The organism is Sporosarcina obsidiansis, assembly GCF_009651005.1.
Taxonomy (GTDB): domain Bacteria; phylum Bacillota; class Bacilli; order Bacillales_A; family Planococcaceae; genus Sporosarcina; species Sporosarcina obsidiansis.
This window is the reverse complement of record NZ_WHVW01000007.1, coordinates 1-57,671: the sequence shown is the minus strand read 5'-3', so window position 1 is coordinate 57,671 and position 57,671 is coordinate 1. Positions and strand designations below refer to the sequence as shown.

Here is a 57,671-nt window from a genome sequence, read left to right as displayed (position 1 = left end):
ATAGAAAATTTATAGATTACTTCGCGACAACTATTGCGATCATCGGAATATCGATCCCAAACTTTATTTTAGCTCCATTTTTAATTAAATATTTTGCTGTGGACATGCCTTTGTTTCCAGTTGCCAGATGGGGAACTTGGATGCATTCTGTTTTGCCATCGATTGCATTAGCGGTCACACCGTTAGCAATAATTGCACGTTTTATGAGATCAAGTATGTTAGAAGTTCTCAAACAAGATTACATAATGACCGCAAATTCCAAAGGTCTTTCGAAATATAAAATCGTTTGGTCTCATGGTATCCGAAATGCTATTTTGCCAGTCGTTTCTTTTATTGGTCCTTTATTTGCGTCTTTAATTACAGGAACGTTTGTCATTGAACAAATCTTTGCTATCCCTGGTATTGGAAGATACTTCGTTGAAAGTGTTTTTAATCGAGATTATCCAGTCATTATGGGAACGACAATCTTTTTCAGTGCAGTTTTGGTATTTGTTCTATTTATAATTGATATGTCTTATCGATTAATAGATCCGCGAATTAAGCTAACGAGTGAGGGGGATGGAAAATGAGCAAAGAAGTAATTAATGATTCTTCATTTAAAAAATTACAAAAAAATAACGATTTTGCTGAAAATTCCATGCGTCCAAGTGTTAGCGCATTCAAAGAATCTGTAATTAATATAGTAAAGAATAAGATGGCTGTAATAGGATTTATTTTGATAGTAGTTATCTTCTTTTTAGCTATATTTGGTCCGCACATGGTGAACTATGGACATTCTGAACAAATACTGGAAGATGCGAATTTACCTCCATCTTTGGATCACTGGTTTGGTACAGATAACTTAGGACGGGATATGTGGGTAAGGACATGGTTAGGTGCACGAGTATCACTCACAGTAGGACTTGCAGCAACGCTAATAGATATTATTTTTGGTGTCGTTATCGGAGGAATAGCGGGCTATGCAGCAGGGAGAGGCAAAATAGGAGATAGAATAGACGGGTTCTTAATGCGTCTAATAGAGATTTTATACGGAATTCCTTATTTATTAGTCGTAATTTTACTACTTGTAGTAATGGAGCCAGGGCTATTCACTATTATCATTGCACTTGCTGCTACCGGATGGGTGGGAATGGCAAGGATCATTAGGGGACAAGTTTTGCAATTAAGTACACAAGACTATGTATTAGCTGCACAGAAATTAGGAACCCCCCATTGGAAAATTATAACGAAGCATTTATGGCCGAATACTTTGAATATTATTATTGTAAATTTATCATTTACAATTCCAACGGCAATTTTTTCAGAAGCCTTTCTAAGTTTTATTGGATTAGGTGTTCAAGCACCCTTCGCAAGTTGGGGAACAATGGCGAATGATGCTTTGAGTGTGATCTTTAGTGGAGAATGGTGGCAATTATTTTTCCCAGCTCTTTTGATTTCATTTACGATGTTTGCATTTAACGTTTTTGGAGACGGAGTCCAGGATGCCCTTGACCCGAGTATAAAAGAATAGGAGGGATAACCATTGGCAGTTTGTTGGAAGTGAATCATTTAGATGTCGTATTTAGAACATATGGTGGAGAGGTAAAAGCTGTTAGAGATGTATCTTTTCATGTAGATCACGGAGAGATTGTTGCGATTGTGGGAGAAAGTGGAAGTGGAAAAAGTGTGACTGTAAAAACCATTGCAGGGTTGATGCAATCTGAGAATGCTGAAATTAGAAATGGAAACGTTTTACTTAACGGAACAGATCTACTGAAGATGACAGAAAAAGAATTGAGAAAAGTTAAAGGTTCTACCATGACCATGGTCTTTCAAGACTCGATGACGTCTTTAAATCCAACTATGAAAGTTGGGAAGCAAATTGAAGAAAGTATTAAAGAACATACCGGGCTTTCTAAAAGTGAACGGAAAGATAAAGTTATTACGATTTTGAAGCAGGTAGGTATTCCTAATCCTGAATTGCGTGCAGAGCAATACCCTCATGAATTCAGTGGGGGAATGCGTCAAAGGGTTATGATTGCGATTGCTCTAGCGTGTAATCCCGAATTACTTATAGCTGATGAACCGACTACAGCCTTAGACGTGACGATTCAAGCACAAATATTAGATTTGTTAAAAGGCTTGCAAGCTAATTATAATACATCGATTATTTTGATTACACATGATTTAGGCGTTGTAGCGGAAACAGCGAAAAAGGTTATCGTGATGTATGCTGGGATGGTGGTTGAAAAGGCCCCAGTCGATCAAATTTTTAAACATCCAGGTCATCCGTATACAGAAGGACTCATTAATTCTATGCCCGATGTATCAACGGATAAAAACGAACGTCTGATTCCAATAGAAGGCTCCCCTCCTGATTTGTTCTCCCCTCCTACAGGATGCCCTTTTGTTAGTCGATGTAAATATGCAATGGAAGTATGTGAACATCATATCCCGCCAGAATTTGAAGTGAAATATAATCATTTTTCCCGTTGTTGGTTACATGACGAGAGAGCGGGAGTAAATCATTTTAATGCAAATAAAGAGGGTGAAGAAACTGACCAAAAATAAAAAAATTTTAGAAGTGAAAAATTTGAAGAAGTATTTTCCTCAAAATAAAACCGAAAGCGTTAAAGCAGTTGACGATGTCAGTTTTCATGTACTCGAAGGAGAAACGTTTGGACTTGTAGGAGAAAGTGGAAGTGGGAAATCAACTTTAGGGAAAGTTATTACTGGAATTATACCAGCAACAGAAGGTGAAATTATTTACAATGGACAGTTACTAGATTCTTACAAGGGCAATGAAAAGAAACGAGTCAATAGAGAAATCCAAATGATTTTCCAAGATCCGCAGTCCTCGCTAAACCCACGTATGCGCATTTTGGATATTATTGCAGAAGGAATCGACGCTCACAAATTAGCATTAGGAAAAAAAAGAAAAGAAGCAGTTTACGCTACAATGCAGCAAGTTGGACTGAACCCCGATTTCATTAAACGTTATCCACGTGAGTTTAGTGGGGGGCAAAGACAACGGATAGGAATTGCCAGAGCAATAGCGGTAGATCCGAAATTCATTGTGGCTGATGAGCCTATTTCAGCATTAGATGTTTCAATTCAAGCACAAGTGATTAACTTGTTTGAAGACTTGAAAAAAGAAAATGAGTTAACTTATTTATTCATTGCGCATGATTTAAGTATGGTTAAGTACATCAGTGACCGAGTTGGTGTAATGTACTTGGGAAAAATTATGGAAATTGCCAAAAGTGAAGACTTATTTGAAAATACGCTTCACCCTTATACGAAAGCACTTATTTCAGCCATTCCGAATATTGAAAGCGCGAATAATCCGAAAAAAGAAAACGGAAGAATTTTGTTGGAAGGTGACCCGCCAAATCCGCTTCATCCACCAAGTGGCTGTCGTTTTCGAAAGAGATGTCCTTTAGCAATGGATATTTGTAAAGAGCAAGTTCCACAAATGCGAGAGGCAGAAAAGGATCACTGGGTTGCATGTCATTTATATAATAAATAACAACGGGGGAGAAAAATGAAAAAAAAATCAACAGCTTTAGTCGTCTTGCTTTTTTCAATACTTTTGCTGGCTGCTTGTAGTAGTGGAGAAGATTCGAAAAAGGAATCCCAAAATGATCAATCGATTACTGTCAATGTTATGACGGAACCACCTAGTTTAGACCCAGCACTAGCTACAGATAATAAGTCAGGTTGGATTTTAGATCACTTATTTGAAGGGTTATACATGCGTGACAAAGATGGACAACCCGTCCTTGGTGCTGCTGAAGATGTAGATATTTCTGAAGACCGGACAGTGTATACATTTACAATTCGTGACGATGCAAAATGGGCGGATGGTTCGCCTTTAACTGCTGGAGACTTTGAATATGCTTGGAAACGTGTTTTAAATCCGGAAACTGGAAGTAAAATGGCGTTTTATCTGTATTACATTAAAAATGCAAAAGCATATAACAATGGTGAAGTAGAAGCAGATGAAGTCGGTGTGGAAGCAAAAGATGATAAAACATTAGTCGTAGAATTAGATAGCCCGGTTGGTTATTTTGAAGAAATGCTGACGTTTTGGTCTTATTACCCTGTAAAACAAGATGCTGTTGAAAAGGATAAAAATTGGTCGGCGAACGCTGATACTTATGTTGGCAACGGACCTTTTTCTTTAGCGAAATGGAAGCATGATGATAGTGTGCTAGTAGAGAAAAATGATGAATATTTTGCAAGTGATGAAGTAACTCTTAAAGAAATCGAATTTGCAATGGTGGATGATGCCAATACATATCAGCAAATGTTCAATGCTGGTGAGTTTGATATGATTATGGAAATACCTTCAAGTATGATCGAAACAATGAAAGATGATGATAGATTGAAAACAGAACCATACTTTGGAACGTACATGTACATGTTTAACGTAGAAAAAGAACCGTTTACAAATGCAAAAATACGTCGGGCATTTGCTATGTCATTAAATCGTGAAGAATTAACAAAATATATTACAAAAGCGGGAGAAGAGCCTGCTTTTGCAATGATACCACCTGGCGTTACAACTGATTCAGGAGACTTCAGGGACGGTGCAGAGCCGTATTTTGAAGAAAATGCGGCGCAGGCAAAAGTTCTATTAGAAGAAGGCATGAAAGAAGAAGGTTGGAATACATTACCCACAGTCGAGTTAATCTATAATACCGATGAAAACCATAAAAGTATTGCAGAAGCAGTACAAGAAATGATCCGAAAAAACTTAGATGTAGAAGTAAAGCTTTTGAATCAAGAGTGGAAGACTTTCCTGGATACAACAGCCCAAGGAAATTATCAAATAGCAAGACTTGGTTGGACAGGGATTGTACTAGATCCGGTTGTGATGTTAGATGCTTACTTAGGAGATAGTCCGGATAACGAGACAAACTGGCTTAATGAGGATTTTGACCGTTTAATCGAAGAAGCAAAAGTAGAGTCTGATTTAGAGAAACGCATCAAAATGCTACATGAAGCTGAAAGTATTCTAATGCAAGAAATGCCGTTTATTCCTGTTTATTATTATTCTAAGACATACTTAACACAAGATAGAATAGAAGACGTTGCATATTACCGAAACATTTATCCGAATTTAAAATGGGTAAAAGTTAAATAAGCAAACTAATAGGTGTAGGGGAAATCCTACACCTATTGGTATTGGAGGATTAGTTTACGTTTGAAAAACTATATCATATCTATATTATTATTGGTCGCATTATATGTTTTCTTTTGGGGATACTTTTCTTGGCGTATTTTGGAAATGACAAATATTGCTTTTATGTTTGGTTTACTAAGTTTAACGTTTTTTGTCATTTTAAAGATTATACAATCAGGTTTTTTTGACTTATTTTTTACGAGTATGCGTCAATTCAAAGGCTTTATTTTTCGAAAATCAAATGCCGAAAACAGAATAGAAAAGCAGTTGAGTGAAGATATTCAATTACAAGAATTTAAAAAGAGTGCATATAAATGGAGTCTTGCCATTACGTTAACAGTTGCATTGTCTTCATTTATTATGTCCTTACTGGGATTATTTTTGCTTAAAGGATAAATGATTGGTAAAAATATTTTATTAGGGAGGTCCTTTCTTGAAAAAAAGAGTTTATGAAAAAGTTGAGCATTTATTTGAAGAGATGGTACGAGTAAGAAGACATTTACATATGTATCCTGAGCTTTCATTTGAAGAAATAGAAACAGCGAAATTTATTTCTAATTATCAGAAAGATCTAGGATTAGAAGTGCAAACGAATGTTGGAGGAAACGGTGTAGTGGCAAAGTTGAAAGGGGGAAAGCCTGGTAAGACGGTTGCTATTCGTGCCGATTTTGACGCGCTGCCTATACAAGAGGAAAATGACGTATCTTATAAATCTAAAAATGATGGGATTATGCATGCATGTGGGCATGATGCCCATACTGCGATAGCTCTTGGAATCGCGAAAGCCTTTTCTGAAGTGAAGGATGAGTTGGTAGGAGATCTTGTATTTATCCATCAACATGCAGAGGAAGTAGATCCCGGCGGTGCTAAGTCTATGATTGAGGATGGAGCTTTGAAGGATGTCGATGCAGTTTTTGCTACTCACATGGAGAATTATATTCCAATAGACCATATTTGGCATAATGACAGTTATATTTTGGCGGCTTGCGATGATTTTAAAATTACGATAAAGGGGAAAGGCGGACATGCAGCTTTCCCACAAGATTCTCCGGATGTGATTTTAATAGGGAGCCAAATTATTAATCAATTACATCATATAACCGGACGGAAAATAAATCCTTTAAAATCATCTGTCATAACGATTGGATCGTTTCATGCCGGTGAAGCCTCCAATATTATACCCGCTTCAGCTGTTATGGAAGGCACAGCCCGAATGTTTGAAGAGAGTGTTCGAAAAGATATTGAGAAATCCATTCATCAAATTACGGAGCATACCTGTAAGGCGTATGGTGTGGATTATGAAATAGAGTACATTAACGGTTATCCAGCAACCAAAAATGATTCGTATATCAATCAATTAGTAGTTGCTGAAGCTAGTAATGTCATTCCGAAAGAGAATATATGGAAGATGGAACCAAACATGGGGACAGAAGACTTTTCTTATTTTGCTCAAAAAGTGCCGGCGACTTATTTCTTCACCGGTTCTGCTAATGAAGAGCTAGGGGCTACCTATCCCTATCATCACCCTAAATTTAATATTGATGAAAAAGCAATGCTGAATGCAGCGAAAATAATGTCTGGAGCCATTATAGAATTTTTGAAAGAGAACAAGTAATAGTGAGTAATAAAGTCCATATCTAAAATTAAGGAGGAATTTTATGTTCGCGATAAAAAACGCTATGATTCTAGATGGAAAAGGAAACACTATACAAAATGGCACGATTCTAATTAAAAATGGAAAGATCGAAGAAGTCGTTGAAGGAACGTTAGAAATACCATCTTCTTTTCGTGTATTAGACGTAGACGGAAGTATTGTTACACCTGGATTAATAGACGTGCATACACATTTAGGAATTGAAGAGATGGAAACGGGAGGAGAAGGAGAAGATCTCAATGAAGAAACGAATCCGATCACTCCTGAGCTGCGTGTAATAGACGGTATACATATGTCTGACCCGGCCATTGAAGATGCGAGAAAAGCTGGCGTGACGACTGTGCAAATTTTGCCGGGCAGTTCGAATATAATCGGAGGAGAAATGGCAGTTATTAAACTGCGTAAAGATATCGTAGTAGACAGATGTATTCTTAAAGCCCCATCAGGTATGAAAGCCGCGTTAGGAGAAAACCCTAAAATGACATACGGCTCTAAAGGTAGGGCCCCCATGACAAGAATGAAAATTGCTGCGATGCTCCGACAAGCATTGATTGATGCAAAAGAGTATCAAAAGCAAGTTGCAAAAGGCGAGACTCCACGTCACATAGACAAGGAAAATCTTGTAAAGGTATTAACGAAAGAGATCCCATTAAGAGTCCACGCACACCGTGTCGATGATATCGTAACGGTTTTACGTATTAAAGAAGAGTTCGATATCGATGTGACAATCGAACATTGCACAGAAGGGCATCTAATTGCAGATTATATATCTGAAAGTGATGTCATGGTTTCGGTTGGCCCGACAATGTCTCCAAAATCAAAAATTGAATTGAAAAATAAGTCTTGGGAAACACCTAAAACTCTAGTGGACGCAAATATACTAATTGCATTAACGACAGATCACTCTGTTGTCGGAATTGACCATTTGATAACTACTGGGATTATAGCCATGAAGAATGGCATTTCAGAACAGCAAGCGTTACAAGCAATTACATATAACTCGGCTGTCTATATGGGGGTAGAAGACCGGGTGGGTTCATTGGAAAAAGGAAAAGATGCAGACCTGGTTATTTGGAGCGGAGACATATTCGATTTGCGGTCAAGCGTGACGCATACCATGATCGACGGTGAATTCGTGTTTATGAAAGATAACTTAACGATTGCCGAATAAGTTAAAGATAATTCAAAGCTAAAATGTTGAAAAACTCTAATTTCGAAACAGTAATTATCATTAATGAAGCCAGACTGTTGATTAATTAAAATTATACTAAATACTTGTAACGAAGACTCTGGTTATTGATGAAGGTTAGTAAATTTACTTATACAGAAAAAGTAGGGGTATACGTCGAAAAGTTAGAAAGAATAGAAGTCGATACCAGGTTTCTGTACAAATCTGGATCGTTAATCATATTTGAATAAAAAATGGATCAAGCTGTATGCCTGATCCATTTTCTTGTAAGAATGTTTAAAACCTATTTATATCATTGTTGCATTTTACCTGCAGTATAACCGCCATCCACTGCAAGTGTTACACCGCTAATTGATTTGGCAAGGTCCGAGCATAGAAACACCACAGCATTTGCTTGATCTTCCGCAGTAGACATTCTTCCAGCTGGAAGTGAATTAAGTACTGCCTGGTATTGTTCTGGGGATGTTTTTGACCAGCTTTCAATTGCAGGTGTAATGGTTGCGCCAGGGGCAATTGAATTAATGGTAATGCCTTTTTGACCGTATTCCAATGCAACTGATTTAGTTAAACCAGCAATTGCATGTTTCGATGCCGTATATGGAGCCATGTTTGGTGAGCCTTCAATACCAGCACCTGATGCCGTATTGACAATTGCACCACCACCCGTTTTCAGCATCGCATTGACTTCATGCTTGATACAGTAAAATGTGCCGTACAGATTTACCTTAAGCGTAATATCCCAATCCTTGGAATCCAATTCTCCGATGGGCTTCTGGCCTTTGTTAATGCCCGCATTGTTATGTGCAAAATCCAGCTGGCCAAATGTTTCAACTGTTTTATTCACAAGTGCAATTACTTGCTCCTCATCACTGACATCACATTTAAAAAAGGCTGCTTCCCCGCCATGATCTTTGATAATTTGTACGGTTTCTTGACCTGATTCTTCACTCACGTCAGAGATCATGACCTTCGCGCCAGCTTTTGCTAATGCTATTGCTGTGGCTCTACCGATTCCGGAACCTGATGCTGTGACTAATCCTGCTTTTCCCTCCATAATTCCTGCCATGAAAAACACTCCTTTTTTATAAATACCTCTATTCGTTTACACATGAACAATATACGCCCAAATTTACGTCAAATCAAACATATAGTTTAACATCTAACTAAGTTCGTTGCGTGTGGTATACATATGATGTAGGTGGTATAAATAAGTGAACTTTCAGGATTGTTTTTCTTACAGATATCATTACTAAAAATAATCTTTCAAGTTACTCTTTGTTTTCTCATCCATTGCGTTGCGACCCACTTTTCACCTTCTACAACGGGTGCACCACCGTGTAAAGTCAAATCATTCAGTGTTTGGTCGCTATAGAAATACTCAAAGTAAACGGCCATCCCTTTTCGGGGCGATACAGAAAACTTCAGGTGCGGGAAGAATGTTTCTCCACCTTGTTCTACATCATGTAAGTACATCACAAGCGTACTAATTCGATTGTTTGTTACGTTACTTTCAGGTGAAAAGAAATCATGATGCGCTCTGTACTGTTGACCCGGAGTATACCGAAGGATCTGAAGTTCTTCTCCGTGATCAACAGGGATATTCATAATTGCTGAAATTCGTTTTTTGACTCTCGTAACGATGAGGTTTTCACTTTCCTCTATAAACATACTGCTGCTTGTTCGTAGCTCATTTTCTTCACGTGTAGTTCCGATTTTTGAACGTTTTACTTTGTCTCTAGCCAATCGGATCAGTTCATCGCATTCTTCATCACTTAACACATTGCCTAACACGACGATTAATGGCTCTTCGATTCTAGCGACTATGTCAATCTCTCTATCCGTCATAATTTTTTTGCCAACATGATGAAATATCGTTTGCTCTTTATTCTCCGCTATCAACTTCGAACACCTCTTAAACTGTTTGATTTTCAAAACAAAAACGTTTTTGGGTAATGGACTTACAGCTAATAACGGGCTACTTTTTAAGATTCACACTTCCTTTTGGAATTAAATTCAATTTATTGTAGCACGCTAGATCAGATATCGTAAAATTTGAATATATCAAGAAATGTAGAAATTACTCTCCTTATTATTTAGTCACTATTGATTTCGATAAATCAATGGATGCATCGGGATATATAAGTTAATTGAATTGCGCCAATTTACTTCATCTTTGATTTCAGTGGTAAATACATATAAAATGTACTTCTGTACTTCTATGATTTACAGAAGAAATACGAATGGACATATAGAATAAATGTAATAGTGGAGGGTCTTTATGAATTATAAAATTAGTAACAAGCAAGTATTCGAACAAGCACAGCTGCGATCGGTTTCAGATGTGCCGTTAACCGAAGAAGAACTTCAAAACGGTATGAAGTTGGCGGTTTCTAAGGAAGACGCTACGTTGGCACTGTATCTGGTAGAAGTAGACGGTCAAAAGAAATTCGAAGTACGTTGGGATGATTCACAAGAGTATTTCACCGGCTGGTATTCCGCCTGGGAAAACTTCACCTGGTGTCTTAATATTGCGGGTAGCTGATTTTACGGGTACTTGTGACAAAACTACTCATCCATATTCTTCAAATAAAAGACTTCGCTGGTTTTTGCAAACTGGCGGAGTTTTTGTGCTTTTAATTGGAGGATTCTTCATATGTAGGTATTTTGTTCATGGACTTTTCGCACCGCGCCATAAGAATGATTTTGTAAATACGGTCTTTTCTCACCTGAAGTTTTCGCTATAATCAAATTAAAATGGGAATGACAAAGGAGATCAGGCGATGAAAAAGCTGTTATATGTGCTATTTTGTTTACTCGTAATGCTGGCAGGCTGCTCTTCTAAAGAAGAGCCTAAAGTACAGGAGCAAACACAGAAAGAGGATGAGGTACAAGAGAAAACAGTTGAGACAGAGGCAGATGCTTTTGAACCAACAGAGCCCGAGTATTATGAAATTGAAGGCGTAGATCGCGAGTTATCGGATGTAGAGAAGGATTTGCTTCGGAAGCCGGGTATTTTCAGCGGAGAGAACTACGACGAAGAAAAGGTAAATGAAGCGATCAATCAGTGGCCGGATGGGTTGACATTGGAGCAGTATTTAAATGAAATGCTGCACTTGGTGGGGGAAGACTATTATGACGGAATGAAGACCTTACTGACGTTTGATACATCAGTGGAAGTCGATCATACGAGACCTGATGAACAAGTGAACCAGCCGGCATTGAAAACAGCTCACTATGCCATCTTGATTGATGCGAGCGGTAGCATGAGAGCGATGGCGGGCGGTAAGACCCGAATGGATTCCGCGAAAGATGCGGTCCTGGATTTTGCCAAACAGATCCCCGAAGATGCGACCTTGTCGATGCGAGTGTACGGTCATAAAGGTTCAGGTAATCAGGCAGATAAGCAACTTTCATGCACGAGCACAGAGAACTTTTACAGCGGAAAGTTTGAAGAGACGGCATTCCGGAAGGCGCTTGGAAAAGTACGACCTGCCGGCTGGACACCGATCGGGCTTGTACTGGAAACGGTGAAAGAGGATATCCCTGAAGATGCAGAAGAAGTAGTCGTCTATGTAGTAAGTGACGGTATTGAAACATGCGGAGGAGATCCCGTGAAGGCTGCTGGAGATCTCGTGGCTGGGAATATAGAAACGGTCGTCAATATTATCGGCTATGACGTGGATAATGAAGGACAGATATTACTGAAAAAAGTGGCAGATGCAGGAAACGGCGAATTTATTTACGTTAATTCCGAAAAAGAATTAAGGAAGTATATGAGAGCTCAGTATGAAGCGATTCAGAAGCAATGGTGGGAGTGGAAAGAGACCAGCAAGAAGGATGCATGGGATCAAAAAGAGAATCTTAAGGAACTTTCTTGGGATACAAAAAAAGCACTTCAGAAACAATCATTGCAGGAAAAAGAACGGTTGAAGGAAGCGCGAGCATATTTAAAAACGAAGTACAAAGACTCCGATACTATAATTAAGTTGTCGAATTATTTAATTGAAGATCAGCACAAAAAATATAATTATATTACGAAGAAGGGTAATGAACTTTATAATGAAAGTATTAAAAACGGCCATGAAACGTACAATCAAGTGATAAAAGAAGGTCATGAGAAACATAATGAGGCGGCTAGGAAGAAGCATCAGCAATGAGCAAAGTACGACCATTCAAAGATGTAGGATTTTAATACATCGGCGTTTTTGCATTTGATCTTCTGACGAAGAAGACGAGAAAGTTGTCGAATATCACAGCGAAAGATATGCCTATGACGGATAAAGGGCCGTCTGTGATGGATATGAAAGGAACGAAAGATTTGGTGAATTAAGAGAGGAAGATCAGCTGCGGCTTGGTCTTTTTTGGTTCCCTAACGTTAAATTGGATTTATTTTATATAGTCTTTATAGACCGATCAACGATCATCTTAATCTTGTCCTATCTTTTCAACTTCTATCACTTCCTTCAGGTTTATCCGACTGTTTATATAAGAGCAAACGTAAAGTAGCAAAAAGATATGGAAAATGGATTATCTTATATACCTTCCTGTTGCTGGCAGGGTGCAGTTCCACGCAGGAATAGTCACCGGCAAATTTTGAATTTCCCGCTGAAATCAGCGGCCTTACATCCGTTCAGTCAGAAACGCTCAATAAAAAAATACTGATGGTAGTGAGATTCAAACATTTACAGGTACCAGGCAGTATGCAAAGCCTATGTAACCGAACACACCGTTTTCAGACATCGGACCTTACCGCGAGCTACTCATTAATTATGGAAATGGCAAAACCAAGTCAATTGTTATCTGGGTCAATCTTCGTGCAAAACCAGGGCAGTTCAAATTAGTAGGCAATCGGTATGATTTTAATTACCTGGCCGTCACGACACTCATTTGTGAGTATTGCCTGTATGTGAAAAAACATAATTGTTTTACAAATGTGAATGTTTAAACAAACGCAATAGTTTCTTGCACAGGCATCCTTCATTTGGTTGTTTTCCCAGCCCTATTCGGACTAAGCATCCTGTAAATGGACCCACCATGTACCATGAGATCTACTCCGTCAACAGCGCGATGATCGCTAAACTTCTTGACAAGACCATTCACATCAACAGCCCAATCACCATTTGAAGACAATTTTTTATTACCATGTAAATAATTTATATATTTTCCTACTACAAATAATAATTCAACAATTTATAAACAAAATCATACACTATAATTATGAAATGAATATACGAGTTGTAAATTACCGTTTAAAAGCAGTGTTAACCATGAAATGGCAACAGAAGGTATATTATTTAATAGGTCAGCCAATTGGTGTTTCATTTATGAATGGTCAAGGCACGACAGGGATACTATGTGGGATTTCTGATGGGAAATTGCAGATTATAGAATACCTTTATCAAGTACAATTTGCCTTAAAACAATACGATCTATATACCATCCAAGATATAAATGAATTTCCGTTATGTCCCAATCAACAGTATCTACACCATCAACGACTATATTAAAAATGTGAGGCTGGGACATTAGCAGAAAATATTGTGTAATCAACAATATTCCCCAAATTAAAACCGCGCGAAACCAAGATTCTTGCAACTTGGCTTCACGCGGTTTTTTCATTCCATTGAGTTCTGTCCCAGCCTCGTTTAATTTATGTGCTCTGCAATGCATAGGGCAAATCACAAACTGTGAAGGTGGAAGAGAAGTGCATAACAAGATTGGAGTGGACACTTTATGTGGAGGTCTACTTATAGTAAGAGAGCCCAAGCATTTGAATAATTTATATTTTAGAGTAGTCGGGTAAATCATGTAGTTGTTTAAAAAGTTCGGCTTGCATCTTAAGCTCATCAATAAACTTTTGGATGAGGAGGGAGCGGAAGGATTGTTTCCTGGTAATAATCCCATAAATTGAATAAACGTCAGTCGTACTTCTTATGCGTAAAGGTATGATATCTTTATTCATAATGAAAGGATCAGTTTTTAATGAAATATCACTATAGAAACCTATTGCTGTGCTCTCGGCAATGACATTACGCATTGCATCTGAATTACTAGATGAAAAAAGAATATTTGGAGTTCCGTATTTTTGTAACAAGTGGCGTAAATGATTACTAGTCGAATATCTCTCATTGAAGAGCACTAACGGGTAATCAATGACCTCGCTTAAAGAAATTTCTTTCTTGTCTGCAAGGGGTGAATTTTTCCCTACATACGCAATTGTTTTACTTGTAAACAGTGGTTCGAAATGAACTCTAGAATCACATTCCATATCACTGCGAAGAGTGATAATCCCGATATCTGCAATCCCCTCTATAACACATTTCAAAATATGGTGAGAACCATCTTCCGTTACTTCAAATTGCACACCAGGATACTTACTTTTGAAGGAATTCAGAGTCTTGGACAGAATCGAAATACTAATTATTGGAATAATCATAAGTGAAAGTGTTCCGTTCAAGGAGTCATTTTCAATTTGTGCAATGTTTTGCAAGTCGTCAAGATGATCTAAGATCACTTTAGACTTTTCTATAAATAAGACGCCCAAATCCGTAGCATGTGCCCCGGTTCGCGATCTTTCAAAAAGTTTTATGTTCAATTCTTTTTCTAGATTAATAATGGATTGACTAATGTTAGGTTGTGAAACATGTAGTTTTTTCGATGCTGCAGTGATTGATCCAGTATCAAAAATTTCAACAATGTATTTGAGTTGTTCTATATTCATTGAAATCCCCCTTTCATTCAACTTTCTAATATAAGAATTAAAACTTACTTTTTAACATAATCAAAACCTATGATAACATAATATTTTCATATTTTACATCAGTTTTAATTATATGATAAATTAAAAAATATTAGAGAACTCATTATTCTGAATTTTGTTAGCAATGTAAATTTGTTTTCATAAAAAAATATTGAGTTACCTAAATACTTACAAATAGGGGGTTGGAAAGATGGGTGCGCTAGATGGAATTAAAGTTTTAGATTTTACACACTATATCGCAGGACCGCATTGTTCTCAAATTCTTGCAGATCACGGTGCTGAAGTAATTAAGATAGAACCGCTCACAGGAGAACCTTCCCGCTATGCGAATCCGATGCATAAAGGATCTAGTATTTACTTTCAAGCGATGAATCGTAATAAAAGAACTTTAGCGTTGGATTTAAAGTCGAAGGAAGGAAAAAAAGTAATCCGCAAATTAATTCAAACATCTGATGTATTGGTGACAAACTACTCTGTAGGCGTGCCAGAACGATTAGGTATTGGGTATGAAGAAGTTTCAAAGCTAAATGACAAAATGATAATGACACACATTACAGGGTTTGGATTAACAGGACCCATGAAAGATTACGGTGCGTTTGATGGCATTATTCAAGCAATGAGCGGGGTAGCCCACCTAACGGGTGAAAAAGATGGCCAACCTTTGAAAACAGGATTATTTATTGCCGACCATATTGCAGCATTTCAAGGTGCTATCGGTGTGTTGCTAGGACTGGCGTCGAGAAGCAGAACTGGAAAAGGACAGTTAGTGGACGTAGGGATGTATGATTCACTGGTATCCATGTTAGCTTATAACTTATCTCTTGCTTCAGTTTTTGATAAAGTTCCCAATCGTGCAGGAAACCGCAGTACAAATGTATTTGCTACAACATTCAAATCAAAAGACGGTTATTTATATATAGCGCCATTAACGGAAAACATGTGGATAGATTTTTGTTCAGTAATTGGAAAACCAGAGTATGCGGAAATATATTCCACAACAAATTCACGATTAAAAGACTATGATTATTTAGAGAGTGAAGTTAATAAATGGACAGGTGCTCGAACAACAAATGAAATCATTGATCTATTGCGTGAAAGAAAAATTGCCTGTGGGAAAGTGAATTCAATCAATGATTTACTAGAAGATGAGCAGCTGAAGGAAAGAAATATGTTATTAAGCCTTGAATTGGAGGGCGATGAGATAATCGTTCCGGGTGTTGTCATTAAGCTATCGGATGATAAAGATCGCAAGGAAAATCCAGCACCGCCAATTGGATATAATACAGAAGAAATTTTAAAGGAACTTGGGTATAGCAGCATAGAAATTAAGGATATTTTAAAAGTTGCTCAACACTAAAAAGAATTGGAGTTGGATGAAATGTATGATAATTTTTTAAATAAGTTGAAATATTTTAAAGTGGAAAAAATTTATAATAACAAAATTTTAGTTGTGACGATGAATCGTGCACCAGTTAATGCATTTATTAAAGAAAGCTACTTGGAATTGAGTGCTATTATGAACTATATCAACCAAGACATGGAACTTTGTTCAATGATCTTTAATTCAAGCCAAAAAATATTTTCAGCGGGTGCAGACGTTAAGCAACTTGCTAAAGACTCTGTCGAAGAAGCGGCTTTAAGAAGACCGATTTTACGTAAATCTGGCGCGGACTTCTATTCTTGTGCAATACCAATGGTTGTGGCAGTGAATGGTGCTGCTGTTGGAGCAGGTGCAGTGTTTGCAGCCTGTGGAGATATTATTGTCGCTGCAGAAAACGCTTTCTTTTCAATTCCGGAAATTAATGTAGGGGTTGTTGGCGGTGCGAAAGGTCTATCAAGACTATTACCACCACAAAAGGTAAGATCACTAGCATTAACCGGAGGAAGAATTACAGCACAAGAGGTTCAACAATATGGTGGAGTGGAAGCTGTCGTTCCGGAAAATGAGTTGTTTGAAACAGCTCTAGAGTATGCGAAGACTATCGCTGATAAAGGATCTTTGGCTGTTAGAAAGTGGAAAGAGTCTCTACTTTTAATTGAATCAGTAGGACCTAGAGAAGGCTTGTTAATTGAACAATGTTTGGGTCAAGAATTGTCATTACTATCCCCTGCTCCATCAATTATAAGAAACTGAGGTGTATAAAAATGAAAAAAATTCTATCATTAATTAGTATATTATCTGTTTTATTGCTTGTTATAAGTGGTTGTGGCAAGTCAGAGTCATCAGAGGAAGAAAACACGTCGAACGGAACTGGCAACAAGTCAGAAGAAAATGCAAGTGGAATGCCAGAGAGTATGGTTTGGTCGGTTTATAGTGTAGGTTCAGGTACTTACAATGACATGGCAGCTATCGCGGACACGTTTACGAAAAAATATGATTCGCAAATTAGATTACTACCTTCAGATACAGGTGTTGGACGTATGGCACCTTTGAAAAATAAAACAGCGGACTTTGCTAGATTAGGTGAAGAATACATTTATGCTTTTGAAGGGGAATTGGACTTTTCAAATAAAGAATGGGGTCCTCAAGATGTACGAATGGTTTGGGCACCGGTAGGACCCATTGGACTAGCTGTGCGAGAAGATTCAGGAATTGATGATCCTAGTCAGTTGAAAGGAAAAAAGGTACCATATATTCTTTCCAATCCTTCAGTAAATAATAAGATGGAAGCATATCTAGCATATGGTGGATTGACATGGGATGACGTGAAGCCAGTAAAGGTATCCTATTCAGACCAAGGTAACGCATTTAAGTCTGGGCAAATCGAAGCGATTCTCTTTAATGTATTTGGATCACCAATGTTTGAGTTGGAAAGTGCCGTTAAGTTTAAATGGTTAGACCTTACTGACGATTCAGCAGAAACAATTGCTAGAGTGGCTGAAGTTGCACCTTCAGTGAAAATCGAGCCGTTTGAAAAAGGGGCAGGTATGAAAGAAGGGGAAGTTGTACACGGGATTTCTTATAGTACACCAATCACTGCGTACAGCGATAAAAGTGAAGATGATGTTTACGAATTAGTTAAAGCAATTGACGAACAATACGATAGCTACAAAGATGTTACGACTTCATTAAAAGATGCAAGTATTGAGAAAGTCTTGTTAGAGCCTTTAGTTGTTCCATTCCATGAAGGTGCCATTAAGTATTATAAAGAAAAGGGCGTTTGGACTGAAGAAGCTGATCAGAAGAACAATGAATTACTAGAACGGGCAGACAAGCTAAAAGAACTTTGGAGTGAATTTACACCAAATGCAAAAGGCGAACAGTGGAACGATGAATGGGTAAAATATAAAAAAGACAATCTTAAATAAACTAACTATAAAAGTATTGCTGAATGGAAATAAAAATAAACACTGTTTTATTTCCATTCTTTTTCATACCGAACTATAAAAGAAAGTGAGGAAAGTTTATGGAACATAGAATAAATAAATTTTGGAAAAACATTATCGTTATTTTTACTCTCATTGGGATATTTTTGACACTGAATCAAATATTCTTTTGGAATTTCCTCGGTGTAACATTGATTACTAGTGCATATTTGTATCTAGCATTAACTTGCTTTCTTTCTATAGTGTTTTTGATCTATCCTTTTTCAAGCAAATACGGAAAAGATAAGGTCCCGTTTTATGACGTTTTACTATTTTTGTTAACGATTGTCATCACAATATATTTTGCTATAAATGCAGAAAATATTATTAACTTTGGTTGGGATTATCAAGCACCAGGAACCGCGTCAATATTCAGTGTTCTTCTTTGGATTCTTGTCATTGATGCACTAAGAAGATGTGCAGGTTTACCGATCGCTATCATTACGACAGTATTCTCCATCTATCCTCTTTTTGCAAATAAGATTCCGATTCAATTTTTACAAGGTGTTTCATTAGATTTTATGAGTACTGCACAAACTCATTCAATGGGTGTCGGTAGTATTTTGGGATTGCCATTGCAAACAGCCGCAACAATTTTAATCGGATTTTTATTATTTGGTGTAGTACTACAACAAACTGGCGGTGCGAATTTCTTCTACGATCTAGCCCAAGCCGTTTTTGGGAGAGCACGTGGCGGGTCAGCGAAAGTATCTATTGTGAGTAGTGGATTTATGGGGATGATGAGTGGAAGCGCTGTCTCGAACGTACTCACAACTGGACCAATGACAATCCCAGCAATGAAGAAGTCAGGGTTTGACGGGAAATATGCTGCAGCTGTTGAAGCAACAGCTTCATCAGGTGGATCGATTACTCCACCAATTATGGGGACTGCAGCGTTTTTAATGGTTTCGTTCATTGGGGTACCGTACTCAACAGTCGCATTAGCTGCAGCGATACCCGCATTTTTATATTACTTTGGGATTTTTATGCAAATCGATGCGTATTCAGCTAAGAATGGTTTAGTAGGACTATCAAAATCGGAAATCCCTAAAATCTTGAATGTATTGCGCACTGGATGGCCATATTTATTATCTTTATTTTTGTTAATATTTTTAATCACTGCGATGAATTTTGAAGCGCAAGCACCGTTTTATACAATTTTATTCCTTCTTATTGTGAGTTTATTTAATAAGGAAGATAGAATGTCAGTCTCAAAACTGATTGATATTGTGTATAGTTCGGGGAAAACCATAGCAGAGATACTCGGAATCATTGCGGGTGTAGGATTAATTGTTGGTGGTTTATCAATTTCAGGTGTATCCCTTTCATTAGCTAGGGAATTAATCTCGCTTGTAGGAGATAATGTTTTCCTTATCCTAGTCGCTGGGGCAATTACAAGTTTTGTTTTAGGTATGGGTATGACAGTGTCAGCAGTTTATGTATTTTTGGCGATTGTCATGGCTCCAGCTTTAGTGCAATTGGGTGTTAATCCAATCGCGGCACATTTGTTCGTTATTTATTGGGCAACAGTTTCCTATATTACTCCACCTGTTGCACTAGCATCATTTGCTGCTGCCGGAATAGCGAAAAGTCCACCTATGAGTACAAGTTTGGTAGCCATGAAGCTAGGTGCCGTTAAGTACGTGATCCCATTCTTCTTTGCTATCAATCCCGCATTAGTTGCGCAAGGATCACTACAGGAAGTAATAATGGCATTTGCGACGGGTGTATTAGGTGTCTTTATATTAGCCTGCGGTTTCGAAGGTTGGTTAATTGGTGTAGGCGTACGTTTAGCTTGGGTCGAAAGAATTTTTGTAATTGCTATAGGGGCGCTGTTACTATTCCCAGGTTGGTATACAGATATAATTGGCATCATTGCTGTGCCATTCTTATATATGTACTTCCGCGTAAAGAAAAAAAAATACGTAGTAGTCAGGGAAGTCTAATCGAAGAGATGTGCAGGATGATATGAAAAGTATATTATCTCTATTATTGATCGTAAGCTTTTTCATATTGCAACTAACGAATGACCCGTATGTTCATTTTATTGTAGATGTATATATTTTCTTGTATGTAATCACTTCATTGCCCTATATAAAGGGAACGACTGCCAAAATCACGATCGGTTTACTCGGTATGACAATCTTGCTATTGATCGGAAAGAAAGATTTTTTTACTATTCTCATGGAAGGTGCATCAACAAACCTTTCGATTGTTTGTATCTTTCTCTTAACTCCGTTGTTAGGAATTCCGGTCAAAGCAGGAGATTATTTAAAAACTTTAGATATTCTACTTTCCAAACTGAAAAATAATGTGTATCTCATCTACGCTATTTTTCTATTTTTAACTCATATCTTTTCTGTAATTTTAAATATTGGATCGATTATCATTAATCTTCATTTGATGAATAGTACTAAAATCCAATCAAAAAGACTAAAAGCCAGTATATTAAATCGTGGGTACACGACAACTACCATTTGGTCTCCATACTTAGGAATAATGGCATTAGTAGTGAGTCAACTTAAAATTGACTGGAGCACTCTGGCATTTTATACACTAGGGTATGCAGCAATCTCTCTGGTAGTTGCCTTTCTAGTGGATCTAAAATTGATGAAGCTTGAAAGAGAACGCATTATGGTTATAAAGACACCGGAAACCTGTTCAGAGGAACCTATAAAAGGCATTCATGTCGTTTATAAAATGCTAGAGCTGTTTCTTCTATTGTCATTATCAATGGGCTTGGTCTTATTGGTTGAAAAATATACAAGCCTAAGTATGGTTTTGTCTATTTCATTGGTAGCAATCTTGTTTCCTATCGTATGGTGTACAGTAAGAGGATGTTTGGTGAATTATAAAAAAGAATTTTTGGCACATGCGACGAAAACTGTACCAAATATGCAAAGTGAATTCACGATGTTTTTAGTAGCTGGGATGTTCAGCTATGTATTTGTAAACTCTACTGTAAGTGGAAAATTTATCGATGTTTTAAATGTTCTCTTTGGTTCTTCCTCGTTAGTAATGAGTATTGTATTGGCATTAATAATTATATTGACAGGTATAATTGGATTACATCCAGCTGTGATGTTAACTATATTTGTAACAGCGTTGAAACCGGAATTAATAGGCTTGACGCCAATCTATTATGGAGCTCTTTTATTGGGGAGTGTAGGTATTGCTAACACTATTTCTTCGGGAACAGCTGTTAACAATCTATTGGCGAATGAGTTTAAGTTAAATCTTTTTACAGTGTCGTATAGATGGAATAGGTTATATGCCCTCATTTCATTTATTATCTTGCTATTGTATTTGCAATGGTTTGTGATCTAAAAAGCTATAAGAAAATAACTGATAAGGAGTAGATGAACTATGCAAGAAGTAACAATTATAGGGTCTGGTGTTATGGGAAGAGGGATTGCTTATACAGCAGCAATATCTGGTCACAAAGTGATCTTAAATGATATTAGCCCAGAGTCATTAGGGAATGCTGAAAAAGAGATTACCAATCTGTTAGTAAAGAGCAATGAAAAAGGATTTATCACTGAAAAACAATATGATGCTGCAACAACCAATCTTTCCTATGAAATCAATTTTGAAAATGCTGTAAAAGATGCGGATTTGGTGATTGAAGCAGTATTAGAAAGAATGGATATAAAAGTGGAAGTCTTCACTAAATTAGATCGTATATGCAAAAAAGAAACAATTTTCGCAACCAATACATCCACAATGAGTCCAACTGAAATTGGCGCACAAACCTCTAGACCTGACAAGGTAGTGGCAATGCACTTCTTTAATCCAGTTCATAAAATGAAGCTTATTGAAGTTATTAGAGGATTGGAAACTTCAGATGAAACCGTTCTGTATATTGAAGAAATCTCTAGACAAATGAATAAAGAAACAGTGGAAGTGAATGAGTTTCCGGGATTTGTTACCTCAAGAATGAATTGTCTGATTGGTAATGAAGCGATGAATATGTTGATGGAAGGTGTAGCTTCAGCCGCTGATATCGATAAGGCGATGAAGTTAGGGTTAAACCATCCTATGGGTCCTTTAGAACTTGCAGATTTAGTTGGTCTAGATACACGTTTGCGTAATATGGAATATTTGTACCAAACATTGGGAGAGAAATATCGTCCTTGTCCGCTGTTGGTAAAGTATGTGAAAGCAGGTCGTCTAGGTAAAAAGAGTGGAAGTGGTTTTTATGATTATAAATGATCGTTATTTAGACTTGAAAAATATTGAAGCGATAAAAAAGGAAGATATTCTTTACTTAACCCTCAACCGTCCAGAAACAAGGAATGCACTTGATGAACAGATGCTGCTAGAAATTGATCAAGCTGTTTCGACAGCTGACAGCGACAATAGTATCCGTGTCATCGTCATTTCAGGAGCTGGTGAAAAGTCTTTTGCTGCAGGGGCCAGTATCCAGCAACTGCATGAACGACCTATGTTAGAGGCATTAGTTCCTGGCATGCAAGGAATTTACAACAAAATTGAAAACTGTACCAAAGTAACAATAGCAGTAGTTGATGGCTATGCATTAGGTGGTGGATGTGAACTTGCGATCGCTTGTGATATTCGAATCGCTACGAAAAATGCAAAGTTTGGATTTCCAGAATTAAATTTAGGGATTATTCCGGGTGCAGGTGGAACGAAGAGACTTTCAAGAATGGTTGGAAAAGGTCGCGCATTAGACATGATTCTAACGGGGAAATTTATTGATGGAGAGGAAGCTGAACGGATTGGCTTAGTTTCCTATATTATTGAGAGAGAGAATATTGAATCTACTATAAATGAAGTTACGGGACATGTTCTGAAAAAAGGACCAGTAGCGATCCAACTTGTTAAACAGGCAATTCATAAAGGTTATGACATTGATTCGGGTGCTGCTTTGTGGATCGAAAAGCTTTCACAAGCAGTAGCATTTGGAACGGAAGATAAAAAAGAAGGAACACTTGCCTTTTTAGAGAAAAGACAAGCGCAATTCCAAAATCGTTAAAACGGGAGAGATTAAATACTCTCTCGTCTTTTTAAAAGGGATAAATGTGAATAATTGTATGTCGAAAGTGTTGAAATCCGGTGTGAAAAAGGAGAGATGTTGGGATGAAGGAAGCTTTTATTGTTGAATCTGTTAGAACCGCAATTGGAAAAATGGGTGGTGCACTGAAAGATATTCCGGTTGACCATTTAGCAGAAAAAGTTATTAGGGAAGTAATTAGCCGAACAAATGTAGATATTGAAGTAGATGAAGTGATTATGGGACAAGCTAAACAAAGTGCAGACACTTCAAACTTGGCACGTCTTGCAGCATTAAGGGCCGGACTTCCAGTTTCGGTAACTGGCTATACAATTCATAGACAGTGCGGTTCAGGTCTGCAAGCGATTAATAATGCCGATCAGCAAATTAGACTGGGATTATCAGATGTGGTAATTGCAGGCGGTGCAGAAAGTATGAGTACTGCACCTTATTATATTCGAAATGTTCGTTATGGAATTCAGACGGGGAACAGTCTTTTATTAGACCCAAATACAGAAAGCCAACCCTATTCACAGCCCATTGAAACATACGGTAATTTAACGATGGGATATACAGCGGAAAATTTAGCTGAAATCAATCACGTGACGAGAGAAGAACAGGACGAATTTGCATCGAGAAGTCAAATTCTAGCCGAAAAAGCTATTAATGAGGGTCGTTTTAAAGAGGAGATTGTTCCGTACATAATCAAAGATAGAAAAAGTGAACGAATATTTGAAGTAGATGAGCATCCAAGAAATACACCTTTGGAGAAGCTTGGAAAGTTACACCCAGTTTTTAAAAAGAACGGAACTGTCACTGCTGGTAGTTCAAGTGGTAGAAATGATGGGGCATCTGTTGTATTGATGATGTCTGGAGAAAAATTGCAGGAGTATGGTCTAAAACCGAAGGCGAAAATCATTGCCCAAGCAGTAAGCGGTGTATCTCCTGAAATTATGGGAATCGGTCCGGTTAATTCAACCCAAAAGGCCCTTGAACAATGTGGTTTAACTATTGCAGACATTGGTTTGTTTGAATTAAATGAAGCATTTGCCGCCCAAGCTTTATCTGTCATGAAAGAACTAGACCTGGATATAGATAAAGTTAATGTGAATGGCGGTGCTATAGCGCTAGGTCACCCAATTGGTGCGAGCGGTGCGATTTTAATGACGAAATTGCTACATGAATTAAAGCGGAGAAATGAGAAATATGGTCTCGTTACACTTTGCATAGCTGGGGGACAAGGGATTACAACTATTGTGGAAAATTTGCAAGTCTAATCTTGTTATGTAAAAGGAGTAAGAACATGACTGAATATTTGGATAATATTCGAGATGATTTTAAGAAAAGTTTTTTTTCGGAATCAATCGGATTGGAAATAAATGATGTAAGTGAAGGTAATGTGAAACTCGTATTACCATACCGTCAATCATTTGAAAATATGCAAAATACGATACATGGTGGCATTTACGCGACAATTTTAGATACCACAATGGGACTAACTTGCCGAACTTTTGATTACGACGCAGCAATCACTATTCAAATGAGTATTCAATTCATCAGAGCTGTGCGAGAAGAAGCGATTCATTCAACCGCCACGGTTATAAGTCGAAACAATAAAACAATGCTCGTAGAGGGTAAGCTTTATGATGAACAGGGTTATTTGGTTGCGCATAGCACGGGGACTTTCAAAGTCGTGAAGGATGAGACAACGCATGATGCAGACTGAGATTACTAGATTATTTTCTATTAAATATCCTATTATACAAGGTGGATTACAGGGGCTTGGAACGTCACCTTTAGTATCAGCTGTTTCTAATGCAGGGGGATTAGGGTTAATTACTGCTGGCAGTTATGAGGATAAACAGGAAATGCTGAAAGATATTGAAGTTGTGAAGAAAAATACAAACAATCCATTTGGCGTGAATTTAGCTATCGGAATAAGAAGACCAATGGATGAATTTGTAGAAGGTGTGATTGAGGCGAATGTGCCAATCGTCTTTACTTCTGGAAATAACCCAGAGAAGTATATGGACGATTTAAAGGCGGCAGGAATTAAAGTTGTACACGTAGCGCCATCTGTTCGTTTCGCAAAGAAAGCGGAATCCTTGGGGTGTGACGCGGTAGTTGTGAATGGATATGAGTGTGGTGGACATCCGGGAAAAGATGATACGACTAGCCTGACACTCATTCAAAAAGCAAAAAAAGAACTCTCCATACCAATCATCGCAGCTGGAGGTTTTTCAACGGGGCGCTCAGTTTTGGCGGCAATTGTATTAGGGGCATCGGGTGTTCAGATGGGTACACGTTTTTTATTATCTAAAGAAATAAATCTCCATCAGCAAGTAAAAGAATATTTAGAAAATATGCAGGAAACAGATACGATCATGGTGAAACAGTCGATTGGTAAAAAAGCACGGGTTATGAAGACAGAACATGCAATGGAGTTATCACATATAGAAAAACAAGGTGCCACATTTGATGAGATATTCCCCTATATTAGTGGTGAAGCCTATAAAGAATTGATCACTACGGGAAATCTAGATGTTGGGATCATGGCTCTAGGTCAGACGATTGGTCTGATAGATGAAGTGAAAACAGTTTCAGCTATCTTTGAAGAAATTAATGAAGAAATTCAGCTTGCGTTTAGGGAATTCTTAGAACTAAGGATATGAAATTGAAATAATATCATGAATAAATATAGAAATATAACCACTTCTTCTTATCAAATAGAGAGGTGGTTTATTTATTGATTAGGTAGACTTGAAATTAACCATACGATTTGTCAGGTAAATGTTCCTTGAGGAATCAAACTTTAGATTAGATAAACACCTCCTCAATACTTCATTTTGTTTGCTTACAATATGGATTATAAGCTATGGATAGTTAGGTTTTTTGTATTTTGGGTTCCAGTATTTTATAAGGGGGATATTATATTTCGTTTTCCTATAACTATTGCTTATGCCCACATTAGAAAATGATATTTTACATTACAAAAAGATCTAGATATTATTGGGATAAGTTAAGTATTCAGAAAAGGACAAAATTTTAGAATACTTATAGTTTACTAGTGGATTGAAAATTCAAAAAAGAGGAGTGTACGTTATTGCTAACTAAATTGAAGAGTAAAAAGGTTCAGTATACAAATCCAATATTCAATCAAATGTCAGAAGAAGAAATTAAAGAGCATCAATTGAAACTTTTGAAGAAACAGTTAAAGTACGTATATCGAAATTCTGAATTTTATAGAAGTAAATTTGATGAAATTGGAGTACGACCCGAGGATATTAAAACATTTGATGATTATTATAAGCTTCCTGTCTTTATGAATAAAAAGATAGAAAGAGAGACCCAAAAAGAATCTATGGAACGTCATGGTCATCCATTTGGTTTACATTTATGTAGCTCACCAGATGAAGTAGTATTTACGGGTACAACAAGCGGTACATCCGGGAATCCGACGTTTACATACACATTCACGGAACCTGATATTGATTTTCTAAATCGTTATATTTCGCACATGCTAGACTATGGTGGCATTCAAGCAGGTGAGAGATTACTATTCAGTCATGCGCTAGGAATTTACGCAACTTCTTCTATACTATGGGGCATTCGGTCACATGGAGTTTTACCGATAGATGTGGATGTTAGAGCAGGAAGTAAGATGATTCTAGAATATGCAAAAATGACCAAACCGACAGCGGCGATGATGACACCTTCCTTGGCGGAACATCTAATTGATAAAGCACCTGAATTAATTGGAATGGAAGTTGGTGAATTAGGCTTACAAGCGATATTTACTGTTGGAGAAATCGGTGTAGGTGTTCCAGAAATTAAGAAGAAAATTGAAGATGCTTATGGATGTAGGATTTACGACTATTTAGGAGAATTAGGATTTTCATGTGATTCAGATGAGTATCACGGAATTCATTGTGTCGCACCGGATCTTAGTATATTCCCAAATGATTTAATTGATCCAGAAACGAAACAACCAATTGAAATCTATGACGGTGTGATTGGAGAGTTAATCGCAACCGAGTTAACATTGAAAGCGTTACCAAGGATTCGCTATTCATCAGGAGATATTGTTCAAGTCTTCACTAGTGAATGTCCGGGTTGTGGTTTTACTGGCAGAAGGGTGAAATTCGTAGGGCGCTCAGACGATATGCTTATTATTAAAGGAGCAAATGTATATCCATCAGCAATTAAAAGAGTGGTATCTAATTTTATACCAGAAATCACAGGTGAATTAAGAATTGTTCTAAATAATCCTCCACCTAGAGTTGTCCCACCACTATTGTTGAAGCTAGAACATGGCGGAGATAATGATAGTAAAATACTAGAAGACTTAGAAAAGAGAATAAAAAGTGTGCTTCATAATGAGGTCAGGGTTACTCCTAAAATCCTATGGTGCGAACCAGGTTCCTTAGGAAAAGCATTAACAAAAACACCGATTTTTGAAGAAAACTATTAATAGTTGAAGGGAGGAAGAAATATGATTATCGATTGTTCAAATACATTACCTGAGTTTCAATTTGAAAGCTCTTCAGAAATTAATTATAAAAATGAAGAGTATAGAAAATTATTTGGCCAACGCTGGGCTAGATTAGCAGGTTGGTCGAAAGAAGAGTTTCTAGAAAAAGTTGCGTTAAAACCAGCGGAAGAGGTTATGCAAGAAGTTTATGCAAAATTAGAAACAGACTTTTCTATGGATAAGTTTTTGAAAATGCTCAGTGATTCTGAGATTGCTTTCCATGCCATTCACAATATGGACTATGGACGCGATAGTACTGAGGCACCGGTAGATCATGATTATATTGCTGAAATTATAGAAAAATATCCAAACAGATTTATTGGATACGCAGGCTTTAATCCCTATAAAGGAGTGGAAAGTTTAAAAGTTGTACGAAAGGCTTTAACAGAACAAGGCTATAAAGCTGTGGTCATTCCACCATATGAACACGGCATAAAAGCTGATGATAGAAAATATTATCCACTCTACGCATTATGTGAGGAATTGGATGTTCCAATTTGGATTCATACTTCAATAAATTATTACAGAGAAACATCAGTATTTATTGATCATCCGTCTAATCTAGAGGCTCCTTTGATGGATTTTAAAAACTTGAAAATTATAGCAGGACATGGTGGTTTTCCATGGTTACCCGATATGATGGCAATGTTATTGAAATACAAAAATTTACATGTCGATACTTCTGCTTTTAGACCTCGTTATATTGCTGAGCCAAACACTGGATGGGATATGTTTCTGCATTATGCAAATAGCTTGATCCAAGACCAAATCGTATTTGGATCAGATTGGTTAACATTAGGCATTCCTATTAAAGAATTTATTGCTGAAGTCGAAGAATGGCCATTAAAAGATTCTGTTCGTGAAAAGTATTATTGGAAGAATGCCAATAAATTGTTCAAGTTAGGTTTACAAAGATAATTAATATTGGAGGAATAGAAAATGAACAGTATTCAAAGTAAAGAGCAGTATTTAGAGTTAATAGCTAATAAGAAAGCAACAGTGCTATTCTTTTCAGCAGATTGGTGCCCTGATTGTAAATTTATTGACGGTTTCTTTGATGAAATTATGGAGAAAAACAAAGATGACTTTGATTTTTATAAAGTAAATCCAGATTCTCAGCAAGAAGTATGTGAGGCAGCAAACGTGATGGGCATTCCTAGCTTTGTAACTTATCAAAATGGGTCTGTCATTGCTGAAATGGTAGGAAATGATAGTAGAACAAAGGAAGAGGTTGAGAACTATTTAGCACGTTCCAAAGCAGCAAAATAATGAAGTTTGTACCCTTATTGACTAATAGACTGCGGTTTATTAGTCATTCTTTATAAGATGCTAGTAAATGGAGAGGACGTTATGAGAAGAATACTATTTACAGTAGTTGCTTTATTATCACTCTCGGTATTACTTGTAGCATGTAATGAAGATGATGGCTCAAAAGGTGAAAGCACAGATATCAAAGAAAAAGAATCTACATTAGTTTTTGGCCGAGGTGCAGATAATTATACGTTAGATCCCCAAAATGCTAATGAAATCGAGACATGGTTAGTAACAAAAAATATCTATGAAACTCTAGTCGTCTTTGACAAGGAAACGACTGATATTTTACCCGGATTGGCTAAAAAGTGGGATGTTTCTGAAGGTGGTAAAAAATGGACTTTTCAACTTCAAGAGAATGTGAAATTCCATGATGGCTCTGATTTTACTGCTGATTCAGTAGTGTATAACTTTGAGCGTATGATGGACAAAGATCATCCCAACCGAGATGGTGGCGATTTTTCAGTATATCGCGGCATGTTTAATGGTTTTAAAGGTGAGGGTAGCTCAATTGAGACAGTTTCAGCAATCGATGAGCATACGGTGGAATTCAATTTAGTTGAACCTCAGGCAACTTTTTTAACTAATGTAGGTATGCATGCATTTGGAATCATTAGTCCGGAAGCATTAAAGAAATATGGTAAGAAAATTAATGAAAATGCTGTTGGAACAGGACCATTCAAATTCGTATCTTGGAGTCCAAATGACAACATAACAATTGTTAAAAACGAGGATTATTGGATTCCCGATCTACCTAAATTAGACAAAATTATTTACAAAGTAATCCCTGATAATACAGCTAGGCTCACTGCGATGAAAAATGGTGAATTGGATATAATGGTAGGTTTGAATCCATCTGACTTAAAATCTGTCGAAGCAAATAAAGATTTACACGTAACCTTACGTCCACCGCTAAATGTTGGATATTTGTCAGTCAATAACATGAAAGCACCTTTTGACAATGTGAAAGTTAGACAAGCCATTAATCATGCAGTGGATAAAAAAGCGATCGCGGATGCATATTTTTATGGGCTTGCGAATCCAGTTGAAAATCTCTTACCATCTGCTAGCTGGGCTTACAATCACGAAATTGAGAGCTATGAATACGATTTAGATAAAGCTAAAGCGCTTTTGGCGGAGGCAGGCTATCCGGATGGATTTGATCTTGAATTTTCCATTACGTCTAACTCCAGAATCTATATGCAACAACCGACAAAGATGGTTGAAGCGATGAAAGATAGTTTCGAGAAAATTGGTATAAACGTGAAAGTCGTTACATTAGAATGGGCAGCTTATCTTGAACAACTTAGAAGTGGTAGACATTCCATTGGGTTAATTGGATGGGTTGGTGATAATGGTGATCCTGATAATTTTCTTTATTCAACGCTAAGTAAAAATAATGCAGTAATTGGATCAGCACAAAATCACACATTTTATAAAAATGATGAAGTTAGTGACTTATTAATGCAAGCGAAAGGAATTTTGGATCAAGAAGAACGGGCAGCAGTCTATAAAAAAATTCAGGAAATCGTTCATGAAGATGCACCTTTTGTTCCATTAGTCGAAGTAAGTGAAGCAGTAGTTAGTGGCGAAAATGTAAAGGATTATTTTCCGCATCCTACTGGTGCTGAAAGTATGTCAGAAGTAACCTTAGATTAATGATTTGTGAAAATACAGGAACTAAGTAGGAAGGGGAAATGAAAAAATGACTGCAAAGCCATTAGAAAACATTAAAGTTCTTGATCTAAGTTGGGTCTTCTCGGCCCCATATGCAACGTTAATGCTTCAGGATTTAGGAGCAGAAGTTGTTAAAGTAGAGAGACCTGTTACGGGAGATCGATCCAGATTTTTACCTCCATTTACTGATGACGTAAGCGCTTACTTCTTTATGTTAAATAGAGGAAAAAAATCGATTTCTTTAAACTTAAAGAGTGAGAAAGGTAAGAAAATATTTTTAGACTTGGCAAAACAATTTGATGTAATTGTTGAAAACTTTGTAGCAGGAACTTTAGAAAAGCTAGGCTTAGGATATGAAACGGTAAAAGAAGTGAATCCGAAAATCATTTATGCCTCCCTAAATGGATTCGGTAGCGATGGACCTTATTCACACCTTCCTAGTATTGACGGCATTGCCCAAGCAATGGGTGGTTTAATGAGTCAAAATGGTCTTGAAGGTGGTCAGCCACTAAAAACAGGTCCTGCTGTAGCAGATGCTTTGTCAGGTGTTTACTTAACGGTAGGGATTTTAAGTGCCATTATTCAACGAAATAATACTGGTGAAGGACAGCGTCTTGAAGTTAGTATGATGGACAGTGTGTTTTCAATTCTTGAAGAGACCGTTATTAAAACGAGTATGACGGGTGAGACAACGACTGCCCGTGGAAATAAGGATCCATTTGGCGCTCCATGGGATGCGTTTCAAACGAATGACGGCAAATGGGTGATTGTTTGTGCGAGTGGTGAGGACAGGTTTACGAACGTTTTTACTGGAATAGGCAGGTCAGATATTGTTGAAGTTTATAAGGGTGGAGATATGACAGCAATGTCAAAAAGGGCCCAAGATCTAGATTATTTAAATAAAATCTTTGCTGGTTGGGCAATTGAAAGATCGTCTGAAGAAGTATTAAAATTTTTGAGTGATTTACACGTACCGGCCGGTGAAGTTAAAGATGTAAAAGAACTGATCCAAGATCCACATTTAATAGGAAGGAATATGGTGGTCGATGTAGAACATCCGAAGTTAGGAAAAGTGAAACTACCTAATTTTCCTGTCAAATTCTTTACTAACGAGATTGGATTAAGGAGTGGTGACACTCCAATTGAACCACAAATAGGAGAGCACAACGCGGAAATATTGCAACAAATGCTCGGTTATAAAGAGAGTGAGATTAAGCATTTAGAGACAACAGGCATTATTTTCAATAAATAATAAAGGGGAAATTACACATGAAATTTTCTGAGTACTCAAAAATGGATGGATTTGATCTAGCATTATTGGTGAAAAACAAGGAAGTAACACCACAAGAGTTAAAAAAAGCTGCGTTAGAAGGTATTGAAAAACTAAATCCAGTGATCAATGCAGTCGTAAGTACAGTTCCGGAATTAGCCGATGAAGAAATCCAAGCTGGTCTTCCGGAAGGTCCCTTTAAAGGAATTCCTTTTCTTATCAAGGAGTCAAGTGCACAAGCTGCTGGAATTCCTGTGAATTTAGGAAGTCGTTTTGGTGTAGATGTCTCTACGCCTCAAGATACCAATCTAATGACTCGTTTTCGTCAAGCCGGATTTGTAACCGTCGGGACATCAACGACTCCTGAATTTGCTTTTAACTTTTCAACTGAATCAGTTTTTTCTGGTCCGACCCGTAATCCATGGAATACCAATCTAAGTGCAGGTGGTTCTAGTGGGGGGGCGGCCGCTGCAGTATCAGCGGGCATTGTTCCTATTGCCCACGCAAATGATGGCGCAGGTTCTATTCGTCAACCAGCTGCCGTAAATGGTCTGGTTGGATTAAAACCGACCCGAGGGCGCATTCCGCATGGACCATTTCGAGCAGACATTTTGAATGGGTTAAGTAACGAATTTGCTGTTACAAAAAGTGTACGTGATTCAGCGTTATTGCTTGATGCCATTGCAGGACCTGATATTGGAGCAAGTTCTTGGGCGGAGTCTCCAAAGAGGCCGTACTTTAGTGAACGAGAAAACAAACCTCAGAAATTGAAGATTGCTTGGATGGCAACCCCATCAAATGGTGCCCTCGTTGACAATGAGTGTGTCGAAGCATTACATCGGACAGTCAAAATTTGTCAGGATCTTGGACATGAACTTATTGAAATAGCTCCACAAATAAATGCCGAAGAACAGTTTCAAGCCACAATGCGTATATGGGCTTCAAGTATTAGTAGAAGTATAGATAAATTACAAGCCGGATTAAATCGAAAAGCTACTGCAGATAATATCGAGGCATCTAACTGGGCTTTATATCAATATGGTCAAACGCTGAAAGCCTCTGATTTATTGGAAGCATATGAGTTTAACAACCGAGTGTCTAGAACAGTTGGAGAGTTCTTTACAGATTACGATGTACTCTTGTCTCCAACAATTGCCCAACTACCTTGGGAAATTGGAAAGCTAAACGCAAATGATCCTAATTTGGATGCTACACAATGGACGGAACGAATGATGGGCTACGCTCCTTTTACCAACTTGTTCAATACAACCGGACAACCTGCAATTAGTTTACCTCTAGGATGGAGTAGTGAAGGTCTACCAATTGGTATACAATTTGCAGGGCGATTTGCAGATGAATCAACTTTATTTCAGTTAGCGTTTCAGCTTGAAGAAGCACAGCCTTGGAAAAATAGACGACCAAGTTTGTTGGAAGAAATGCAAGAAGTACGATAAACGAAATGAAGTCTATAACTATTACTTATGCCTACATTAATAAAATGTATTTTACATTACCAAAAATTCTAGATATTATTAATTAAAATAATTATTCAGAAAATAATAAAAAGTTATAAAAATATTCGCCTTATATAATTACAAGAAGTATTTGAAAGCGCTATCAACTTTGAATGCGTAAGAAGATTGCCAAAAGGGATAAGTGATTTTAGTGTTAATTATGTAAGGTTTTAGTCGAGGGAGCATTTTAAACTATATTATCAGTGTGATGAAGATAAGTCTGGTAAAGATAATCAAAAATTATGTTAAGAAAGAGGGAGTGGGATGAAAAAGTTATTTGGAAAGTTGGGTTTCATTACAGTTTTAAGTGCATTAGTAATCGCAGGTTGTGCAGGAGATTCAGAAAGTAAAGAAGCAGATAATAAAGAACAAGCTGGCGGTGGAACATTAATTTATGGTCGTGGTACTGATACGGTAACATTGGACCCACATAATATTGTTGATGCGGAGTCTTCTCGAATTTCTAAAAATGTATACGAGACATTGATAGATTATGAAAAAGAAGGGACCGATATTGTTCCAAAATTAGCAACCGAGTGGAATACGAGTGAAGATGGGAAAACATGGACGTTTACACTGCGTGAAGGGGTAAAGTTTCACGATGGTACAGACTTTGACGCAGATGCTGTTGTTTATAACTTTAATAGAATGATGGACGAAAGTCATCCCCAGCATCAAGGAGATTTCTCGATCTTTGGAAGGACGGTAAGAAGTCTACTTGAAGAAGTTAAAGCGATCGATCCACATACAGTTGAGTTCAAATTAAATGAATCTAACTCAACATTTTTACCGAACATTGGTATAACCACATTTGGCATTATTAGTCCTACGGCATTGGAAAAGTTCGGTGAAGAAATTAATCAAAATCCTGTAGGCACTGGACCATTTAAATATGAATCTTGGCAGGAAAATGACTCTCTAACTCTTGTGAAAAATGAGGAGTATTGGATAGAGGATATACCAAAACTGGACAAAGTTTTGTTTAAGGTTATTCCTGATAACTCTGCTAGATTAACAGCATTAAAAAATAATGAGATTGATCTAATGGAAGGGTTGAATCAAACAGATTTACCAACTCTTGAAGGTGATGAGAACGTTCAACTCTTTAAGCGTCCAAGTGCTAACGTTGGTTACTTCACTTTTAACATCACAAAAGCTCCATTTGATAATGTCAAAGTTCGTCAAGCGATTAGTTATGCGATTGATAAGCAAGGAATTATTGATACATTTTATGGTCCACTAGCTGTTCCTGCAAAAAATATGATGCCGCCTGTAATCTGGGGCTATAACGATGAAGTAACAGATTATAACTATGATTTAGATAAAGCCAAGTCATTATTAGCTGAAGCAGGATTTCCGAACGGTTTCGATACTGAACTTATGGTCATGTCTACAGATAGAGTATATCTTCCGCAGCCACAAAAAGTGGCGGAAGCAGTGAAAGCAAATCTAAGTGGAATTGGAATTAATGTGAAAATTACTACGTACGAATGGGCAGCATACCTTTCTAAAGTATTAAATAAGGAACATGCTTTTGCAGCTATTGGGAGGTTAAGTGAAAATGGGGATCCTGATAATTTCTTATATACGATGCTTCATTCCAATTCATCTTCAAATTTGTCATTATATAAAAATGATGAGGTTGATGAGTTACTAAGTTTAGCCCAGCAGACGATTGACAAGGAAGAGCGTAATACAATTTATAAAAAAGTACAAGAGTTGGTTCATGAAGATGCACCTACAATTCCGCTTGCTCATGTAGAGAGTGCAATGGCAGGAGCTACTTCCGTAAAGGGATACATCCCACATGCGATAGGTTATGAAAGTTTACAAGACGTATACATTCAAAAGTAAGAACCACGAATAGGGGGACATTAGATGAAACCATTACTTACCGTTTCTGGTTTGAAAACCCACTTTTTCACAGATGAAGGAGTGGTTCGTTCAGTTGATGGTGTATCCTTCATAGTAAGTGAAGGCGAAACAATCGGTATAGTTGGGGAATCTGGTTCTGGAAAGAGCGTAACAGCTCTTTCTATCATGAACTTACTTCCCTATAAGAAAGGGAAAATTGTCGAGGGAGATATTATGTTTCAGGATCAAAGTCTGGTGGGGCTAAAGCCGAAGGAAATGCGAGCAATACGTGGTAATGATATTGCGATGATCTTTCAAGAACCTATGACAAGTTTGAATCCTGGCTATACGATAGGAGATCAAATTAGTGAAGCAATTAGACTGCATAAAAAGGTGAGACGAAAAGAAGCAAGAAAAAGAAGTGTGGATCTATTGACGGAAGTAGGGATCCCAAATGCTGAAAGAATGGTGGACGAGTATCCACATAAGCTATCAGGCGGAATGCGTCAACGAGTAATGATCGCTATGGCCTTAGCTTGCGATCCTAAATTACTCATAGCTGATGAACCTACTACTGCTCTTGATGTAACGATTCAAGCACAAATACTGGAACTTATACAAAAATTAAAAAATGATAGTAATACTTCTATTTTAATGATTACACATGATCTCGCGGTTGTATCAGAAGTCTGTGATCGCGTAATTGTCATGTATGCTGGTCGAGTTGTAGAGGAAGCTAGTGTGAAAGAGATCTTCGAATCACCTTCACATCCTTATACAAAAGGCTTAATTGATTCTATTCCATCTATTGATGTGGAAGTTGAATGGTTGAAGACCATCAAAGGGAACGTGCCTATTCCTTCTCAAATGCCGACAGGTTGTAAGTTTTCTCCAAGATGTCAATATGCAATGGAACGCTGTACAAAAGAAGAGCCTGAATTAACACGGTTTGAATCTGGTCAGAAATCTCGTTGTTTTTTAGCAAAGGAGGTAAAGGATGAAACGACCATTATTAGAAGTCAAGAACTTGAAGTTGCATTATCCGATTGATAAGGGCTTTCTGGAAAAAGAGCAGAACTATGTAAAAGCCATTGACGGTGTGAATTTTTCATTATATGAAAATGAAACATTCGGTCTTGTAGGAGAATCAGGATGTGGAAAATCAACGACTGGTAAAGCCATTATGAAATTGATTGAACCTACGGATGGGGAAGTGATTTTTCAAGATCGGGATATTTCAAAATTCTCAAGATCTGAAATGAGAAGTGTGTATAAAAATATCCAATTAATTTTCCAAGATCCTTTTGCTTCATTAAATCCTAGAAAAGCAGTTGGCAAAATTATTGAAGAGCCTCTCATTGTCAATAGTAATTTGGATTCGAAGGCACGCCAAGAAAGAGTGAATGAATTATTGGAAACAGTAGGGTTACATGCGTATCATGCATCACGTTATCCTCATGAGTTTTCAGGAGGACAACGGCAACGAATTGGAATTGCACGAGCATTGGCTCTCAATCCTAAAATTATCATTGCCGATGAAGCTGTGTCTGCATTAGATGTATCTATTCAGTCTCAGGTCTTAAATTTGCTGCGTAAATTACAGCGGGAGCTTGGACTTACCTATTTGTTTATATCTCATGATTTAAGTGTTGTTAAACATATTAGCGACAAAATTGGAGTCATGTATTTAGGGAAAATTATTGAACAGGGAACAAAAGATGGTGTCTATACAAAACCACTCCATCCATATACAAAGGCTCTATTATCCGCTTCACCGGCTATTAAATCAGAAAACAGAAAAGAACGAATAGTACTTAAAGGCGATATGCCAAGTCCAATGAATCCACCTACTGGATGTGCATTTCATCCAAGGTGTTTCGCAGCAAAACCTGAATGTAATAAAATTCTACCTGAATTGCGGGATGTAGGTGATGGGCATTTTGTTGCCTGTCATTTATATAACGAATAGTCCTACAAAGGAGGTGGCTGGAAACTATGAAATCTTATATTGCACGCCGTTTACTACAATTAATTCCAGTTTTGCTTGGTATGTCAATCGTTGTCTTTGCCATAATTCATGCAATTCCGGGAGATCCAGCAACGGTCATTTTAGGTGACCAGGCTACTCCGGAGACTGTTGCGGATTTGAAAGCTGAAATGGGATTAGATCAACCGATTACTACGCAATATGCTTCATATGTAAAAGATATTGTAACTGGTGATTTAGGAACGTCTTTAAAAACTAAGAAGCCTATTAAAGAAGAAATAATTCCGTATTTAATGGCGACCGTCGAGTTAATGATAATTAGTATGGTGATAGCAATTATTATTGGCGTAAATGCGGGGATTTTGGCAGCTTGGAGGAGAGCTTCGTGGTTTGATTATTCCGCTATGCTGATCGCATTAATAGGCGTTTCAATTCCAGTTTTTTGGCTTGGTTTGATGGAACAATGGATTTTTGCTGAGAAATTTGGCTGGTTACCTTCGACTGGTCGTATGAATGCTAGAGAGCCTATAGAGGCAATTACAGGATTGCTTTTGCTTGATACGACCATACAGGGGAATTGGACAGGGTTTGTAGATGCATTTAAACATTTAATTTTACCGGGGATTGCGTTAGGAACAATTCCTATGGCTATTATCGCGAGAATAACAAGATCAAGTATGCTTGAAGTGTTAAATGCAGATTATGTTCGTACTGCTAGAGCTAAAGGTTTGTCAGAGTTAAAGATTCTTTATAAGCATTCCTTGAAAAATGCATTTGCTCCTGTCTTAACGATTATAGGAATGTTAGTAGGTCTATTATTGGGCGGAGCCGTGCTGACAGAGACCATTTTTGGTTGGCCGGGTATCGGACGTTATATTTATGATGCAATTGGCTCAAGAGATTATCCAGTCATTCAATCTGGAATTTTACTAGTTTCAACAATTTTTGTGTTTGTCAACTTGTTTGTAGATTTACTTTATGCACGATTAGATCCGCGAATAAAATATCGTTAAGGGAGGGTGGTTAAACTATGGAATCTACTTCAGAAGTAATTAAGCCCGTTGAAATAAAAGCAGCCAAAAAGCCGTTATGGCTAGAAGGATGGAAAAGAATAAAAAGACAACGTTCAGCTATGTTTGGTTTATCGATTGTTCTATTTTTTATTTTGATAGGGATTTTAGCTCCTGTTCTAACATCCTATCCATACGATGGTTTCTATCCAGATCGAACCTTAATCCCACCAGGAGAGGAACACTGGTTTGGCACTGACGACCAGGGGAGAGACATTTTTAGTCGAATCGTTTTCGGTGCAAGAATATCACTTTGGATAGGATTTTTCTCAGTGATAGGTTCAATAATTGTAGGCTGTCTATTAGGGTTAATCGCTGGATTTTATGGAAAATGGGCTGACTCCATCATTTCTCGTTTTTTTGATATTATGCTTGCTTTTCCTAGTATTCTACTTGCCATTGCAATTGTTGCTATTTTAGGACCAAGTCTATTCAATGCTTTAATTGCAATTGCCATCATTAATATACCTACATATGGACGATTAATTCGTTCACGTGTATTAAGTGTTAAAGAAGAAGAGTACATTATGTCGGCAAGATCAATCGGAATGTCCGATATTCGTATTTTATTTCAACATATTTTACCGAATTCCATTACACCAATTATTGTTCAGGGAACGTTAGGTATTGCTACTGCCATTTTGGAAGCTGCGGCCTTGGGGTTTCTTGGTCTAGGTGCACAGCCAGGGGAACCTGAGTGGGGGAAAATGTTAGCGGATTCAAGACAATTTTTAACAGTAGCTCCGTGGACATTATTATTCCCAGGATTTGCGATTATGCTAACTGTTGTTGGATTTAATATGTTTGGCGATGGTTTACGTGATGCGTTGGATCCTAAAATGAAATAAAAAAATAGCCTACAAATATTTCTACGGATGGATCAGATCCACTCGTAGAAATATTGAAATCTAGCTACTGTGATTCTACTATTAAACATTAACTTTAAACATTTCATTAAATTTAGCTCCAAGTGCGTTAATAAAGGTGTTTGTTTCAATTGAAATGGATTTGTTTTTTACTTTGACTAAACCTAGATGGCTTTTATCGGGAATATTAATCCGCAAAGGGATGGGGATCATTTCGCCAGTTTTAACGAAGGGATTATTTAATAGTTCAGCTTCTGTTTCTATAGTAATTGCCAATCCCTTTCTAACGGTTTCCCTAATTGTTTCTATATTATTTGTGGTAAATAACACATCGAATGGACCGAATAGGTTGCAAAACCTTTCGAAAAACCAATTCATAAATTCAGCATTATACATAACAAATGTATAATTTTTCAAATCATTCGGTGTTAAAGTCTCTAAAGATGCTAAAGGAGAAAGCCGATCAACAAAGATAAAAAACTTAATCTCGTAAAAATTCTGGAAATTCACGATATTCTGATGTTTAAAAGTCTTGTCATAGATCGCTAAAATACCAATATCAAGCTTGTTATTAATCGTAGAGTCAAGAATATCCACTGAACTCATTTCACTGAACGAAACGCGCTGGTGTGGAAATTCATTTTTCAACTCAGATAAAATTCCAGGCAAAAAAGGCAGGTGTAATCCGGAAACTAAGCCTATTTTCAATTCTTTTTGCTGTGAGGTTTTAAAAGTATTTGCATTGTGTTTTAACTCGACTAACTTAGAAAGTATGTCTGTGGCATTTTGAATAATTACTTTTCCTTCAGTTGTAGGAGTCACACCTGAAGATGAACGCTCAAAAATACTGATTCCCAGCTCGCCCTCTAGACGTAATATAGATTGACTTATGGCTGGTTGGGAGACGTGTAAGTCTTGCGCTGTTTTAGAAAATGATTGAGTTTTTGCTACGGAAACGATGTATTCTAACTGTTCTATTCTCATAGTACTTCCCCCCCACCGATAATTGGAAATTATCATTATCTTATCATGTTATGCCCTCAATATGTTGTATATATGATTGAAAGAATGGTAAGAAAATGAATTATTGCTTTGTATACTAACACTTGAAGGAGAGAGTAAATGATGAATTTTACGCATACAGAAGAACAGAATATGTTGCGCAGTACAGTTAGGGGATTTGTCGATAAAGAAATCATGCCTCACATCGGAAAATGGGATCGAGAAGGAAAGTCTGATCCTATGATATTGAAAAAGATTGCCAACCTCGGAATTATGGGTGTTTGTATTCCTGAGACGTATAGTGGAAGCGGGATGGATTATAACTCATTAGCAATTGTTTGTGAGGAATTAGAACGTGGAGATACTGCATTCCGAACTGCTGTTTCGGTTCATATTGGATTAAATAGCCTATCAATTTTACAGTGGGGCAATGAAGCGCAGAAGCAAAAATATTTAGTACCACAAGCAAAAGGGGAGAAAATCGGTGCTTTTGGACTTACTGAGCCAGGTGCAGGATCTGATGTTGCGGCAATGCAAACAACAGCAGTAAAAAATGGTGATCATTATATTTTGAATGGCCAAAAAACATGGATTTCATTATGTGATATTGCGGATAACTTTTTAGTGTTTGCTTACACAGACGACAAGTCAATGAGACATAAAGGCATTTCGGCATTTATTGTTGAACGAAATTGGGAAGGATTTTCTTCTAAAGCAATTAAGGGGAAATTAGGTATCCGTGCTGGTAACACAGGAGAGCTATTTTTTGAAAATGTTAAAGTACCTAAAGAAAATTTACTTGGTGAAGAGGGTGAAGGATTTAAGATTGCGATGGCTGCACTAGATAATGGTCGATTTACAGTAGCCGCAGGAGCTGTTGGTCAAATTATGGCGTGTATGGAAGCAAGTGTTGCATATTGCCATGAACGAGAAACATTCGGTAAGCCAATTGGCAAACATCAACTCGTTCAACAAATGATTGCGAATATGGAAGCAGGCTATGAAATGAGTAGATTACTGGTCTACCGAGCAGGTGAATTAAAGAATGCTGGAAAAAGAAATACTCGAGAGACTTCCTTAGCAAAATGGCAAGCATGTGATTTTGCAAATAAAGCAGCAGATGATGCTGTACAAATTCATGGGGCTTATGGGTATTCCGATGAATATCCAGTCGAACGTTATTTGCGTAATTCAAAAGCACCTGTCATCTATGAAGGTACGCGTGAAATACACACTGTGATGCAGGCGGAATATGTACTTGGTTATCGAAAAGATAAAGAGTTAAACAAAATGATGCCTGCTTGGAATTAATTAATGAAACCCAAAAAGGGAGGGATTGCTATGTTTGCGACACTAGCTCCGGAAATTAAACAAATGAAAGAGACCGTTCGGAACTTTGTTGAAAAAGAGGTGGAACCTTTTGCTCAACAAATCGAGGATGATGATAAAATTCCTCAACACTTAATAGAGCAATCAAAAGAGCTTGGATTATTTGGTTTAAGTATTCCCGAAGAATATGGAGGAATTGGTTTAAATACAGTCGGTAAGGCCGTCATACTTGAACAACTTGGTCGGACGCATAATGGATTTGTAAGTTTAATTAGTGCACACACTGGAATTGGAAGTACAGGTCTTGTTCAATTAGCCTCACCCTATTTGAAAGGAAAATTTTTACCGGATTTAGCTTCAGGTAAGAAAATAGCCGCGTTTGCTTTATCAGAGGCAGGTGCAGGATCAGATGCTACAAATTTAGCAACGACTGCAGTGAAAAAAAGAGATAAGTGGATAGTAAATGGTACTAAGCATTTCATCACAAATGCACCGGTAGCAGATGTATTTACGGTATTTGCTTTAACTAATAAAGAAAAAGGAGCGAAAGGTGGAATTACAGCCTTTCTAATTGAAAAAGATTTTCCGGGCTTTACTGTCGGGAAAATAGACAAAAAAATGGGGCTAAGAGGTTCTTATACTGCTCAACTGATCTTTGAAGATTGTGAAGTACCACAAGAAAATGTTATTGGTGATGTGGGAATGGGCTATATGTCTGCTTTGAAAATACTAGGAGAAGGTCGCGTAGGTTTGGCGGCAAGAGCTGTAGGTTCATGCGATAAACTTATAGAAATGTCTACAGTGTATGCAAAAGAAAGAGTCCAGTTTGGTAAGCCAATAGCGGATAATCAGGCAGTTCAGTGGATGCTTGCAGATATGGCAACTGAAACGGAAGCTGCCAGAATGCTTACTTTGAAAGCAGCACATATGATAGATGATGGAGAAAAAGCGATAAAAGAGGCATCTATGGCAAAGTTATTTGCTTCGGATGTATTTAATAGAGTCGCTGATCAAGCTGTACAGATTCACGGTGGACTAGGCTATATAGGTGAATACCCTATCGAAAGATTTTACCGTGACGCACGAATAACGAAGATCTATGAAGGAACAAATGAAATCCAGCGTTTGATTATTGCCAGAAAGTTATTGGAAGGTTAACTAATCAGTAACTGGAGCGTGATATTAGTGGAGAAAGTAGTGAATAAGCCGTGGTTACAGTGGTTTAAAGAGAACTCGGTCACCACCGAGTTAACTGAGTGTTCAATCTACAAGTTGCTTGAAAGAACAACGAATAAGTACCCTGAACGAACGGCAATTATTTTTAATGATGAATTTTGTAACTATTCTACTTTGAAAACATCAGTAGATAAATTGGCTGGAACATGGCAAGAAATTGGATTGAAAAAAGGTGATCGAATCGGTCTAATGATGTCCAATCATCCACTTTATATAGTCAGTTACTATGCTGCACATGCATTGGGATTAATCGTTGTACAAGTTAATCCGCTATATACTTTTCGTGAATTAATAAGAATATCGGAAAACTCTCAAATGCAATACATTGTGTATGATAAAACTGCTAGTCCAACAGTTCAAGCGGTAAAAAAACTATATGAATTTACTCAATGTTTCTCAATCGAAAAAGAAGAAGGATTCATGTCCCTTGATTCATTGATTGAGAATGGAGTTGAGATCCGTACTATAGAAGAGATTTATCCAAATGAAGACATTGCAGTTATTCAATATACGGGTGGTACAGGTGGAGATATGAAAGGTGTCATGCTTACTCATTCAAATCTGACATCAAATGTATCTCAAGGATATGAAATGTATGGTATAGAAAACGCAAAAGAAGCGGTAGTTTTAACAGCAACCCCCCTCTATCACGTATACGCAATGACTAGTGCGATGAATTTAAGTATTTTCATGGGGGCGTCCATACTATTAATTGCAAAATTCGATGTCCAAATAGTACTAGATAGTATCCGGAAATATAAACCCTCATTCTTCCCTGGTGTACCAAAAATGTATAGTGCATTTATAAACTTCCAGAATATTCAACGATACGATCTGAGTTGTTTGAAGTATTGTACTTGTGGATCAGCGCCATTACCTATTGAAGTAATAAAGAGATTTAAAGAATTGTCCGGAGTGATGATTGCTGAAGGATTCGGATTGTCTGAGGCTTCCCCAACAACACATCGGAATCCTGTATGGGGGAAACAAAAAGTTGGTAGTATTGGGGTTCCTATTCGAGATACTGATTGTAAGATTATTGATGAAGATGACTATGAGTTAGGTCCAAATGTCGTTGGAGAGTTACTTATTAAAGGACCTCAAATTATGAAAGGCTATTGGAACAATGAAATAGAAACAAAAAAGGCTTTACAAAATGAGTGGTTACATACCGGTGATCTAGCAATGATGGACGAAGAGGGATATTTTTTCATTGTCGGTAGGAAAAAGGAACTAATTATTATTAATGGTTTTAATATATATCCGCAAGAGGTGGAAGAGGTTTTATATGAATATCCAGACATTCAAGAAGTAGCAGTCATAGGAATTGTAAGAGACAACTCTGAAGAAGTGATCAAAGCTTTTATTGTTCCTAAAACCGGTGTGACGCTAGATTTGGAAGTCATTAAACAATTTTGCTGTCAGAAATTAGCGCCTTATAAAGTGCCAAAACTATTTGTAATTATAAAAGAACTGCCTAGGAACACAGTCGGTAAAATACTGAAACGATTGCTCAACTAAGAATTTTAATGTGGAGGAAATAAGATGAAATCTAACAAATATACGCATTATAAATATATTTCTATTGATGTTGAAAATAATATAGGTGTAGTAAAACTCAATCAACCAGAAGTGAGGAATGCATTAAGTTTAGAAATGAGAGAGGAGTTAAGGAGTTTTTTCACTAAAGTAAACAACGACTCTGAAGTGAAAATAGTCATTCTGACGGGCGAAGGGAAAGCATTTTCTGCGGGTGGAGATTTAAGTACATTACAAGGAATAAGTGCAGAAGCTGGCCGTCAAAGATTGCAAGCCGGTCATCGGTTAATCTATTCTGTTTTGAATTTAGAGAAGCCTGTAATTGCTGCTCTGAATGGTGTAGCTGCAGGAGCAGGTGTAAGTCTGGCTTTGGCTTGTGATGTAATCGTTATGGCAAATTCAAGTGCATTAATTCAAAGTTTTATGAAGGTCGGATTGATACCGGATTTAGGTTCCTTATACTTTTTACCAAGTTTGATTGGACGTCACCGAGCGCTTGAATTAATGCTTACTGGTGGAAAGGTAACCGCTGATCAAGCGTTGGAGATGGGCATTGCGAATCATGTTGTTCCAAGCGAAAAACTAGAAGAAAAAGTACATTCTCTTGCTTCAACTTTAGCAGAAGGTCCAGCACTCTCTATGGGCTTGACGAAGAGGTTGGTGAATAGAACGGTACTCGATGAGATTGGTAAGACACTGGAATTGGAAGGATTTGCACAAGGAATGTGTTTTGAATCTACTGATTTTAAGGAAGGCGTAGATGCATTTTTTGAAAAGCGTACTCCAAGTTTTAGCTAATCAAAAGTCAAAGGGGGTGTCCAAATGAGCAAAGATACACTACTAAAATTATCGGATCATCTCACATTGCCCATTGTGGCAGCACCGATGTTTCTTATTTCAAGTCCAGCTATGCTAATAGATTGCTGTTTAAATGGGGTTATTGGTTCATTTCCAGCTAGTAATGCACGCACAATTGAGAAACTTGATGAATGGATGAAAGAAATTAACCAGTCTTTTATAGATGCTAGGAAAGAACACGAAAAAAGGAAAATAGCACCTTGGGCAATAAATATTATTGTTCATACGTCTAATGGAAGGTTTAACGAAGAGTTAGAACTTGTAAAACAGCATCAGCCACCGATAGTTATTACTTCACTTGGATCCCCAAAGCGTGTGGTAGAAGTTGTCCATGGTTATGGAGGCATTGTATTTTCTGATGTAAGTACAGTGGCTTTTGCCAAAAAAGCTGCAGAGGCAAAAGTAGATGGCTTGATACTTGTTTCTGCTGGCGCTGGTGGGCATGCAGGACTTATTAATGGGTTCGCTTTCATTGATAGTGTCAAAGCTTTCTGGGATGGCATCATATTATTAGCTGGATCCATTTCAACAGGTGCTGGTGTTTTGGCAGCGCAAGCAGCTGGTGCTGATTTAGCATATATGGGCACGAGGTTTATTGTAGCTAAAGAGAATTTTGCAAAAGATGCGTATCGTGAAATGATCCTTGCCTCAAATTATGAAGATATTATTTATACGGATGCATTTTCAGGTGTCCATTCGAACATGCTCATCCCTAGTATTGAAAATGTCGGTTTAGATATTAACGATCTAGTAAGAAAAAAAGAGATTTCATTCGATAATAATTCTGATAATCGAAAATTAAAAGCCTGGAAAGATATTTGGTCCGCTGGTCATGGCGTAGGTGGTATAGAAACAATTGATAGCACGACCAATATTATTAATCAATTAAGAGAAGAGTATGAAGAGTCATTATGTAGTGTAAATGAATTTGCCAAAAAAATAATCTAAAGAGGCGGAGTGGTTTTTATGGTAAAACGTATGATTAATCAAGTGGCGGTTGTCGGTTCAGGTGCAATGGGATCACAAATTGCAATAGTATGTGCGCTGGCAGGATATCCAGTTACTTTGCAGGACATTGAACAGTCAAGTATTGACAAAGCGAAAACTTTTCTTAAAGGACAGATGGACAAACGTGTGGATAAAGGACGGTATACTCGTGAAGAAGTGGATCGTGCATTTGATAAATTGGTTTTCACAACGGATATTCAACAGTTATCTAAGGCGAATATAGTCATTGAGGCTATTGTAGAAAAACTTGATGCTAAACGAGACCTGTTTGCCCAACTTGATAAAATTGTTGCTTCAAATACGATTTTGGCAACGAATAGTTCAACAATTGTCAGTTCAAAATTAGCAGATGTAGTGAGTCACCCTGAGAACGTTTGTAATATTCACTTTTTTAATCCTGTGCTCGTAATGGAAATGGTAGAAGTGGTGAAGGGGCCGCATACATCTAATGAAACAGCGTCTGAAAGTATGGAGTTTATTGAGAGTATTAAGAAAACACCCGTGTTATTAAAGAAAGAAATATCAGGTTTTATTGCAAACCGTATTTTAGGAAAGTTAATGGACGAAGCGTTATTTCTTTATGAGAATGGTTATGCATCAGCAGACGAAATTGATATTGTTTGTAAAAAAGCGCTAAACCATCCAATCGGCCCATTTGCACTGCTTGATCTTACGGGGTTAGATGTAAATTATTTTGTTCGCCAACAACGTTTTGAAGAAACGGGAGACGAGAAAGATCGTCCGTCAAAAGTTGTAGCTGAAAAGGTTGCGAAAGGCGAACTCGGTAGAAAAACTGGAAAAGGTTTTTATAAATATGATGAAAAAGGAAAGAGAATAGAAGAAAGTTATATACACAATAATTAATTAGGGTTTTCCTGGATCAAAATTGAAAAGCAAATTCTAAAGTATATACGTGTTATGGAGGGATTGTATGAATTTTAAATTAAGTGAGGATATTTTACTTTTAAAGCAAAGTGTACGGGATTTTGTCCAAAGTGAAGTAGAAGAAGTTACCATGCAAATCGAAGAAGAAAATAAGATCCCCAACCATATCGTAAAAATGTCGAAAGAAATGGGTTTGTTTGGGTTGAGTATTCCCGAAGCCTATGGTGGACTTGGCATTGGAATGGTTGGTAAGTGTGCTTTATATGAAGAAATTGGTGCTACACATAATGGTTATACCACGCTTATTGGTGCACATACCGGGATAGGCACTGTGGGGATAGTGGAAATGGGGAACGAAGCTCAAAAACGGAAGTACTTACCGAAGATGGCTACAGGTGAGTGGATAGGTGCATTCGCTTTGACAGAACCCGAGGCTGGATCAAATGCAACGAACTTAAAAACAACCGCTGTTAAAAAAGGTGATAAGTATATTCTGAATGGCACAAAACATTATATTACAAATGCAACAGAAGCAAGTATTTTCACGGTGATGGCCGTAACAGAGCCATCTAAAGGTGCAAAAGGAATTACTTCATTTATCGTAGAGAAAGATTTTCCAGGATTTCATGTAGGCGCTGTTGAAAAAAAGATGGGATTACGTGGCTCAGATACTGCTGAAATTATAATGGATAATTGTGAAGTTCCTGTTGAAAATGTGTTGAGTAATGAAGGTGAAGGTTACGTAAATGCTTTGAAAATATTAACAAATGGACGTGCCGGATTGGCTGCTCGGAATTTGGGATCTTGCCAGAAATTATTAGACTTATCAGTTGCTTATGCGAAAGAGCGAGTGCAATTTCAAGTTCCGATTATTGAACATCAGGCGGTTGCACATATGTTAGCTGAAATGGCGGTCGATATCGAAGCACTTAGATCATTTACTTATCGAGTGGCTTGGATGGTGGATGAGGGGAAAACAGTGATAAAAGAAGCAGCCATGCTAAAACTTTTTGGCTCAGAAGTATATAACCGTGTCGCGGATAAAGCATTACAAGTTCATGGCGGGATCGGCTATATTTCTGATTATCCAATTGAGAGATTTTATCGAGATGCTAGAATCACACGCATCTACGAAGGAACATCTGAAATTCAAAAAAATATTATTGCAGGACAACTTTCTAAAGAATATTCGTAATGGGGGCTTAATACTAATGAGCGAACGTATCGTTATTGTTGAAGGTGTACGCACACCTATTGGAAGATATGGTGGTGCACTAAAAGATGTCAACTCAGGATTTTTAGGTGCGCATGTGATTGAGAAACTTCTCGAGAAGATATCACTTTCACCTGATCAAGTCGACGAAGTCATTATGGGGGAGGTACGACAAACGACTGAGTCCTCCAATGTGGCGCGAGTTGCAGCGATCAGAGCAGGCATACCGATTGAAAAACCTGCTTTTACTGTGAATCGTCTTTGTGCATCTGGTATGCAAGCCATTGCGTCGGGAATTCTGCAAATTCAATCAAAACAAGCAAAAATTGTTGTAGCAGGCGGAACGGAGAGTATGAGCTGCTCGGCAATCTATTTGAGAGGTTCACGTTTTGGTGGTGATAAACCGTACCTTGTAGATTCTAATTTGGAAGCTGGTCAACAGCCGAAAGAAATGTACGGTGATGAGATGGGAATGGGCATTACAGCTGAAAATGTCGCTGAAAAGTACAATATTTCAAGAGAAGATCAGGATGCATTTGCCATAACTAGCCAAGAACGAGCGGCTGCTGCAATTCGAGATGGAAAATTTAAAGAAGAAATCGTTCCGTACGAAATTAAACAAAAAAGAGAAACATATTTTTTTGATGTGGATGAACATCCGCGACCTGAAACAACGATTGAAAAACTCGGAAAGTTAAAACCAGCATTTAAAAAAGATGGAACAGTGACTGCTGGTAATGCTTGTGGGAGAAATGACGGTGCCTCAGCGGTACTTCTAATGACTGAATCTACAGCACAAGAATATTCATTAGTCCCACGTGCAGCAGTTGTTGATTGGGTAGCTGTTGGGGTTCCACCTGAGATCATGGGAATTGGACCGATTCCCGCCATTAAAGAACTATTAAATAGAGTGAATATGTCTATTGAAGATATCGATTTGTTTGAAATAAATGAAGCGTTTGCTGCTCAGGCTTTAGCAGTTCAACGAGAACTAGCGATTGATTCAGATAAACTAAATGTATGTGGAGGTGCAATTGCACTGGGACATCCTGTTGGTTCTACTGGCTCACGAATAGTAATTACATTGATGCATCAACTTCAAGATAGGAATTTACGTTATGGTATAGCGTCGCTTTGTGTTGGTGGTGGACAGGGTATGGCTATACTAATCGAAAATTTACAGGTGAGATAAATGGGCACTAAAAATATAATGATAAAAAGTACTGACTTTATTGGTCACCTCGGCATTCATATAAACTATGAAAGCAATATACCGGTTGATGTGTCGTTAGATGTTAAAGAGATACATCTAGATGATCTTGGACATGTTTCCAATGGAGTATATTATACTCTCCTAGACATCGCAATTGGTTCTTCAGTTCCTACTTTGCCACGAGACTCTTCCGTGACTATTGATTTACATGTAGAAGTTTTCAAACGCAGAAATGCTGAAAAACTAATATGTAAAGCGTATGGTGTGCATAAAGAAGGGAAAATTGGTTGGGGTCAAGGAGATATCATTGATGAAGAGGGGACGCTAGTTGCAAGGGGGATGGGGACATTCAAAATAATGGAGGGTGGGAGAACTAATGGATAATCCAGTTATTGTGTCAGCAGTTAGAACTGCAATCGCTAAACAAGGAGGGGCACTTTCTTCTATTCCATACTATGAATATGGTGCTGAAGTGCTTAAAGAAGCAATTAAGAGAGTTCAGTTAGATCCGGAAGATATTGACGATGTAATACTAGGAAACTGTCTAAGTGGTGGTGGCAATGCCGCAAGAAGGACATTATTAGAAGCTGAGTTCCCGGTAAATGTTCCAGGATTGACAGTAGACAGGCAATGTGGATCATCTATTAATAGCGTAGCTCTTGCTGCTGATTTAGTTCGAGCAGGCAGTGGCACGATATACCTGGCCGGGGGGGTAGAGAGTATGTCGCGTTCTCCTCATTTATTAATGCCAGCTGATCGTTCTTATGATCGACTACCTCCGAGATTTGTAAAACGATCACTTTCTTCAGGTAAAATTGGTGATCCTTCCATGGGAATAACAGCAGAAAATCTGGCAGAAAAGTTTGATATATCACGGGAAGAACAAGATAATTACGCTGCCGATAGTCAACGTAGAATGGGGCATGCTATAGAAAATGGTTACTTTGACGAACAAATTGTACCAATAGAGGTCACGAAGGGAAAAGAAACATGGTCATTTAATCGTGATGAACATCCGCGTTCTGGAATAACTACAGAAAAACTTAGTAAACTTCGTCCTGTTTTTAAAGAGGGTGGTTCAGTGACTGCCGGTAACTCTTCAGGAGTCAATGACGGAGCATCTGCAATTGTTGTCATGTCAGAAACAGAGGCGAAAAAACGTGGGTTGGAAGTTTTGGCACATATTGTGGATTCACAAGTCGCTGGTGTAGATCCTAATATTATGGGCATTGGTCCAGTACCTGCTGTTAAAAAGTTATTAGAACGCAATCATTTAACGATTGCGGACATTGATTTTGTGGAATTAAATGAGGCGTTTGCAGTACAAGTGCTTGCTTGTAATCTTGAATTAAACATTCCACATGAAAAATTAAATGTCAACGGAGGTGCAATTGCACACGGTCATCCAATCGCTGCAACAGGTGGAATGCTTGTTGCAAAAGCAGTATATGAAATGAAAAGAACCGGTGCGAAGAGATCGCTAGTTACTGCATGTATTGGCGGAGGTCAAGGAATAGCGCTTTTACTAAAAAAATAAGGTGGGGTGGGTAAATGAATACTTATCAAAATATTTTAGTAGAAAAAACAAATCAACTTGCTTATGTCATTATTAACTTACCAGAACAGCGAAATCCTTTGAGTAAAGATACACTTAAGGAAATGAAAGATGCGTTGGAAGAGTTAAAGTATGACGAAGAGACAAAATGCATCATATTTACAGGGCAAGGAGATAAATCTTTTGCAGCAGGTGCAGATATCAGTCAACTTAAAGATAAGGTGCCTTTAGATGTATTATTACCTGGTAGCATGCAAGAAACGTATGACTATATTGAAGCTTACGATAAACCGACCATTGCTATGATTAACGGATTTGCACTTGGCGGTGGCTGTGAATTAGCAATGGCCTGCGATATCCGAATAGCATCTGACAACGCAAGATTTGGATTGCCGGAGTTAAATCTTGGTATCATACCGGGGGCAGGTGGAACTCAGCGAATGGCTCGTCTGATCGGTAAAGGAAAAGCGATTGAACTTATTTTAACGGGTAAAATTATATCCGCAATGGAAGCTGAAAAGATTGGGCTTGTCTCCGAAGTAGTATCGAAGGAGCAGTTAAAGGAAGCTGTGGAACACACAGCAGGTCAAATATTATCTAAAGGACCGTTGGCGGTTAAACTTGCTAAAATGGTAATCCATACCGGGTTTGATACGGATACAAAAACAGGACAAATAGTAGAAAAGCTTGCGCAGGCAATTTTGTTTTCTACAAAAGATAAGAACGAGGGCATTAGTGCCTTTTTAGAAAAGCGTCAGGCAGAATTTATATCAAAATGATCCTTTAATTTTTTGGGGGGAGAACAGATGACAACGATCATGGAAATAAAGCAAGAGTACGAAAATCATCATTATCTTCACCACCTAGGAATAGAGATTTTATCTTTGGAAAAGGAAAAAGTAATGATTCGATTGAATGTACAAGATTATTTATTAAACACCAACGGAACGCTTCATGGAGGGGTTTGTGCTTCGTTATTAGATATTATCCAAAGTATACAGTTACGTATAGTTACTAAAATAAGAAGTTCTTGTATAAATTCTACTGTGTTTTTCATGGCACCAGTCCAAACGGGAATTGTATATGCAGAAGCCTCAATTCTTTCCAAAGCATATAAAACGGCATTCGTTGAAGGAAAGTTGATAGATGAAAAAGGAAGATTAATTTCAAAAGGTATATCCACCTATCGGATACTAATATAAAGGACATTTGCTTGAGGTTCACTTATTAGTGACTACACAGATATCTGCCTTCTGAGATTGTTAGAAAAGATTCCAAGGTTTGGACACAGGACACCTATATTGATGGCATATTGTATTCGCGAATCCTACACGCGTAGATGCTGAAATAGCCGAGCCTTTGGACGTGGTTTTGTCTCATACAGGCTCTATATCATGAATATGTATAACCCTTCAGAATTTTGAAGGGTTTTTGTGCTTTTTTGTCTGAGTTCCGCGATTGAATCGTAGGATTATGGACAAGAATTATTAAGTTCTGTTCAAGCGTCGAAGAGGTCCTCACTTGAGGTATCGAATCCTCAAACAACTTAGAAACAATATTGAATTATTTACGAATCACCTGGTATCACCTGAAGAAAAGTGACTATTAGGCTGTTTTCTTTACCAATCATTGTTATAATTGTAACCAAAGCAACAGAAGAAGAAGGTCGCAAGATGTCGGCAATTGAAATACTGACTTGGCCTTTCCAACAGAGCGCCATGAATCAGATTAATAATAAACAGAACTTCTTGAATTATCCTGTCATTTATATTTTGAACGGGAAGAAAGAAGCGTACATAGGAGAAACGCTTTGTTTCAAGAAACGCATGCAAGCGCATTTGAAGAGCCGGAAGAATATGAATGAAGTTAATCTGATCAAGCACGAGCAGTTCAACCGGTCTGCGACATTTCATTTGGAAACGAAATTGATCAATTACTTTTTAGGTGATGAAAAATATTCATTGCAGAATAAGAGTAAAACAGCTAGTGATTTTACGCATAACTACTACAATAAATCGTTCTATGACCAGGATCTCTTTGAAGAACTTTGGAAGAAGCTGCACGAACAGCATTTGGTCGATAATGAGCTTCACGTTATTGAAAATAAGGATATCTTCAAGTTGTCCCCGTTTAAGGAATTGACGCTTGAGCAACTAGATTTGAAGGATAAGGTGCTAGAGTTTTGTAAAAGGCAAATAGAGACTGATTCAGGCGAGTACGGCAGTCTATTAGTCGTGGAAGGAGAAGCAGGTGTAGGGAAAAGTGTCGTGCTGAGTTCGATTTTCAATACAATTCAGGAACTTGCAACGGAGCCGTCCTCACATTTTTTTGGAACAGAGAACTACTTAGTCGTAAACCACGAAGAAATGTTTAAGACCTACAAAGGCATCGCCAAACAGGTGAAGCACTTAAAAGCGAAAAACTTTGCCAAGCCCACGCCATTGATCAACCGGCTACAGAAAGAGAACAAGAAAGCAGACATCATCTTTGTAGATGAAGCCCATCTGCTCCTAACTAAGCCAGATACATACAACAACTTTTACGGTGAAAATCAGCTGGAGGAATTGCTTAAACTCGCAAAAGTTGTGGTCATCATCTATGACCAAGATCATGACTTGAAACTGAAGAGCCTGTGGGGTGCAGAATCACTGGAAGCGCTAAAGCAGACAAGTGCCCATCAAGAAGAATACCAACTGACCAACCAATTCCGCATGCAGGCAAACGACGACGTGATCGATTGGATCAACAACTTCAAACGCAAGAAGTTGACCCCGCTACCTACAGATGAAGGATATGAATTGAAAGTATTTGAAACGCTCGAAGAAATGCATGAAGCCATCATAGAAAAAAACACTGAATTCGGTTTAAGCCGTGTAGTTTCCACCTTCGATTTCCTGCACAAAAAAGACGGCCAGACCTACTATGTAAAAGAATCCAACGGTGAATACCAGATGCCCTGGAACACAACAAGCACCAAATACACCTGGGCGGAAAAACCGGACACCATCAGCGAAGCTGGATCTATTTATACCGTACAAGGCTTTGATCTAAACTATGTCGGCGTCGTCCTCGGCCCTTCCGTGCAATATGATTCAGTGAAAGATGGGATGGTGATTGATAGGGGAAAGTTTATGGATAAAGGCGCTTATACGGGGACGGATGGCATTGATCATGTGGATGTAGTTAAAGAGAAGATTGTTTTGAATTCGATTAATGTGCTGATGAAGCGGGGAATTAAGGGGCTTTACTTGTATGCTAGTGATGAGGGGTTGAGGGAGAGGTTGTTGGGGCGTTGAGATTTGATCTAGTAATCTTAAGTTGGGAGTATATGTGTGGGAGATAATTAAAGTTGTTTTATGAATGTGGAAGTTCGAAGTTACATGTTAGTTTGTCATACAGGCATTCTTTATCATATGTACTTTCTTCTTACAAAATACAGCGGTAACTCTCTTTTCTCTTATTCAGTGGTTTAACATCTACACTAGTTGCCCATTATTTCGCGACACTAAATGTATACAGGCTAGAATAGTATCGGAGTTATTTGGGGCACAGGCACCTTTTATACAAGAATGTTTATAAGGGTTAATTACAGCATAACGAAAAGCAAAATAAAGAATTGTGTGATTAGACATTTGGAGGAAGCGCGGCTAAATGAAAAGTAGTAAAAAGTGAAGTGTCTAGAGAAATTTCACGAATTTTTCTCACGCGTTAAATGAACGTTACCTTATTTTAAACGTGCTTTAAGGGTACGTTCGGCAAGGGTGGGGTAATAAAATGTTTTTTGTTCCCGTTCGTTTTCAGTCACATAATATGTAAAATAAATGGTTGATTATGTTAATGTAGTAATAACTATTAGATATAAGGAAGGTATATTATGAAAAAGAAACTTCAAGTATTTATCTCTTCAACTTATGAGGATTTAAAAGAGGAACGTCAAGTAGCAGTTGAATCTGTACTAAATGCAGGACATATACCTGCGGGAATGGAATTATTCAAATCTGATGACAAATCACAAAAGGAAATTATTAAAAGGTGGATTGATGAATCAGACGTTTATATGCTTATCCTAGGAGGAAGATATGGCTCTATAGATAAAGAAACAGGATTGAGCTATACACATTGGGAATATAATTACGCTGGTGAGGTTGGAAAGCCAAGATTTGCGGTAGTAATAGACGGTGCTGCATTAGAAGAAAAAGTAAGAATGATAGGTAGCTCTGTTATAGAGCGAAATGACCCTGCTCTGTATGAAGAATTTAAGGGCGAGGTGCTTTCAAAAATATGCAAATTTTATAGTGATTTGAAGGATATTAAGATAACTGTATTAGAATCATTAAAAGAATACGAGAGTAACCCAGAACTCTATGGATGGGTATCAGGGAGAGAAGTAAGAAGCATAGAAAAACTTGAACAAATAGATGTATTAGAGAGTAAGTACGCTACCTTATTAGAACAACACAACAAACTACTACAAGACAATGCGAAACTGCAAGGGCAAAAACGTACAGACAGAGCGATTGACGGTTTACCTTTCGTGGAAGTGAAGTCCCTATTAGAAGATATTGAAATAGTGATACCTAAAGAGACGGAAGGAATTAATCTAAAGAAAGATTGGCAAACAAATGTCCATACCCTCTTCATTGTATTTAGAGAGTATTTAGCTGTAGGTATTCAAAATAAAAGAGGTATGTCTAAAATTGATAATATAGTCTTTTTTAAAGTGGCACCGTATCTTATGCAATATGGTTTAGTTGAAAAATTAAAACAAACTGGAACACCTGTATTAAGAATGCAAACAACTAAGGATGGAATGAGGTATTTAAAGTTTGTGGATTTAGAAAAGAGAGAAAAAGAGGACTTACAAGATGAAGTTGCTATTAAAAGTGAACACAATTGATAACGACTGCACCATACTGGAAAAGCACGGATTCAGCCCTATCATAAGTCCCTATCAATAGTGCGACATAAAGAATAGTTATAGAAACACGCTGTATAACTATCATAAAGCCACATATAGAAGGTATCCACAAAGACGCCAAGATAAGTTGATAGATTAGGTTGTAGCCATACAGCACAACGTAAAAAGCAACAGTTATGACAAACAATAGAAGGATTGGTTCAGCGGACTAAACAACTTTATGAGTAATTAGATTAGCTGCTGTGTAGAAGCAGCGTCAATCTTATGTGGCAGAAGGGGTACACCATGGGGGGGCTTAGTACATCACCCTCAACAAGAGGATGCACAATATATGTGGTGGTTTCAAAACGTTTTTATGCACAATTGAAATATATACCGTTGTCTTCAATTCTGGCTTCATGAATTTTAACGATGTTATATAATATTGTAAAGGGGGAGGGTTTATGAAAATTATAATTGATTTACAAACTTTTTCAGGGGTTAAGCAATCTTTAAAAAATCTTTTAGATGATAATTTTGAGAGGTTCGAAAAAAGGTTAATTGAATTTTTGAAAGATGAATCTTTTAATGAAAAGATTGATACAGAGTTTTTAAAAGAAAATAAATTATTTGATTTAAGTAATATAAATTATGAAAATATTTATTTCAAAGGATTTCATTATACCACTAGGGGTTCCAGTAAATCTTGCTATGAAGATATAAAACCATTGCCTAGAATGCTAACTGAAGAGACAACTTTAAAGCAGTTTTTCACCAAATACGGTATAGAGTTTGATTTGGAAAATAATACTTTAATTCATAATGATGTGAGACATGAAATTATTTCTAATGATAAGATGTCTAGTATTGAGACGAAAGTAAATACTGACCCAGAGGTATGGGCATTTTTGAGAACTAAGGATATTACATATTATTTTAGAGATAATTATGGGATTCCAGAGTTTGTTGGGGATATATATAGATATCTTGATTACAATAGTGAGTTCCTTGAAGAGTGGAAAAGATTATACGGTGTACCGTGGGTTATAGAATTTGTATATCCACTTTCTCGAATGGATGTATATGCTAATTTTCATGAGATGGGCAAAAATTCATTTTTAAAAGAACAGAACGGGCTTGATGATGAATCTGAAAATTATTATATTGAAGAATTTAAAAGATACCAAATTAAAGGTACAGTTGATTTGGTATTGAAGACTTATTTAGGAATGTTAAAACGTTATCTTATACCTGAAATTTTTGATTGCAAGGAAGGTATAGAGTACTTAATTGATATAGATTTCCATAATGAAAATAAAGATGAATTGTTTAATCAACTAAACGAGTACAGTGTATATACCAAAAATATACAAGTATTCGATGATGAACATTTAGAAATTATAATGGCTGTAAACAAAGGTGAAGTTGTGCCTAGTGAGTTGATAGTTAAGAATTGGGATATAGATGAATTTAATTTATTCACATATAAAGAAAATCGATTTGTATAGTTTAAGTTGTGCAGATTTATAAAATTGTAAATTTGTAAAGTGTTACAAAATCTTATGTACAGTGTATATAACGATATCTAAATATTTTTTGAACAATAAAGGGGAGTTGTTACACTCCCCCCAGACTGTAGACAAACTCCGGAAATTTGGAGTTTGCCTACAGTCTTTTTTCTTTTACAATAGAGTAAACGCCAGGAA

General features: G+C 37.4%; 51 protein-coding genes (1 of these 51 running past the window's edge). 47 read left to right on the top strand and 4 right to left on the bottom strand.

Features of this window, described 5'->3' with window-relative positions:
* The 8 genes in view from GD002_RS07845 to GD002_RS07810 are tightly spaced (at most 60 nt apart) and all read left to right on the top strand, a layout consistent with a single transcriptional unit that may run on beyond the window.
* On the top strand, positions 1–569 hold the 3' portion of the coding sequence (locus GD002_RS07845; RefSeq protein WP_153731904.1) for an ABC transporter permease. 364 nt of this gene lie to the left of the window's left edge; the window shows 569 of its 933 coding nt (coding positions 365–933); the start codon falls outside the window, past its left edge; the stop codon is at positions 567–569.
* Positions 566–1,510 (top strand): ABC transporter permease, encoded by a 945-nt coding sequence (locus GD002_RS07840; RefSeq protein ID WP_153731804.1) that lies wholly within the window; start codon positions 566–568, stop codon positions 1,508–1,510. Before GD002_RS07845 ends, GD002_RS07840 begins: the two co-directional genes overlap by 4 nt.
* 11 nt (positions 1,511–1,521) lie before the next feature.
* Positions 1,522–2,550: an ABC transporter ATP-binding protein gene (locus tag GD002_RS07835; RefSeq protein WP_153731803.1), complete on the top strand. Its 1,029-nt coding sequence runs from the start codon at positions 1,522–1,524 to the stop codon at positions 2,548–2,550.
* Positions 2,513–3,508, top strand: a complete 996-nt coding sequence (locus GD002_RS07830; RefSeq protein WP_153731802.1) for an ABC transporter ATP-binding protein — start codon at positions 2,513–2,515, stop codon at positions 3,506–3,508. The genes GD002_RS07835 and GD002_RS07830 overlap by 38 nt, the downstream gene beginning before the upstream one ends.
* 15 nt (positions 3,509–3,523) lie before the next feature.
* Positions 3,524–5,128, top strand: coding sequence for a peptide ABC transporter substrate-binding protein (locus GD002_RS07825; RefSeq protein WP_153731801.1), 1,605 nt, complete (start codon positions 3,524–3,526; stop codon positions 5,126–5,128).
* Between the two features lie 60 nt (positions 5,129–5,188).
* Complete coding sequence (locus tag GD002_RS07820; protein WP_153731800.1) at positions 5,189–5,563, top strand: DUF3899 domain-containing protein; 375 nt, start codon at positions 5,189–5,191, stop codon at positions 5,561–5,563.
* 37 nt (positions 5,564–5,600) lie between these two features.
* A complete protein-coding gene (locus GD002_RS07815; RefSeq protein WP_153731799.1) occupies positions 5,601–6,782 on the top strand; it encodes an amidohydrolase in 1,182 nt (393 codons plus the stop codon).
* A gap of 43 nt (positions 6,783–6,825) precedes the next feature.
* Positions 6,826–7,992, top strand: coding sequence for an amidohydrolase (locus GD002_RS07810; RefSeq protein WP_153731798.1), 1,167 nt, complete (start codon positions 6,826–6,828; stop codon positions 7,990–7,992).
* A gap of 310 nt (positions 7,993–8,302) precedes the next feature.
* Here the strand turns inward: GD002_RS07810 and GD002_RS07805 are convergent, their stop codons facing one another.
* Both GD002_RS07805 and GD002_RS07800 read right to left on the bottom strand, forming a co-directional pair.
* Positions 8,303–9,076 carry an SDR family NAD(P)-dependent oxidoreductase gene (locus GD002_RS07805; RefSeq protein WP_153731797.1) on the bottom strand — a complete coding sequence of 258 codons (774 nt, stop codon included), beginning with the start codon at positions 9,074–9,076 and terminating at the stop codon, positions 8,303–8,305.
* A 197-nt stretch (positions 9,077–9,273) separates the two neighbouring features.
* Entirely contained in the window at positions 9,274–9,855 is a 582-nt protein-coding gene (locus tag GD002_RS07800; RefSeq protein WP_228548335.1) for a 2OG-Fe(II) oxygenase, read from the bottom strand.
* Between the two features lie 433 nt (positions 9,856–10,288).
* Between GD002_RS07800 and GD002_RS07795 the strand changes: the two genes are divergently transcribed.
* From GD002_RS07795 to GD002_RS07785, 3 genes are all read left to right on the top strand, one after another.
* Positions 10,289–10,552, top strand: a complete 264-nt coding sequence (locus tag GD002_RS07795; RefSeq protein WP_153731795.1) for a hypothetical protein — start codon at positions 10,289–10,291, stop codon at positions 10,550–10,552.
* 238 nt (positions 10,553–10,790) lie between these two features.
* Positions 10,791–12,167 (top strand): vWA domain-containing protein, encoded by a 1,377-nt coding sequence (locus tag GD002_RS07790; RefSeq protein ID WP_153731794.1) that lies wholly within the window; start codon positions 10,791–10,793, stop codon positions 12,165–12,167.
* A gap of 1,110 nt (positions 12,168–13,277) precedes the next feature.
* Positions 13,278–13,517, top strand: coding sequence for a hypothetical protein (locus tag GD002_RS07785; protein ID WP_153731793.1), 240 nt, complete (start codon positions 13,278–13,280; stop codon positions 13,515–13,517).
* Between the two features lie 272 nt (positions 13,518–13,789).
* Here GD002_RS07785 and GD002_RS07780 read toward each other — a convergent pair whose 3' ends face one another.
* Positions 13,790–14,731, bottom strand: coding sequence for a LysR family transcriptional regulator (locus GD002_RS07780; RefSeq protein ID WP_153731792.1), 942 nt, complete (start codon positions 14,729–14,731; stop codon positions 13,790–13,792).
* 229 nt (positions 14,732–14,960) lie between these two features.
* Here GD002_RS07780 and GD002_RS07775 point away from each other — a divergent pair, with 229 nt between their 5' ends.
* From GD002_RS07775 to GD002_RS07675, 21 genes are all read left to right on the top strand, one after another.
* Positions 14,961–16,127 (top strand): CaiB/BaiF CoA transferase family protein, encoded by a 1,167-nt coding sequence (locus GD002_RS07775; protein WP_153731791.1) that lies wholly within the window; start codon positions 14,961–14,963, stop codon positions 16,125–16,127.
* Between the two features lie 21 nt (positions 16,128–16,148).
* Complete coding sequence (locus GD002_RS07770; protein WP_153731790.1) at positions 16,149–16,904, top strand: enoyl-CoA hydratase-related protein; 756 nt, start codon at positions 16,149–16,151, stop codon at positions 16,902–16,904.
* Positions 16,905–16,915: 11 nt separating this feature from the next.
* Complete coding sequence (locus GD002_RS07765) at positions 16,916–18,079, top strand: TAXI family TRAP transporter solute-binding subunit (RefSeq protein ID WP_194841511.1); 1,164 nt, start codon at positions 16,916–16,918, stop codon at positions 18,077–18,079.
* A gap of 98 nt (positions 18,080–18,177) precedes the next feature.
* Entirely contained in the window at positions 18,178–20,082 is a 1,905-nt protein-coding gene (locus tag GD002_RS07760; RefSeq protein WP_153731788.1) for a TRAP transporter permease, read from the top strand.
* A gap of 22 nt (positions 20,083–20,104) precedes the next feature.
* Positions 20,105–21,463 (top strand): hypothetical protein, encoded by a 1,359-nt coding sequence (locus GD002_RS07755; protein WP_153731787.1) that lies wholly within the window; start codon positions 20,105–20,107, stop codon positions 21,461–21,463.
* Positions 21,464–21,502: 39 nt separating this feature from the next.
* Positions 21,503–22,348 (top strand): 3-hydroxyacyl-CoA dehydrogenase, encoded by an 846-nt coding sequence (locus GD002_RS07750; protein ID WP_153731786.1) that lies wholly within the window; start codon positions 21,503–21,505, stop codon positions 22,346–22,348.
* Positions 22,335–23,132, top strand: coding sequence for an enoyl-CoA hydratase/isomerase family protein (locus GD002_RS07745; RefSeq protein ID WP_153731785.1), 798 nt, complete (start codon positions 22,335–22,337; stop codon positions 23,130–23,132). The genes GD002_RS07750 and GD002_RS07745 overlap by 14 nt, the downstream gene beginning before the upstream one ends.
* A 104-nt stretch (positions 23,133–23,236) precedes the next feature.
* Positions 23,237–24,427 (top strand): thiolase family protein, encoded by a 1,191-nt coding sequence (locus tag GD002_RS07740; protein ID WP_153731784.1) that lies wholly within the window; start codon positions 23,237–23,239, stop codon positions 24,425–24,427.
* Positions 24,428–24,453: 26 nt separating this feature from the next.
* Entirely contained in the window at positions 24,454–24,876 is a 423-nt protein-coding gene (locus tag GD002_RS07735) for a PaaI family thioesterase (protein WP_153731783.1), read from the top strand.
* A complete protein-coding gene (locus tag GD002_RS07730) occupies positions 24,863–25,822 on the top strand; it encodes an NAD(P)H-dependent flavin oxidoreductase (RefSeq protein WP_153731782.1) in 960 nt (319 codons plus the stop codon). The genes GD002_RS07735 and GD002_RS07730 overlap by 14 nt, the downstream gene beginning before the upstream one ends.
* Before the next feature lie 431 nt (positions 25,823–26,253).
* Positions 26,254–27,621, top strand: coding sequence for a phenylacetate--CoA ligase family protein (locus GD002_RS07725; protein WP_153731781.1), 1,368 nt, complete (start codon positions 26,254–26,256; stop codon positions 27,619–27,621).
* 21 nt (positions 27,622–27,642) lie between these two features.
* On the top strand, positions 27,643–28,599 hold the full coding sequence (locus tag GD002_RS07720) for an amidohydrolase family protein (RefSeq protein WP_153731780.1): 957 nt from the start codon (positions 27,643–27,645) through the stop codon (positions 28,597–28,599).
* Between the two features lie 21 nt (positions 28,600–28,620).
* Positions 28,621–28,950: a thioredoxin family protein gene (locus GD002_RS07715; RefSeq protein WP_153731779.1), complete on the top strand. Its 330-nt coding sequence runs from the start codon at positions 28,621–28,623 to the stop codon at positions 28,948–28,950.
* 81 nt (positions 28,951–29,031) lie between these two features.
* Positions 29,032–30,651: an ABC transporter substrate-binding protein gene (locus tag GD002_RS07710; protein ID WP_228548328.1), complete on the top strand. Its 1,620-nt coding sequence runs from the start codon at positions 29,032–29,034 to the stop codon at positions 30,649–30,651.
* A 46-nt stretch (positions 30,652–30,697) separates the two neighbouring features.
* The gene (locus GD002_RS07705; protein WP_153731777.1) at positions 30,698–31,921 is read left to right on the top strand and encodes a CaiB/BaiF CoA transferase family protein; all 1,224 of its coding nucleotides are present in this window, start codon (positions 30,698–30,700) and stop codon (positions 31,919–31,921) included.
* Between the two features lie 17 nt (positions 31,922–31,938).
* Complete coding sequence (locus tag GD002_RS07700; RefSeq protein ID WP_153731776.1) at positions 31,939–33,393, top strand: amidase; 1,455 nt, start codon at positions 31,939–31,941, stop codon at positions 33,391–33,393.
* Between the two features lie 324 nt (positions 33,394–33,717).
* Positions 33,718–35,307, top strand: coding sequence for an ABC transporter substrate-binding protein (locus GD002_RS07695; protein WP_153731775.1), 1,590 nt, complete (start codon positions 33,718–33,720; stop codon positions 35,305–35,307).
* A 24-nt stretch (positions 35,308–35,331) separates the two neighbouring features.
* Complete coding sequence (locus GD002_RS07690) at positions 35,332–36,357, top strand: ABC transporter ATP-binding protein (RefSeq protein WP_153731774.1); 1,026 nt, start codon at positions 35,332–35,334, stop codon at positions 36,355–36,357.
* Positions 36,305–37,276, top strand: a complete 972-nt coding sequence (locus tag GD002_RS07685; RefSeq protein ID WP_153731773.1) for an ABC transporter ATP-binding protein — start codon at positions 36,305–36,307, stop codon at positions 37,274–37,276. The genes GD002_RS07690 and GD002_RS07685 overlap by 53 nt, the downstream gene beginning before the upstream one ends.
* A gap of 26 nt (positions 37,277–37,302) precedes the next feature.
* Complete coding sequence (locus tag GD002_RS07680) at positions 37,303–38,307, top strand: ABC transporter permease (protein WP_153731772.1); 1,005 nt, start codon at positions 37,303–37,305, stop codon at positions 38,305–38,307.
* Positions 38,308–38,324: 17 nt separating this feature from the next.
* Positions 38,325–39,212, top strand: a complete 888-nt coding sequence (locus GD002_RS07675) for an ABC transporter permease (protein ID WP_153731771.1) — start codon at positions 38,325–38,327, stop codon at positions 39,210–39,212.
* Positions 39,213–39,293: 81 nt separating this feature from the next.
* Here the strand turns inward: GD002_RS07675 and GD002_RS07670 are convergent, their stop codons facing one another.
* Positions 39,294–40,214, bottom strand: a complete 921-nt coding sequence (locus GD002_RS07670) for a LysR family transcriptional regulator (RefSeq protein WP_194841510.1) — start codon at positions 40,212–40,214, stop codon at positions 39,294–39,296.
* 141 nt (positions 40,215–40,355) lie between these two features.
* Between GD002_RS07670 and GD002_RS07665 the strand changes: the two genes are divergently transcribed.
* The 15 genes from GD002_RS07665 (at position 40,356) to GD002_RS07595 (ending at position 57,473) form a co-directional block, all read left to right on the top strand.
* Complete coding sequence (locus GD002_RS07665) at positions 40,356–41,543, top strand: acyl-CoA dehydrogenase family protein (protein WP_153731903.1); 1,188 nt, start codon at positions 40,356–40,358, stop codon at positions 41,541–41,543.
* 30 nt (positions 41,544–41,573) lie between these two features.
* Positions 41,574–42,719: an acyl-CoA dehydrogenase family protein gene (locus GD002_RS07660; RefSeq protein ID WP_153731769.1), complete on the top strand. Its 1,146-nt coding sequence runs from the start codon at positions 41,574–41,576 to the stop codon at positions 42,717–42,719.
* A gap of 27 nt (positions 42,720–42,746) precedes the next feature.
* Positions 42,747–44,318 carry a long-chain-fatty-acid--CoA ligase gene (locus GD002_RS07655; protein ID WP_153731768.1) on the top strand — a complete coding sequence of 524 codons (1,572 nt, stop codon included), beginning with the start codon at positions 42,747–42,749 and terminating at the stop codon, positions 44,316–44,318.
* A 24-nt stretch (positions 44,319–44,342) separates the two neighbouring features.
* On the top strand, positions 44,343–45,134 hold the full coding sequence (locus GD002_RS07650) for an enoyl-CoA hydratase/isomerase family protein (protein WP_153731767.1): 792 nt from the start codon (positions 44,343–44,345) through the stop codon (positions 45,132–45,134).
* Positions 45,135–45,158: 24 nt separating this feature from the next.
* Positions 45,159–46,142 (top strand): NAD(P)H-dependent flavin oxidoreductase, encoded by a 984-nt coding sequence (locus GD002_RS07645; protein ID WP_153731766.1) that lies wholly within the window; start codon positions 45,159–45,161, stop codon positions 46,140–46,142.
* Positions 46,143–46,160: 18 nt separating this feature from the next.
* Complete coding sequence (locus tag GD002_RS07640) at positions 46,161–47,066, top strand: 3-hydroxyacyl-CoA dehydrogenase family protein (protein ID WP_153731765.1); 906 nt, start codon at positions 46,161–46,163, stop codon at positions 47,064–47,066.
* A 67-nt stretch (positions 47,067–47,133) separates the two neighbouring features.
* On the top strand, positions 47,134–48,282 hold the full coding sequence (locus tag GD002_RS07635; protein ID WP_153731764.1) for an acyl-CoA dehydrogenase family protein: 1,149 nt from the start codon (positions 47,134–47,136) through the stop codon (positions 48,280–48,282).
* A 16-nt stretch (positions 48,283–48,298) separates the two neighbouring features.
* Positions 48,299–49,492 (top strand): thiolase family protein, encoded by a 1,194-nt coding sequence (locus GD002_RS07630; RefSeq protein WP_153731763.1) that lies wholly within the window; start codon positions 48,299–48,301, stop codon positions 49,490–49,492.
* Positions 49,493–49,897 carry a PaaI family thioesterase gene (locus GD002_RS07625; RefSeq protein WP_153731762.1) on the top strand — a complete coding sequence of 135 codons (405 nt, stop codon included), beginning with the start codon at positions 49,493–49,495 and terminating at the stop codon, positions 49,895–49,897.
* Positions 49,890–51,050 (top strand): thiolase family protein, encoded by a 1,161-nt coding sequence (locus GD002_RS07620; protein ID WP_153731761.1) that lies wholly within the window; start codon positions 49,890–49,892, stop codon positions 51,048–51,050. The genes GD002_RS07625 and GD002_RS07620 overlap by 8 nt, the downstream gene beginning before the upstream one ends.
* Positions 51,051–51,064: 14 nt before the next feature.
* Positions 51,065–51,847, top strand: coding sequence for an enoyl-CoA hydratase/isomerase family protein (locus GD002_RS07615; protein WP_153731760.1), 783 nt, complete (start codon positions 51,065–51,067; stop codon positions 51,845–51,847).
* A 27-nt stretch (positions 51,848–51,874) separates the two neighbouring features.
* Entirely contained in the window at positions 51,875–52,270 is a 396-nt protein-coding gene (locus GD002_RS07610; RefSeq protein ID WP_153731759.1) for a PaaI family thioesterase, read from the top strand.
* A gap of 471 nt (positions 52,271–52,741) precedes the next feature.
* Positions 52,742–54,364, top strand: coding sequence for a DUF2075 domain-containing protein (locus GD002_RS07605; RefSeq protein WP_228548327.1), 1,623 nt, complete (start codon positions 52,742–52,744; stop codon positions 54,362–54,364).
* Between the two features lie 578 nt (positions 54,365–54,942).
* On the top strand, positions 54,943–55,965 hold the full coding sequence (locus tag GD002_RS07600) for a DUF4062 domain-containing protein (RefSeq protein ID WP_153731758.1): 1,023 nt from the start codon (positions 54,943–54,945) through the stop codon (positions 55,963–55,965).
* 464 nt (positions 55,966–56,429) lie between these two features.
* The gene (locus GD002_RS07595) at positions 56,430–57,473 is read left to right on the top strand and encodes a hypothetical protein (RefSeq protein ID WP_153731757.1); all 1,044 of its coding nucleotides are present in this window, start codon (positions 56,430–56,432) and stop codon (positions 57,471–57,473) included.
* Positions 57,474–57,671: the final 198 nt, after the last annotated feature.

Coding starts and splice junctions, on each gene's coding strand:
- GD002_RS07840 (WP_153731804.1), top strand. CDS start 566: ATGAGCAAAGAAGTAATTAATGATTCTTCATTTAAAAAATTACAAAAA.
- GD002_RS07830 (WP_153731802.1), top strand. CDS start 2,513: ATGCAAATAAAGAGGGTGAAGAAACTGACCAAAAATAAAAAAATTTTA.
- GD002_RS07825 (WP_153731801.1), top strand. CDS start 3,524: ATGAAAAAAAAATCAACAGCTTTAGTCGTCTTGCTTTTTTCAATACTT.
- GD002_RS07810 (WP_153731798.1), top strand. CDS start 6,826: ATGTTCGCGATAAAAAACGCTATGATTCTAGATGGAAAAGGAAACACT.
- GD002_RS07805 (WP_153731797.1), bottom strand. CDS start 9,076: ATGGCAGGAATTATGGAGGGAAAAGCAGGATTAGTCACAGCATCAGGT.
- GD002_RS07800 (WP_228548335.1), bottom strand. CDS start 9,855: ATGACGGATAGAGAGATTGACATAGTCGCTAGAATCGAAGAGCCATTA.
- GD002_RS07795 (WP_153731795.1), top strand. CDS start 10,289: ATGAATTATAAAATTAGTAACAAGCAAGTATTCGAACAAGCACAGCTG.
- GD002_RS07790 (WP_153731794.1), top strand. CDS start 10,791: ATGAAAAAGCTGTTATATGTGCTATTTTGTTTACTCGTAATGCTGGCA.
- GD002_RS07785 (WP_153731793.1), top strand. CDS start 13,278: ATGAAATGGCAACAGAAGGTATATTATTTAATAGGTCAGCCAATTGGT.
- GD002_RS07780 (WP_153731792.1), bottom strand. CDS start 14,731: ATGAATATAGAACAACTCAAATACATTGTTGAAATTTTTGATACTGGA.
- GD002_RS07775 (WP_153731791.1), top strand. CDS start 14,961: ATGGGTGCGCTAGATGGAATTAAAGTTTTAGATTTTACACACTATATC.
- GD002_RS07770 (WP_153731790.1), top strand. CDS start 16,149: ATGTATGATAATTTTTTAAATAAGTTGAAATATTTTAAAGTGGAAAAA.
- GD002_RS07765 (WP_194841511.1), top strand. CDS start 16,916: ATGAAAAAAATTCTATCATTAATTAGTATATTATCTGTTTTATTGCTT.
- GD002_RS07760 (WP_153731788.1), top strand. CDS start 18,178: ATGGAACATAGAATAAATAAATTTTGGAAAAACATTATCGTTATTTTT.
- GD002_RS07755 (WP_153731787.1), top strand. CDS start 20,105: ATGAAAAGTATATTATCTCTATTATTGATCGTAAGCTTTTTCATATTG.
- GD002_RS07750 (WP_153731786.1), top strand. CDS start 21,503: ATGCAAGAAGTAACAATTATAGGGTCTGGTGTTATGGGAAGAGGGATT.
- GD002_RS07745 (WP_153731785.1), top strand. CDS start 22,335: ATGATTATAAATGATCGTTATTTAGACTTGAAAAATATTGAAGCGATA.
- GD002_RS07740 (WP_153731784.1), top strand. CDS start 23,237: ATGAAGGAAGCTTTTATTGTTGAATCTGTTAGAACCGCAATTGGAAAA.
- GD002_RS07735 (WP_153731783.1), top strand. CDS start 24,454: ATGACTGAATATTTGGATAATATTCGAGATGATTTTAAGAAAAGTTTT.
- GD002_RS07730 (WP_153731782.1), top strand. CDS start 24,863: ATGATGCAGACTGAGATTACTAGATTATTTTCTATTAAATATCCTATT.
- GD002_RS07720 (WP_153731780.1), top strand. CDS start 27,643: ATGATTATCGATTGTTCAAATACATTACCTGAGTTTCAATTTGAAAGC.
- GD002_RS07715 (WP_153731779.1), top strand. CDS start 28,621: ATGAACAGTATTCAAAGTAAAGAGCAGTATTTAGAGTTAATAGCTAAT.
- GD002_RS07710 (WP_228548328.1), top strand. CDS start 29,032: ATGAGAAGAATACTATTTACAGTAGTTGCTTTATTATCACTCTCGGTA.
- GD002_RS07705 (WP_153731777.1), top strand. CDS start 30,698: ATGACTGCAAAGCCATTAGAAAACATTAAAGTTCTTGATCTAAGTTGG.
- GD002_RS07700 (WP_153731776.1), top strand. CDS start 31,939: ATGAAATTTTCTGAGTACTCAAAAATGGATGGATTTGATCTAGCATTA.
- GD002_RS07695 (WP_153731775.1), top strand. CDS start 33,718: ATGAAAAAGTTATTTGGAAAGTTGGGTTTCATTACAGTTTTAAGTGCA.
- GD002_RS07690 (WP_153731774.1), top strand. CDS start 35,332: ATGAAACCATTACTTACCGTTTCTGGTTTGAAAACCCACTTTTTCACA.
- GD002_RS07685 (WP_153731773.1), top strand. CDS start 36,305: ATGAAACGACCATTATTAGAAGTCAAGAACTTGAAGTTGCATTATCCG.
- GD002_RS07680 (WP_153731772.1), top strand. CDS start 37,303: ATGAAATCTTATATTGCACGCCGTTTACTACAATTAATTCCAGTTTTG.
- GD002_RS07675 (WP_153731771.1), top strand. CDS start 38,325: ATGGAATCTACTTCAGAAGTAATTAAGCCCGTTGAAATAAAAGCAGCC.
- GD002_RS07670 (WP_194841510.1), bottom strand. CDS start 40,214: ATGAGAATAGAACAGTTAGAATACATCGTTTCCGTAGCAAAAACTCAA.
- GD002_RS07665 (WP_153731903.1), top strand. CDS start 40,356: ATGAATTTTACGCATACAGAAGAACAGAATATGTTGCGCAGTACAGTT.
- GD002_RS07660 (WP_153731769.1), top strand. CDS start 41,574: ATGTTTGCGACACTAGCTCCGGAAATTAAACAAATGAAAGAGACCGTT.
- GD002_RS07650 (WP_153731767.1), top strand. CDS start 44,343: ATGAAATCTAACAAATATACGCATTATAAATATATTTCTATTGATGTT.
- GD002_RS07645 (WP_153731766.1), top strand. CDS start 45,159: ATGAGCAAAGATACACTACTAAAATTATCGGATCATCTCACATTGCCC.
- GD002_RS07640 (WP_153731765.1), top strand. CDS start 46,161: ATGGTAAAACGTATGATTAATCAAGTGGCGGTTGTCGGTTCAGGTGCA.
- GD002_RS07635 (WP_153731764.1), top strand. CDS start 47,134: ATGAATTTTAAATTAAGTGAGGATATTTTACTTTTAAAGCAAAGTGTA.
- GD002_RS07630 (WP_153731763.1), top strand. CDS start 48,299: ATGAGCGAACGTATCGTTATTGTTGAAGGTGTACGCACACCTATTGGA.
- GD002_RS07625 (WP_153731762.1), top strand. CDS start 49,493: ATGGGCACTAAAAATATAATGATAAAAAGTACTGACTTTATTGGTCAC.
- GD002_RS07620 (WP_153731761.1), top strand. CDS start 49,890: ATGGATAATCCAGTTATTGTGTCAGCAGTTAGAACTGCAATCGCTAAA.
- GD002_RS07615 (WP_153731760.1), top strand. CDS start 51,065: ATGAATACTTATCAAAATATTTTAGTAGAAAAAACAAATCAACTTGCT.
- GD002_RS07610 (WP_153731759.1), top strand. CDS start 51,875: ATGACAACGATCATGGAAATAAAGCAAGAGTACGAAAATCATCATTAT.
- GD002_RS07605 (WP_228548327.1), top strand. CDS start 52,742: ATGTCGGCAATTGAAATACTGACTTGGCCTTTCCAACAGAGCGCCATG.
- GD002_RS07600 (WP_153731758.1), top strand. CDS start 54,943: ATGAAAAAGAAACTTCAAGTATTTATCTCTTCAACTTATGAGGATTTA.
- GD002_RS07595 (WP_153731757.1), top strand. CDS start 56,430: ATGAAAATTATAATTGATTTACAAACTTTTTCAGGGGTTAAGCAATCT.